Annotated in this window: 41 protein-coding genes, 1 pseudogene and 1 CRISPR repeat array (1 of these 43 cut by a window edge); of the genes and pseudogenes, 22 read left to right on the top strand and 20 right to left on the bottom strand. The window is 70.7% G+C overall.

Going from position 1 to position 57,671, the window contains the following annotated elements; genetic code table 11:
• Positions 1-535 precede the first annotated feature (535 nt).
• From cas6 to OG711_RS08155, 9 genes and pseudogenes are all read left to right on the top strand, one after another.
• Positions 536-1,228, top strand: coding sequence for a CRISPR-associated endoribonuclease Cas6 (gene cas6, locus OG711_RS08115; protein ID WP_329558902.1), 693 nt, complete (start codon positions 536-538; stop codon positions 1,226-1,228).
• The gene (locus OG711_RS08120; RefSeq protein WP_329558903.1) at positions 1,225-2,634 is read left to right on the top strand and encodes a hypothetical protein; all 1,410 of its coding nucleotides are present in this window, start codon (positions 1,225-1,227) and stop codon (positions 2,632-2,634) included. Before cas6 ends, OG711_RS08120 begins: the two co-directional genes overlap by 4 nt.
• A gap of 20 nt (positions 2,635-2,654) precedes the next feature.
• Positions 2,655-3,689: a type I-B CRISPR-associated protein Cas7/Cst2/DevR gene (gene cas7i / locus OG711_RS08125; protein ID WP_329558904.1), complete on the top strand. Its 1,035-nt coding sequence runs from the start codon at positions 2,655-2,657 to the stop codon at positions 3,687-3,689.
• Between the two features lie 5 nt (positions 3,690-3,694).
• Positions 3,695-4,384, top strand: coding sequence for a CRISPR-associated protein Cas5 (gene cas5 / locus OG711_RS08130; RefSeq protein WP_329563689.1), 690 nt, complete (start codon positions 3,695-3,697; stop codon positions 4,382-4,384).
• Positions 4,381-6,792: a CRISPR-associated helicase Cas3' gene (cas3, locus tag OG711_RS08135; protein ID WP_329558905.1), complete on the top strand. Its 2,412-nt coding sequence runs from the start codon at positions 4,381-4,383 to the stop codon at positions 6,790-6,792. The genes cas5 and cas3 overlap by 4 nt, the downstream gene beginning before the upstream one ends.
• Positions 6,789-7,310 (top strand): CRISPR-associated protein Cas4, encoded by a 522-nt coding sequence (locus OG711_RS08140; protein WP_329558906.1) that lies wholly within the window; start codon positions 6,789-6,791, stop codon positions 7,308-7,310. Before cas3 ends, OG711_RS08140 begins: the two co-directional genes overlap by 4 nt.
• A complete protein-coding gene (cas1b, locus tag OG711_RS08145; RefSeq protein ID WP_329558907.1) occupies positions 7,310-8,290 on the top strand; it encodes a type I-B CRISPR-associated endonuclease Cas1b in 981 nt (326 codons plus the stop codon). Before OG711_RS08140 ends, cas1b begins: the two co-directional genes overlap by 1 nt.
• 1 nt (position 8,291) lies before the next feature.
• Entirely contained in the window at positions 8,292-8,555 is a 264-nt protein-coding gene (gene cas2, locus OG711_RS08150) for a CRISPR-associated endonuclease Cas2 (protein ID WP_329558908.1), read from the top strand.
• Between the two features lie 89 nt (positions 8,556-8,644).
• Positions 8,645-9,654: direct repeats of the CRISPR family, unit length 29 nt; unit sequence GTCGTCATCAACCCTGGAGGGTTCGCAAC.
• A 200-nt stretch (positions 9,655-9,854) separates the two neighbouring features.
• Positions 9,855-11,221, top strand: a pseudogene (locus OG711_RS08155) (IS1380 family transposase).
• 744 nt (positions 11,222-11,965) lie between these two features.
• Here the strand turns inward: OG711_RS08155 and OG711_RS08160 are convergent.
• From OG711_RS08160 to OG711_RS08175, 4 genes are all read right to left on the bottom strand, one after another.
• Positions 11,966-13,453 carry a UvrD-helicase domain-containing protein gene (locus OG711_RS08160; RefSeq protein WP_329558909.1) on the bottom strand — a complete coding sequence of 496 codons (1,488 nt, stop codon included), beginning with the start codon at positions 13,451-13,453 and terminating at the stop codon, positions 11,966-11,968.
• Positions 13,446-15,545 carry an AAA family ATPase gene (locus OG711_RS08165; RefSeq protein ID WP_329558910.1) on the bottom strand — a complete coding sequence of 700 codons (2,100 nt, stop codon included), beginning with the start codon at positions 15,543-15,545 and terminating at the stop codon, positions 13,446-13,448. The genes OG711_RS08160 and OG711_RS08165 overlap by 8 nt, the downstream gene beginning before the upstream one ends.
• Before the next feature lie 1,081 nt (positions 15,546-16,626).
• Positions 16,627-17,145 (bottom strand): hypothetical protein, encoded by a 519-nt coding sequence (locus OG711_RS08170; protein WP_329558911.1) that lies wholly within the window; start codon positions 17,143-17,145, stop codon positions 16,627-16,629.
• A gap of 118 nt (positions 17,146-17,263) precedes the next feature.
• Positions 17,264-19,906 (bottom strand): DEAD/DEAH box helicase, encoded by a 2,643-nt coding sequence (locus OG711_RS08175; RefSeq protein WP_329558912.1) that lies wholly within the window; start codon positions 19,904-19,906, stop codon positions 17,264-17,266.
• A 940-nt stretch (positions 19,907-20,846) separates the two neighbouring features.
• On the opposite strand from OG711_RS08175, the gene OG711_RS39080 reads away from it, so the two are divergent.
• Complete coding sequence (locus tag OG711_RS39080; RefSeq protein WP_266506885.1) at positions 20,847-21,122, top strand: helix-turn-helix domain-containing protein; 276 nt, start codon at positions 20,847-20,849, stop codon at positions 21,120-21,122.
• A 1,139-nt stretch (positions 21,123-22,261) separates the two neighbouring features.
• On the opposite strand, the gene OG711_RS08180 is transcribed toward OG711_RS39080, so the two are convergent.
• Positions 22,262-23,014 (bottom strand): TetR/AcrR family transcriptional regulator, encoded by a 753-nt coding sequence (locus OG711_RS08180; RefSeq protein ID WP_073790532.1) that lies wholly within the window; start codon positions 23,012-23,014, stop codon positions 22,262-22,264.
• A gap of 137 nt (positions 23,015-23,151) precedes the next feature.
• Between OG711_RS08180 and OG711_RS08185 the strand changes: the two genes are divergently transcribed.
• From OG711_RS08185 to OG711_RS08205, 5 genes are all read left to right on the top strand, one after another.
• Positions 23,152-24,108, top strand: coding sequence for an ATP-binding cassette domain-containing protein (locus OG711_RS08185; RefSeq protein WP_329558913.1), 957 nt, complete (start codon positions 23,152-23,154; stop codon positions 24,106-24,108).
• Positions 24,101-24,844: an ABC transporter permease gene (locus tag OG711_RS08190; protein WP_266506909.1), complete on the top strand. Its 744-nt coding sequence runs from the start codon at positions 24,101-24,103 to the stop codon at positions 24,842-24,844. The genes OG711_RS08185 and OG711_RS08190 overlap by 8 nt, the downstream gene beginning before the upstream one ends.
• A gap of 242 nt (positions 24,845-25,086) precedes the next feature.
• A complete protein-coding gene (locus OG711_RS08195) occupies positions 25,087-26,271 on the top strand; it encodes a zinc-dependent alcohol dehydrogenase (RefSeq protein ID WP_073790168.1) in 1,185 nt (394 codons plus the stop codon).
• A 41-nt stretch (positions 26,272-26,312) separates the two neighbouring features.
• Positions 26,313-26,915, top strand: a complete 603-nt coding sequence (locus OG711_RS08200) for a flavodoxin family protein (RefSeq protein ID WP_329558914.1) — start codon at positions 26,313-26,315, stop codon at positions 26,913-26,915.
• Positions 26,916-26,987: 72 nt separating this feature from the next.
• On the top strand, positions 26,988-27,875 hold the full coding sequence (locus OG711_RS08205) for an SDR family oxidoreductase (protein WP_329558915.1): 888 nt from the start codon (positions 26,988-26,990) through the stop codon (positions 27,873-27,875).
• Positions 27,876-28,080: 205 nt separating this feature from the next.
• Here OG711_RS08205 and OG711_RS08210 read toward each other — a convergent pair whose 3' ends face one another.
• The gene (locus tag OG711_RS08210; protein ID WP_329558916.1) at positions 28,081-28,407 is read right to left on the bottom strand and encodes a plasmid stabilization protein; all 327 of its coding nucleotides are present in this window, start codon (positions 28,405-28,407) and stop codon (positions 28,081-28,083) included.
• Positions 28,408-28,677: 270 nt separating this feature from the next.
• Between OG711_RS08210 and OG711_RS08215 the strand changes: the two genes are divergently transcribed.
• Both OG711_RS08215 and OG711_RS08220 read left to right on the top strand, forming a co-directional pair.
• Positions 28,678-29,700, top strand: coding sequence for an ATP-binding cassette domain-containing protein (locus OG711_RS08215; RefSeq protein WP_329558917.1), 1,023 nt, complete (start codon positions 28,678-28,680; stop codon positions 29,698-29,700).
• Complete coding sequence (locus OG711_RS08220; protein WP_073790158.1) at positions 29,697-30,488, top strand: ABC transporter permease; 792 nt, start codon at positions 29,697-29,699, stop codon at positions 30,486-30,488. The genes OG711_RS08215 and OG711_RS08220 overlap by 4 nt, the downstream gene beginning before the upstream one ends.
• Here OG711_RS08220 and OG711_RS08225 read toward each other — a convergent pair.
• Positions 30,406-33,615: an ATP-binding protein gene (locus OG711_RS08225; RefSeq protein ID WP_329558918.1), complete on the bottom strand. Its 3,210-nt coding sequence runs from the start codon at positions 33,613-33,615 to the stop codon at positions 30,406-30,408. The genes OG711_RS08220 and OG711_RS08225 overlap by 83 nt on opposite strands.
• Before the next feature lie 343 nt (positions 33,616-33,958).
• Here OG711_RS08225 and OG711_RS08230 point away from each other — a divergent pair, with 343 nt between their 5' ends.
• Positions 33,959-34,426 (top strand): nuclear transport factor 2 family protein, encoded by a 468-nt coding sequence (locus tag OG711_RS08230; protein WP_329558919.1) that lies wholly within the window; start codon positions 33,959-33,961, stop codon positions 34,424-34,426.
• Between the two features lie 500 nt (positions 34,427-34,926).
• Positions 34,927-36,087, top strand: coding sequence for a type III polyketide synthase (locus OG711_RS08235; protein WP_329563691.1), 1,161 nt, complete (start codon positions 34,927-34,929; stop codon positions 36,085-36,087).
• A 115-nt stretch (positions 36,088-36,202) separates the two neighbouring features.
• On the opposite strand, the gene OG711_RS08240 is transcribed toward OG711_RS08235, so the two are convergent.
• From OG711_RS08240 to OG711_RS08280, 9 genes are all read right to left on the bottom strand, one after another.
• Positions 36,203-37,477, bottom strand: coding sequence for a sulfite oxidase (locus OG711_RS08240; protein ID WP_329558920.1), 1,275 nt, complete (start codon positions 37,475-37,477; stop codon positions 36,203-36,205).
• Positions 37,478-38,075: 598 nt separating this feature from the next.
• Positions 38,076-40,400 carry an SWIM zinc finger family protein gene (locus tag OG711_RS08245; RefSeq protein ID WP_329558921.1) on the bottom strand — a complete coding sequence of 775 codons (2,325 nt, stop codon included), beginning with the start codon at positions 40,398-40,400 and terminating at the stop codon, positions 38,076-38,078.
• On the bottom strand, positions 40,397-42,745 hold the full coding sequence (locus OG711_RS08250; protein WP_405672985.1) for a DEAD/DEAH box helicase: 2,349 nt from the start codon (positions 42,743-42,745) through the stop codon (positions 40,397-40,399). The genes OG711_RS08245 and OG711_RS08250 overlap by 4 nt, the downstream gene beginning before the upstream one ends.
• Before the next feature lie 684 nt (positions 42,746-43,429).
• On the bottom strand, positions 43,430-44,005 hold the full coding sequence (locus OG711_RS08255; RefSeq protein WP_073790145.1) for a sugar kinase: 576 nt from the start codon (positions 44,003-44,005) through the stop codon (positions 43,430-43,432).
• Between the two features lie 5 nt (positions 44,006-44,010).
• The gene (locus OG711_RS08260) at positions 44,011-45,153 is read right to left on the bottom strand and encodes an ROK family glucokinase (RefSeq protein WP_073790143.1); all 1,143 of its coding nucleotides are present in this window, start codon (positions 45,151-45,153) and stop codon (positions 44,011-44,013) included.
• An 804-nt stretch (positions 45,154-45,957) separates the two neighbouring features.
• Positions 45,958-46,767, bottom strand: a complete 810-nt coding sequence (locus tag OG711_RS08265; RefSeq protein ID WP_329558922.1) for an ATP-binding cassette domain-containing protein — start codon at positions 46,765-46,767, stop codon at positions 45,958-45,960.
• Entirely contained in the window at positions 46,764-47,825 is a 1,062-nt protein-coding gene (locus OG711_RS08270; protein WP_329558923.1) for an ABC transporter permease, read from the bottom strand. The genes OG711_RS08265 and OG711_RS08270 overlap by 4 nt, the downstream gene beginning before the upstream one ends.
• Positions 47,822-48,775, bottom strand: a complete 954-nt coding sequence (locus tag OG711_RS08275; protein WP_107499295.1) for a sugar ABC transporter substrate-binding protein — start codon at positions 48,773-48,775, stop codon at positions 47,822-47,824. Before OG711_RS08275 ends, OG711_RS08270 begins: the two co-directional genes overlap by 4 nt.
• Before the next feature lie 445 nt (positions 48,776-49,220).
• Entirely contained in the window at positions 49,221-49,985 is a 765-nt protein-coding gene (locus OG711_RS08280; RefSeq protein WP_073790133.1) for a GntR family transcriptional regulator, read from the bottom strand.
• Positions 49,986-50,086: 101 nt separating this feature from the next.
• Here OG711_RS08280 and OG711_RS08285 point away from each other — a divergent pair, with 101 nt between their 5' ends.
• On the top strand, positions 50,087-51,091 hold the full coding sequence (locus OG711_RS08285; protein ID WP_073790131.1) for a Gfo/Idh/MocA family protein: 1,005 nt from the start codon (positions 50,087-50,089) through the stop codon (positions 51,089-51,091).
• 529 nt (positions 51,092-51,620) lie between these two features.
• Here the strand turns inward: OG711_RS08285 and OG711_RS08290 are convergent.
• The 3 genes from OG711_RS08290 to OG711_RS08300 form a co-directional block, all read right to left on the bottom strand.
• The gene (locus tag OG711_RS08290) at positions 51,621-52,808 is read right to left on the bottom strand and encodes a cytochrome P450 family protein (RefSeq protein ID WP_329558924.1); all 1,188 of its coding nucleotides are present in this window, start codon (positions 52,806-52,808) and stop codon (positions 51,621-51,623) included.
• A 98-nt stretch (positions 52,809-52,906) separates the two neighbouring features.
• Complete coding sequence (locus OG711_RS08295; RefSeq protein ID WP_329558925.1) at positions 52,907-53,578, bottom strand: response regulator transcription factor; 672 nt, start codon at positions 53,576-53,578, stop codon at positions 52,907-52,909.
• Positions 53,575-54,831 (bottom strand): sensor histidine kinase, encoded by a 1,257-nt coding sequence (locus tag OG711_RS08300; RefSeq protein ID WP_073790126.1) that lies wholly within the window; start codon positions 54,829-54,831, stop codon positions 53,575-53,577. Before OG711_RS08300 ends, OG711_RS08295 begins: the two co-directional genes overlap by 4 nt.
• A 392-nt stretch (positions 54,832-55,223) precedes the next feature.
• On the opposite strand from OG711_RS08300, the gene OG711_RS08305 reads away from it, so the two are divergent.
• A complete protein-coding gene (locus tag OG711_RS08305) occupies positions 55,224-56,198 on the top strand; it encodes an ABC transporter ATP-binding protein (protein WP_329558926.1) in 975 nt (324 codons plus the stop codon).
• Positions 56,195-57,046 (top strand): ABC transporter permease, encoded by an 852-nt coding sequence (locus OG711_RS08310; protein ID WP_329558927.1) that lies wholly within the window; start codon positions 56,195-56,197, stop codon positions 57,044-57,046. The genes OG711_RS08305 and OG711_RS08310 overlap by 4 nt, the downstream gene beginning before the upstream one ends.
• 130 nt (positions 57,047-57,176) lie before the next feature.
• Here OG711_RS08310 and OG711_RS08315 read toward each other — a convergent pair whose 3' ends face one another.
• Positions 57,177-57,671 carry the 3' portion of a dihydrofolate reductase family protein gene (locus OG711_RS08315; RefSeq protein ID WP_329558928.1) on the bottom strand. It continues 117 nt past the right edge of the window, so the window shows 495 of its 612 coding nt (coding positions 118-612); the start codon falls outside the window, past its right edge — the gene reads right to left on this strand; the stop codon is at positions 57,177-57,179.

Consider the following 57,671-nt stretch of genomic DNA (forward strand, 5'->3'; position numbering starts at 1 on the left):
ATCAACCCAGGAGGGTTCGCAACATCGTTCACGCGTCGGGCGTGATATCGGCGCAGACCGTCGTCATCAACCCAAGAGGGTTGTCTTCCGCCGACGTAGGTCGGCACTGATGTGCGGACCCTCCCGGAAGGGGCTTTCCCGCGAGGCACCCGTGCGCAGTCTCGCGGGGCGAAAGGTATCGCCGCTGCCGGCCGGTCCTGTCCCCGGCGGTGTAGCCACGGCCCGGTCGTTCGCTCCCGGGGAGTGGACCGCCTTGCCGCGACTCTTCGGTAGCGCCGCCTCCCAGGTCAGAGCGTTTTGGTAAGTGGCTTCCTACGAGGAGATGCTGGCGTCCAGACGCAGGCCGAGCGGCGATCGGGGTACCAGACCCCGGGACACTTCAGCCTCTCTCGGCACTGGAGCCTCCTATCACACACAAGGCAATCAAGATGTCATATGACAAGAAGTCACCACACGCGCCATTAGGCCGCCGTACGGTAAACAGCATGCAGGTTAGGCACGTTAGTGCGATGGTGCGCGCTCGCGGGTGGTTGAGATGCGCGTGAAAGTCGATGTCGAGGCCGATCGGCCGAGTCTGGCGTGGGATGACGTACACGGGCCGGCACGTGCCGTCGTCTACGGGCTGCTGGAGGAGCATGATCCGGTGCTCGCCCGTTCGCTGCACGACGACGGTTGGCGGGGTCACCCCCTCAAGCCGGTCGGGGTGACCAGTCCCCAGTTCAAGGGTGCGCCCCGGAAGCGTGGCGTCTACACCACGTCCCCGGACGGTTCGGTGTGGTTCGGCTCGCCGGTTCCCGAGATCGCAGCTGCGCTCGTGGCGGCGCTGGCCGTCCGCACCGAGATCGTCTGGGGTGCGGCCCGGCTGCGGGTGCGCGGGTTCACCGTCGAAGTCGGCACACCTGCCGCCGTCGAGGGGCTCGTGGAGTTGGAGACGGCGACTCCGGTCGTCCTGCGGCGCGAGGGGCGCGAGCTGCTGCCTGACGATGAGCACTACGTCGAGCGGCTGCAGCACAACCTGTCGCACAAGGCCGACGTTCTGGAGCTGCCCGCTCCGCGTGGGCTGCGGGTGCTGGGGGCCGGGCCCAGGAGGATGTTCTCGGTACGGGGTGCGCCGCGGGTCGGGGCGACGGTCCGGGTGGGGATGGAGGCCGATCCGCGGTTCGTGGATGCCGTTCGGTCGTGGGGGCTCGGTCTGGACACGGTGCAGGGGTTCGGGTGGATCCGGTGAGCCACGGGCCGCTGAGCACGACCGGTCATCCGTTGCAGCGCGCCGGGGCCTGGGCCGTGGCCGTCCTCGCCGGGAGGGAGCGGCCGGAGCAGGTGACAGCCCAGGACCTCGACGGCGTCGTCCGGTCCGTGCTGACCGATGTCACGCACTGTGCTGTCGCGGCGAAGACGGATGCTGCGTACGACTGGTGGAAGGTCCTGTTCGCGCTCTACCCCAACTCCAAGCCCACCCATGCGGGCCGTCCGCGTGACAAGGCTCTGCTCAGGGAGGCCCTGGAGCCGATGTTCGCCCCGGACGGCAATGCGCGGGCTCCGCTCCCCTGTGTCTTCTGCGGCACTTCGTCATCCGTGCTGTGGGCCAAGTCGATGCTGCCGCTCTTCGACACCAGCAAGGCACTGAACTCGTTGCCGCCCGGGGTGCGCGGCTGGCCCGTGTGCCGGGGATGCCGGGTCGCCATGTGGGTGCTCCCGTACGGGGCGTGGGTGACGGCTGGCTCGGCGACGGTCCTTTCGTGCGACAACCCGTCCGCCGAGTACGAGTTCGCGGTGCGGAACGTGACCCGGGCACGGCGTATCGCCCAGACCGGTTTCTCCGCCCTGGGCGCGGGTGCCCGGCCGGAGCTGGTCGCGCTGCGGGCGCTGCGCGCGGCTGACGGCGAGCTGTCCGCGACCACGCTGTGGAGCTTCAAGAACGACAACCAGGAGCCGTGGCTGCGGGTGACGCGGACACGCCGGGCGGTTCCGCGGTTCCTCGCGGCGGTGGACGGCAACAGGGTTCTGCGGCGGGGCTGGCGGCTTCTGGAGCTGGCGCTCACCCAACGGGACGGTCAGGGCCGGGTATCCGCCGACGGGGCGGGGGAGGCCGCGCGGCTCGTGTTCGAGGCCGAGGACGGGCGCAGCCGCTCCCTGCTGTCCCAGATCCACCGTTTGCTGTGGGACACCGGCCGGTGGACCGGCGGGGATCGTGCGGCGCTGACCCGGCTGGCCCTTCGTTACGAGAAAGAGGTGCACGGCATGGAGCCGGACCTGAATGGCGTGGCGACGTTGATCGCCGACTGGATCGAGCACGGGAGCGGCAGTCCCCGCGGGCGGCTGGCGGAGTACCGGAATGCCGGGCTGAGCGGCTACCAGCTGGGGCAGCTGCTGTATCAGGCGGCCTTCCGGCTGAAGCTGAACGGGCGGAAGGCCGCCACCGATCCCGAAGCGTGGCGGCCGTTCATCGAGAAGCGGTCCCGCGCCTGGGAGCACCGCATGCTGCTGGGGGCCGAGGTGCTGCGGATCCTCGGTGAGCGTGGCATCGAGGTCGCCGAGCCGCCGCAGGATCCGCAGGAACGTGAGCGGGTCGAGGAACTGCTGAACCAGCCCGTGCTGGCGGCGGATGACGAGTACTACTTCGGAGGGGCGTAATGGCGTATCTGGCGGGCAGGATGCTGATCTCTGTGGAGGCCGGGGCCCCGAACAACGGCAAGGGCGAGGACACGACGGCACGGGTGAAGTACGCCACCGTGCGTGGCCGCCGCCACCCTTATGTCTCCGCGCAGGCGGTGCGCCGCTGGATCAGGGACGGGATGGCGGGGCGGGGCGCGCCCGCGTCGCCCGTGACCCGGGTGGGCAAGGCGCAGAACCGGGCGCAGAAGGCCAATACCGATGCGGATCCGATCACGTACGCGGATGACGATCTGTTCGGGTACATGCGTGCGGGTGCGAAGAAGGACGATGCCGCTACGACGCTGCGTGACAGTCCGTTCATGCTCGGTACGCTGATGTCCGTGGCGCCGGTGCATCCGACGGAGGACTTCGGGGTGATGTCGCGCGGGGTGGGTGAGCCGGTTCTGCACGGGCACGAGTTCTACACCGCCGATCTGGCGGCCCCGTTTCTGTTCGATCTGCCGAGGGTCGGCACGTTCACGCTGCCGAATGCCGACGGTGTGGGGCGGCCGAACTATCTCACGCAGGAGCAGGCTCTCCAGGTCGCGCAGGCGGCGGCGTTGGGCGCGGGGACGGAGGTGTTCCGCGGTCAGGGTGCGGTGCGTCTGCCGGTGAAGGAGCGTCGGCACCGGGCGGCGCTGCTGCTGGAGGCGGTCGCTCATCTCCACGGGGGTGCCAAGCAGGCCCTGCATTACGGGGACCGGGTCCCGTCCCTGATCGTCATGGTGCCGTTCAAGGGGGGCGTCAATCCGCTCGCGCATGTGATCACAGGTGATGAGGGCGGTCTGCTGGTGCGGGGCGATGTGCTGCGCAAGGAGCTGGCGGCGTGGAACGGGGAGTGGATCCCGCCGGTCCGGGTGGGGTGGCGGCCCGGATTCCGTGACGATCTGCGGGCGGATTTCGAGAAGGAGTGCGCGCAGGAGATCGCCGACGGCACCATTGTCGTGGACCATCCTCGTACGGTTCTGCTCGGTCTGGCGTCGGAGATGCGCGGCGGCGCGTTGGACGCCTGGTTCGACGACGCGGCTCAGTGACCGGGGTGTCGTACGCGGAGCCGCTCCCGGCGTGGAGGCTGACGTTCTACGCGCCTGTGGCGTCCTTCAGGGATCCGTTCTTCCCCGGGCTCGCCCGCGGGCTTCCGGTGCCGCCGCCGTCCACGGTGCGGGGCCTGCTCGCCGCGGCGACCGGGGCGCCGTACGAGTCGTTGGCCTTCGGTATGGCCGCCTGGTCGGAAGGCGAAGGGGTGGACGCGGAGACCTACCATCCGATCGACGCGGGCGGCGCCAATCCTGCCGTGTCGGGGCGCGTGCGCCCGGGCAAGGGCGGGATGACCCTGCGGACCCGTCCGTTCCTCACCGGTGTGCATCTGACGGTGTGGCTGCCGGAGGAGGCGGGCGACCGCGTCGCCCGCGCGTTCCGGCGCCCGCAGTGGGGGCTCCGGCTGGGCCGCTCGCAGGACCTGGTCCACCTTGAGGAACGGTTGGAGGTGGTGCTCAGGCCCGTCACGGAGGCGGTCGTGGGCTCGGCCCTGGCCCCGGCCACCGGCCATGACGTGCCGTACGCGGTCACGCACCGTATGGCGGCGTCCGTGTCGGCGGACCGGATGACCACCCGCTGGACCGACTACCTGTGGTGCGACAGGCCCGCAGGCAGGCACCCGGTGCGCGGCGCCCTGGAAGACGGCAGCTACCAGGGGAAAGGGCAAGCCTTGTGGCTCCTGGAGCCGTGACCGGCCCGCCACCGCGGCGGACGTCCCTCGACGACGTCCGGGCGAAGTCGAGACCCGCTCACGACCGGGAGCGGCTCACCACCCACTCCCGCACGGTCCACGCCGCGGTCGGTCCGATCGAGGAACGCATCGGGAACGCGGGCGTCCTCGCCGACGCTCCATCCTTCTGGTCCCGCGTCCGGATGGCCGCGCTCCTGCACGACGCGGGGAAGATCGCCGAAGGCTTCCAGCGCCAGATCGACATCGGCGGCACCCCCTGGGGTGAACGGCACGAAGTGCTGTCCCTCGCCTACGTCGACCTGATCGCGGAAGCCACCACGTGGACCGAGGAGGACCGCCTGATGGTGGCCACGCTCGTGGCCACCCATCATCGTGCCCTGATCGTCGACGGCAACAGCGGCCACACAGGCAAACCGGCCCTCAGCCGGCAGTACAACAAGGAGACCGACTGGAACGAGGCCTTCGGCACCAGTTCCGACCCCAGGACAGGCGAGGCCGTACTGCAAGTGCCGCGCTTCCTGCACCGGGAGTGGCTGGCGTGGCTCTGCGGATATCTGACGGCCGATCCGCCCGCGACCGCCCCCGGGGACCCGTCACTGGCCCACCGGGCCCAGCGCACGCTGGAGGGGCTGCTGGACATGTGGCGGCATCCCGTCAAACCTCATCAAGGGCTGCTCGCCGTCCTCGCCCAGGGTGCGCTCACGCTGGCCGACCGGTCCGGTTCCGCCCATATCGGCCTCCAGACCCATATGCCGCTGGCTCCCGACTACCTGACGCGACTGCCGTACGACCCCTATGCCCACCAGCGGCAGGCCGCGGACGCCTCGGGCCATCTGGTGCTGGTCGCGCCGACCGGCAGCGGCAAGACCGAGGCCGGGCTGGCCTGGGCCGCCGCGCAGACGCGGACCATGCCCGGACTCCCGCGTGTCGTGTGGACGCTGCCCTACCGGGCGTCGCTGAACGCGATCCGCCGCCGCTTCGCCGACACCCTGCTCCCCGGGCCCGGCGAGCGGAAGGCCGACATCGGACTGCTGCACGGCACCGTTGCCCAGACACTCCTCACCGAGGCTCTCGAGGACGACTGCGCCCCCGGTGATCCCCATACCGCACCGACGGCGGACCTGGCACGGAAGGCACGCGCCCAGGCCAACGCGATGCGGTTGTTCACCCAGCGGCTCCGGGTGGCAACCCCGCACCAGCTCCTCAGCGCAGCGATCGCCGGACCCGCGTACTCCTCCGTACTCCTCGAACAGGCGAACGCGGTCTTCGTCCTGGACGAACTGCACGCCTACGAACCCGACACCTTCGGGCGACTGTGTGCCGCCGTGCGGTTGTGGGAACGGCTCGGAAGCCGGTTCGCCGTCCTCTCGGCGACTCTCTCCCATGTGATGACGGAGATCATCGAGGAGAGCGTCGGACAACCGGTCACCGTCCACCGGGCGCCGGAAGGCACCAGTCCCGTACGGCACCGCCTGACGCTGGACGATTCCCCGGTCGACGCACCGGAGGGAATCGAGCGCCTGCGGGCCTGGCTACGCGACGGGCAGAGCGTCCTCGTCGTCACCAACACGGTCGCCCGCGCCCAGAACCTGTACGAGCAGCTGGCCGAGGACGCCCGCGAAGCGCTGCCCTCCGATCCGTGCGCCGCCATGCTGCTGCACTCGCGCTTCAGGAACGGCGACCGGGACGCCATCGAGAAGGCGCTGCTGCGACGGCACCCCGAACGCCGGCCGGGCGAACCGGCGCGTCGCGGCGGTCTCGTCGTCGCCACTCAGGTGGTGGAGGTGTCCCTCCAGCTCGACTTCGACCGGGGGGCCGTGGAATGCGCGCCGGTGGAAGCCGTCGCCCAGCGCGCGGGACGCGTCAACCGGCGTGGCCTTCACCCCGACGGCCCGGTCGAATTCCGCGTCCACCGGCCCGACAGGCACCTCCCCTACGCGCAGGGGGCGATGAACGCCTCCTGGGAGGCCCTCGAAGGTCTCGTCGCCGCCGGAGCGACGACCCTGAGCGAACAGGACATCGACGAACTGCTCCGCCGCGCCTACGCCACCGAGTGGGGCACGACATGGGCGGAGGAGGCGCGCCGCCATCGTGACGCCTTCACTGAGCACTTCCTCACCTTCACCGACCCGTTCCACGACAGGACCGAGTTCGCCCGGGAGCTGACCCGCGCCTTCGACAGTGTGGAGGTCCTGCACCACGAGGACGTGGCCGAGTACCGGGAACTGACCCGGGGAAAGAAGGGCGACCCGCTGCTGGCCTCCCGGCTCCTGATCCCGCTGCGCCTGGGGCAGCTGCATGCCTTCGCCTGCTCCTACGACCCGCATCTGAGGATCCACATCAGCCAAGGCATGTACGACAACGTCCTCGGCCTGCAGCCCCCCGCCGGCCAGGAGACCATCCTGTGAGCCCCGGCCCCGAACCGCCGGCCGAAGACCAGACCGCCGTCGGCGGCGTGCACATCAAATACCTCGTCCACTGTCCCCGCCAGCTCTGGCTGTACGCCCGCGGATACCGCCCCGAGCAGCGCAGCGACCTGGTCGCCTTCGGCGAAGTCGTCGACGACACCACCTTCACCCGGCGCCGCGACGTCGACCTCGGCGAGGCGAAGATCGACTGGGTGACGACCGGCGCCGTCATCCACGAGACGAAGTCCTCCCGCGCCCCGGCACCCGGACACACCGCCCAGGTCAGGCACTACTGCCTGCTCCTGGAGCGCCGCGGGGTCAACGTCCGGGGCGGCGTCGTCCACTACCCCCTGATCCGCCGCACCACGGATGTCGTCTGGGACGACGGCGCCCGCACCGAAGCCGAGGACACGGAAGCGAAGGCACAGACCGTCATCGCCGCGTCCACCGCACCCGACCGGCTGCTCCGCAGCAAGTGCCGCGGATGCTCCTACCTCGACTACTGCTGGGGAGACTGATGCCCGCCGTCGGCCGCACGTACTGGCTGACCGAACCCTGCCGCATCCGCCGCGAGGACAACAGCGTCCGCGTCGAGCGCCCGGACGGCAGTCCGGTCCGTATCCCCATCACCGACATCCGCGACCTGGTCGTCTTCGACCACGTCGACATCAACACGTCCGCACTGTCACTGCTCAGCCGCAACGGCGTCACCGTGCACATCCTCGACCATTACGGCAACCACGCCGGGCACTTCAGCCCCGCCGAGTCGATGTCGTCCGCCGCCACCGTCCGACGCCAGGTCGAAATCTCGGCCGACGACGAGCAGCGGCTCGCAATCAGCCGGTCCCTCGTGCTCGCCACCGCGGAGAACATCCGCTGGGCCCTCGACACCGACCTGCTCGACCCCGCACTGGAAGCGCTCAGGAACGCGCTGCCCGCATGCCGGACCAACGACGCGATCATGGGCCAGGAAGGCAACTTCCGCCGTACCGCCTGGGCCGTACTCGACAGTCGGCTCCCACCATGGCTCCGCATGAACGGCCGCACACGGCGCCCACCGACCAACGCGGGCAACGCCTTCATCAGCTACCTCAACGCCCTCGTGTACGCACGACTGCTGACCGCCTTGCGAAGCACACCACTGCACCCCGCGATCGGCTTCCTCCACGCGGACACCGACCGCCGCCGCAACACACTCGCCCTCGACCTGGCCGAACCCTTCAAGCCCCTGTTCGCGGAACGGCTGCTGCGACGCGCCGCAAGCCAGAAGCACCTGAAAGAGAGCGACTTCGAGACCGACGTGGGCCGGGCCTCCCTCAGCAAGAACGGCCGCAAGAAGATCGCCGCACTGGTGCGGGAAGAACTCTCGACAACGGTCCATCACCGGGGCCTCAAACGACAGGTCAGCTACGAGGAGCTGATGCACCTGGAAGCCCTGAAAGTCGTCAGGCTCTGTCTTGAGGGCACACCGTACAAGCCGTTCCGGCCGTGGTGGTGAGATGTTCGTCATCCTCGTCTACGACACAGCGGTGGAACGCAACCCGAAAGTACTCAAGACCTGCAGGAAATACCTCCACTGGACCCAGCGCAGCGTCTTTCAGGGCGAACTGTCCGCAGCACAGTACAGAGCACTGATGGCCGCACTGGGCACCGTGATCGACCCGGGATACGACAGCATCGTCACGTACACCGCCCGGTCACCCGACATGGTCGAGTCGACGACCCTCGGGGTCGCCCTCGGAGGCCCCGGAGACATCCTCTGACCAGCACACTTGCATCACCATCGAACTGCTGCAAAACCATCGCCCAATGACTCCTGCAGAAGCAGTCTGACCTGAGATTTTACCCTCGGGTCGTCATCAACCCTGGAGGGTTCGCAACTCGGGAGGCGGTCGCCAGGCTGGAACTCGGTAGCAGGTCGTCATCAACCCTGGAGGGTTCGCAACAGGACGTCGCGGCGCTCCGGGCGGCCTGCCCGGACTGGTCGTCATCAACCCTGGAGGGTTCGCAACGGTTGGCCTGCACCTGCTGTGCGCCGCGCAGCCACCGTCGTCATCAACCCTGGAGGGTTCGCAACCCTACTCCCAGGGGTCCGCCCAGGACCCGACCACCAGTCGTCATCAACCCTGGAGGGTTCGCAACGGGATGGGGGTGGGCAGGGCGATCTGGCGGCTGCCGGTCGTCATCAACCCTGGAGGGTTCGCAACGCGGCCCACGCGGTGATCTCGTCCCGGTGCGCCAGCCCGTCGTCATCAACCCTGGAGGGTTCGCAACGCGGAGAACTCCGGTGCCCGTTCCTCCTGCTGCTGGGGTCGTCATCAACCCTGGAGGGTTCGCAACATGCCGGGGCTGCGGGCGTCTCCTGCGCCGCTACAGGTCGTCATCAACCCTGGAGGGTTCGCAACGCGAGGGTCCCCAGGTCGAGGACGGACCCGCACTCCGGTCGTCATCAACCCTGGAGGGTTCGCAACTGGTGGCACTCGGCGAGCGCGAGCTGCACCCACGAGGTCGTCATCAACCCTGGAGGGTTCGCAACACGAGTACAAGCAGTACGCGTCGAGCGGTGTCCGTAGTCGTCATCAACCCTGGAGGGTTCGCAACCCGCGCTCGCATTCGCGGGCGCCGAACGGATGTGGGGTCGTCATCAACCCTGGAGGGTTCGCAACCCTTGACGGCCCCGGACTTGGGACCGGGCAGTGCGGAGTCGTCATCAACCCTGGAGGGTTCGCAACATGTCGGGGACGATGCCCTGCCGCACCGATGCCCTGGTCGTCATCAACCCTGGAGGGTTCGCAACCGAGCAGGGCGCCCCAGGCGTGGCGGACCCGCTCCTGTCGTCATCAACCCTGGAGGGTTCGCAACTAGCGACTGTATCCGGTCATAGATCACCCCGGACAGAGTCGCCGGTTGCGACCCTCGGCATCACCGCGAAATAGCCAAACCTCGCCGTTTCGCTTGGTGTGGGGCCGGGTTTCTGGGCGCTATCGCGAAAGCGCCTTCTGAGCTGGGACGATGAACCTTGTCAAGGGGTTCTGTCGGTCCAGACGGAAGGCACTTTCTGAGTGCAGGGTATCGGCTCGCGTCCCAAGCTCCATGTCTCCGCTGACGGTGCGGGGGTGGTGGGGCACGCCGGGGCACGGTTGCTGGCGGATTTTGCCGGGGCCACTGGGCTGACCGCCGCGTACTCCCCTGCGCTCAGGCCGCTTCGGCCGCACGGGACCAGGCACGATCACTGCCAGCGGTGAGACGATCACGGAACTGGCCGTTCTGCGGGACAAGCGCGAAACGTTCGGCCCGGTCGCCTCCACACCGACGGCCTGGCGACTGCTGGCCGCATTGACGAAGGGGTACTGGCCCGGCTGCGATCAGCTCGCGCTCAGGCCCGGGAGGTGGCCTGGCTGCAGGCCGCTGAGCGGGGCGAGGGCATACCCGCAGCCCGGGCCGGGGGACGTGTACTGCCCGGGCGGGTCCTGGACCTCGACGCAACGCTGATCACCTCGCACTCGCAGAAGGATCAAGCTGCCCCGACCTACAGGGGCGGCTTCGGCTTCCACCCGCTCCTGTGCTTCCTGGCCAACACCGGCGAGGCGATGTCCGGGCGGCTGCGGCCCGGCAATGCCGGAGCCAATACCGCCGCCGACCACATCACGGTGTTCGACCAGGCGCTCGCGCAGATCCCCGACGCCCACCGCCACGGCACCGACATCCTCGTCCGCACCGACAGCGCCGGATCCGCGAGAGCCTCCCTCAGCCACGTCCGGGACATGCGCAAACGAGGAATCCGAACCTTCGTCTCCGTCGGATACGCAGTCACCGAGTCTGTCCGCGACGCGATCCGGGCCGTGCCCGACCGTCTCTGGCATCCCGCTCTGGACCAGGACGGTTCGCTCCGTGCCGACGCCGAGGTCACCGAGCTGACCGGAATGGTCGAGCTGACCGGCTACCCGGGAGGCACCCGCATCATCGTGCGCCGTGAGCGGCCGCATTCCGGTGCCCAACTCTCCCTGTTCGACCAGGACGAGGGTCTGCGGCACCAGGTGTTCCTGACCGACGCCCCCTACTCCGGTGGCGGCTCCGCCCAGTTCCTCGAGGTCCGCCCTCGCGGACACGCCACCGTCGAAGACCACATCCGGTGCGGCAAGGACACTGGCTTCGGCCGCTTCCCCTCCCGCCACTTCGCCATCAACGCCGACTGGCTCGAACTCAGCCTGGCAGCGATCGACCTGCCTGGACCCGGGACTTGCTGCTGGACGGAGAGCTGGCCGACGCCGAGCCGCAGAAGCTCCGTTACCGACTGCTGCACGTCGCCGCCCGCCTCACCTGCGGCGGCCGACGCCTCCACCTGCGGATCTCCGCCACCTGGCCCTGGAGACACGACCTCGCCGCCGCGTTCCACCGACTCGCGGCTCTACCCCGCCCAGCCATTTGACCAGCAGCCCCTGACCATCGACGACCCAAGGAACCTGGAGAACCCGACCACCGCGCCGGGATCCCACCTTGCCCACCCACCAGCACTGCCTCAGGCAACCCCCGCTCAAACATCCGGCAGCTGTAACTGAAACGGCGAGGCCAAGGAAAACCTTCGCAGGTCAGCAGTCCGGCCTCGGCAAACACAGGCAACAGAGCCTCCTGATCATTTCCGGGACAAATGACCAGCAGGAACCAGCATCTCGACGCAGAGCGTCGCTCTTCCTCGATGCCTTCCTGATGTACGCCCCTGCACAGAGCCTGACCTGCACGACAGGCCCCCTGACGCCCCATCAGAACAAGCGTCAAATGAGCGTCACAAGCGTCATTTCAGCGTCAAGATATCGCCCTTAACGCCCACACCGCACATAATGCACGCAGAAACAGTCGCAGGTCAGGAGCCCTTCGCGGCTGGTTCAAGGATAGCCACGCACTCCACATGGTGGGTCATCGGAAATCGCCATCCGGAAGGGGAGCTGGCATACCCGCAGGTCAGGCGGCGCTTTCGGTGCGCCTCGTGGGCTCTGCGGGCGCCGAGAGCGTCAAACGAGCGTCACGCCGCAGCCCCGCCCCGACTGCGGGACGGGTCAACGAGCGCCAGCGTTGGAAGGCACTGCCGACGGTCCCTGGGGGAGAGTCTGCACCAGAGGTTTGAACGCGGCACCAACCAATATCCGCCTCTGGCCCTCTGCAGGCTCCCCTCTGTCTATACCGCAAGGCTGTGGACTCGTGCCCTGGTGAGTGCGACGTAGAGCGAGCGGTGGGCCTCGTCGGCGGGGTCGAGACCCTTCCGGAGCACAGCCGCGTCGGACTCTTCCAGTCTCATCCCGACCCTGTCCCACTCCCTGCCCTTGGCCTGGTGGCATGTCAGGCCGGGAACGAGTCGCTCGTGCGCGTTCTGCAGCCGCATACGCAGGTTGCCGAGGGCCTTGCGTGGTGTCCGCTTCTGGCTCTCCGACGGCTCGATGTGCGTCTTGGTGAGCACGCTGTCCGCCAAGGCGGTCCAGATGTCGCCGAGGTCGTCCTGGCTCGCCAGGCCCTGGAGAGCAGACTGTAGGTCCGGACGCAGCTCCTCGAACGTTTCGGCTTCTTCGATACCCAGGGTAGTTCGGGCGTCGGCAAGAAACGCGGCGGGCAGGCCGAAGGAGCTCTGGGTGAGTTCGTTTAGAAGCAAGGTGCACACGGCTTCCTGGAACGGTCCTGACGGCTGCTTGACTGCCAGCGGGAGGACATGGGCGTCTCCGTTCCACAGTGTCTTCCACCGCCGAGCGAGGACGACATCGACGTCTCGCGCCGCCCCCGTGGGAAGGAGTACTCGCTCTCCACGGCGCAGTAGACGTGCCAGTGACGCCTGGTCACTGCTGTCCCGCCATCTGAACGATGTCTGAAGTTCGCCGCGTTCGAATCCCAGCAGCTCGATGAGCCGGCGCACGCTCTCCGGGCGGGCGCCACGAAAGGCGTAGAGGGCCTGCCAAGGGTCTCCCACCAGAGTGACTGCGAGTCCCGCTTCCGCCGCGATGCGGATGATCTCCACGTCTAGGTCGTTCGCGTCGTAGACCTCGTCGACGAGCAGGGACCTGATTGTCCTGGCGAAGTAGGTCGACACCTGGGCGCGGATACCGTCGATGCCGAGGGCCCCGTGCACGACCTCGCGTACGTTCTCGTGTGTGCACCATCCTCTGTTGACGGCAGCGGCGAAGTCCGCTGGCCTTATGTGGTTGTCCGGCTTTGCCTCTGGCAGGTAGGTGGTGCTGACCTGGGTGCCCGCCAGGCGGAGAGCGGGCTTCGCGGTAGTGCGGATGGTGGGGAAGCGGGTCCGCCACGTGTCCAGCACCTCCAGTTCCTCGTGGCCGCCTGGCCACTGGAGGAGACCAGACCTCAGGAGGTGGGTGAGTAGGTCGTTCAGGATGGTGTCGAGTGTGACGATGCGATGGGGCCATGCCAGGGCCGAAGGACCCCACTGCCGAACCACGCGGCTACGTATTTCCTCGGTGGCCGAGCGAGTGAAGCTGACCGCCACGACTGCCCGGTGATCGGTAGTGCGCGCGAAGCGGTGCAGGCCGAAGCGCTGGTGCGAGACGGTCGTCTTCCCGGAGCCGGGAAACGCCTCTACGTAGACAAGGCGGTCAGGGCTTGCGGCGGTGAGGAGTTGTTCCGGTGTGAGAGCGCGCGTGCCAGGCCAGCGACTACTCATCGGCAACCGTCATCGGACGTGCGGTTGTCGGCCAGCCTCCGGGCCGCCAGTATCGGAGTTCCTCCCATGGCGGTGCATCTGGATCCGGCGCGTCAGAGTCTGGCGGTTCTGGGATCGGTTCGTCCCCGGTTGTTTCCGCCCACTCCCGCTCTTCCTTCTGCCAATCGTCCGACCAGTGAAGTTCCTCCGCGTCATCGGCCTGTTGTTCGTCCGTGTTCCGTTCGCCGTCCAGCACGAGCCAGTCCGGCTCAACAATGGACTCTTGGGGGGCGGTCTCATCAGCCGGGTCGGGCGGGTACACGAACTCGAACAGTCGCCGGATGTGGTCGGGCACGTTCGGAAGGCTCGACGCCTGCTCGGGACCTGCTTCGTTGACCTCTGCGAGGAGACCGGCGAAGGCAAGCGCGAAGTCGCCCTTCTTGCTGGAACCCCGCCCTGCCGGGACGGCCGGCTGCCCCTCCTTGCCCTTCCGCGCACTGCGGAACAGTTCGTACACCGTCCGGGCCGTCACGAGCGGCTCGTCCAGATCAGCCTCGCGCAGGGCCGCTGCGATCAAGCCCTCGTTACCCTCGGTGATTGATGGTTCCAAGGTCGGATGGCTGACAAAGGCGTCGACGACCGAGGGGTCGTGGGCAGGAAGCCAAGTCGGCTTGTTGTGTTCCTTGCTCTCGAACGGTAGATCGCTGTCGACGAGGATCGCCAGCTTGGTACACAGTTCCTTGCCCCGAGTTGCCAAGAGATGCACCGGCCACTGCCCGACCTTCCACCCCATGGGCACAATGCTGAGTGCATCGACGAATGCCTGCTTACGCGCGTCCTCTCCGGCCCAGGTCCTGCCGAACTCCCTTAGGATGGCGGCGTCGGTGACCCCCTCAACCAGGACGAGGCGGTCGGCGAAGAGGGCGGCGGACCGACTCGCGTCCAGATGGAGCCGTGTCTTTCGCAGTGTGATGTCGCGGTGCTTCGTCGGCACGACATCGGCGACGGTGCGGCACACTCTCCCCTGCGCCGTCTGGCGCACAACGACGAGTTCCTCAGGGGCGCAGGATGTGATGACGTCCGTCGCGTGGCTGGAGAGGATGACCTGCAGCTCCGGCCGCTTCTTGACGGTTCTGCGCAAGTACCGAACGAGAGCATGCTGCAACTGCGGGTGGAGGTGCGCCTCAGGCTCCTCAATGACGACCGTCGCATGGAAGGGCTTCGTACCGAAGAAGGAGTCCTCCTCCGACTCGGCATCAGCCTGGGCCTGTTGAAGGTTCCGGGTAGCTTGCTGAATCTGCTCCATCTCCGTGGGGGGCGGCTGGTCGGGAGCATCCTGGTGAGACCAGACAGCGTCCTGGGGAAGCTCGGTAGAGTCCGGTATCGCCGCCAGGATCACGGCGATATGCAGCAGGTTGACGTACCCCAGCCCGGACACTTCAAGAGGCCGAGCGAACCTGCGTCCCTCCATGACAGCGAGCATGACTTCCAGCACGCGAGCCAAGTAGGTATCGTCGATGACCTGCCCACGTATGTACGGCCACTGGCGACTCACCCCAGCCGACAGGTCCGTGAGGTAGCCGCCGATCCTCGTCTCGACGGCGTCGATGACGCTCTCCTTAGCTAGCTCCTCGAGCAGCTGGGAGGCCCGTGCCCGGAGCCCTACGAGGTTCCGGGTGCCGTTCAGGCGCTGCTGCTCAGCACGGAGCAGCTCAACCAGAATCCGCGCCTCGCGACGCGCCAGTTCGTCCAGAGGATGACGCCAGGCCGGCAGGTAGATCAGCTTGTACGGGTCCAGATCCAAAGACCTGCCGTACGCCGTGTCAATCTTCGGGGTGACGCTGCCGAGCCTGCGGCTCAGCGTGGTACCCCAGCTCTGAGCGACATCCCCAAGACGCTGGTGGTTGACCTCGTGCAACTGGCGTCCGAGACGACCTTCCTCGGTGAGGCTATCGCCCAGCCGGTACTCCACCTTGATGGTCCGGGTGGACCTCTCGGGTGCGAGCGTGGCGGAACCGTACCTAGGCAGGGCTGGGAAACGAGAGCCGGGATGAGAAAGGTAGAGCGCATCCGTGAGCGTCGTCTTTCCGACGCCGTTGGCTCCGATCAGCACGCTGAAACGGCCGGGCAAATGGCAGACCATCTCGCCGTCTGCGCTCGCCCGAAACCCGCTCACTGCGATACGACTCAGGTGCACCATGCCCCCCATGGACAAGAAGTACGTGAGTAGCCATCATCACCCCCAGCACTGACAACGCTCTTTCTCTTGTGACCACTGTGGTCTGACTGTGCCTGGGTTCCACCGAACGCAGGATGGCTCCGTGTGCCCCTTCAAGATGATCTTCCTGGCAGCCCATCCAAGGACACTCGGCACAGGCCGACAGTGAACGTCCACCTGAGCAGGCAAACGTCTCTGCCCCGTCCGCGCCGGACGGGGCAGAGACGGCTCGCTCATGCGGCGCCGGTCAGCGAACGGCCATGCGCTCCCAGGCCCCGAGCACAGCCTTGTGTGCGTCCGGCTGGAGCCGGGGGATAGCGCTGGGGGCCTGGAAGCTCTCGTGGCCGAGAAGGTGCTGGACTTCGGAGAGCGAGACACTCTATGGACCAGTCACGAAGCACACGTGTGACGCACGGAGTGCGGCGGGTTGTGCGGGACGAGCTGCAACTCGCCGTTGCCGCCGAAATGGTAGGCAGCCTCGACAGCAGACCACCAGGTCTGCCAACGTCAGTTGCTATCGGCGAGGAGGCGCCCGGAGCGGCCCTTGGTGATGGTCGTGAAGACCACTGCGTCGCGGTCGCGCGAATTCGTGGCTACTCGCCGCGGCAAGGCCAAGATCGGCACCCCGGAGGACGCCTGGCTTTTCCCCGGAGGCCAGTCGGGACGCCCTCTCGGCGACGACTGGGTGGGCCAGCGCCTCCACAAGATCGGGATACGGCCCAAGCAGGACTGCTCCACCGCGCTGTTTGACCTCGCGCCACCGCAGTCCCCGCCCGCATGCTCGGGGTCCACATCAAAGTTGCTGTCCAGTGGCAATAAGCATCGGGCGGGGACTGGGCCGCCTACGCCGCCGACGTCAGTCGACGGCCCACGCCGACATGACAATCATGGATGGCCAGTCTTCGGTTTCTTGCCCTCGAAAACGGGCTCATCGCAATCGACGGTGCAGCGGTGAGACATCGGTCTCTCCTTAGCGTCATGAGTCGGTGGACTCGACCGGCTCCTGTTTCGCCAACCCACCCCGCAGCTTCTTCGCAGCAGGTTTCACCTTGTCGTACCAGAAGGGCTTGGCATAAGGAACGATGAGAAGAGCAGCTACTACGACTCCGCCGATTGCCAACTCCTTCCAACTGGGCTGAGAGCCGTCGTCATCACCACCTCCGCTGTAGTCCACGAAGGGTCCGTTCCTGAAAGCGTCTTCTTCTTCAGCGGGAGAATCTCCTGCGTCGAAGCCCCCAGAGTTGGCTTCGATGTCAGCCTTAAGCGCCGCTGCCGTCTCGTCGCTCCAGGTGCGAGTTTCCCAACTTGGGTTGTACTGCGCGTAGCCGCCCGTGCCGCGCGAGTGGTACTGCTCCTCCGCGTACTGCTGCCCCTTCTCGGTGAGTCCATAAGCGCCGGGGTCGCCGTCCAGATAGCCGTGCTTCTTGAGGAGGACATTCATTTCGCGAGCCGTTCGGTCAAACTCCCGGCCCAGCACCCGTGCTGATTTTCCCATGGATCAACGTCCCCTCTTCCAATTCGGCGGTAGCCTGTGTATCCCCCGACGCTGCGGAGTCGGGAGCCTTGTTAGCCGAACACGCCACCAGGCGTTCCCGATTCTTACACTCTGATCCTCATTGAGCGGGTTTCTTCCAGAGCGGTCGATTTCTCATCAAAGGCAGCCATTGGGAGGGGAGTGCTTGCTCGGCCTTGAAAATCGTTGCCAGTTCGGGAATTGAAAGCGTCGCCAGTCCTCGTGCGCGGGCTGTCTGCCAGGCACGACTCAGGCGGTCGAACAGGTCGAGCACCTCGGGCGGGCGGACCCGGTACACGTTCTCCTCGGCAACCGCGTGAGCGCTGGAGTGGACCTTGTTCTTGGGGGACGCGAGTAGACACACCGAGTCGCCTGGCGCGGCCTTCTCCTGTTCCTTCTCTGCCGTACGCAGGTGTGCACCGGTTTGCCGGACCTGGTCGGCGCCAATCTGTCCGGTTTCCTTCGCCTGGCTTTTCGCTTCCCAGATGACCCACTGGGCCTTGTCGAAGATCCAAACAGCATCCGGGAGGGCGTCGCCTTCGTCGCCTTCGTTGCCGTAGCTGGGCTGGGCACCGGCGAGCCTGCCAAGGTGAACAAGACCTGCTTCGTATGCCGTGTATTCGGTGCCTTCCAGCCCAGCGCGCGCTTTGAGGAGCTCTTCGAAGGCTTCGACGCCGGCCAGATCGGTGGCGGCAAGGATATTGCGCATGGCGACTTCGTCGGTGAGGGCAAGTTCGGGTGGCTGGGGCGCAGCGTCGTGTTCGGCCGGGGCCGCGAGGTGTGACAGCCAGGTGGTGCCCTGGCTGTTCTTCCAGGTATCCCGGTAGTAGATGTTTGCGGTTTCACGGTAGTTGGAGTCGCCGGTCTGGTCCGCGAGTTGGCGAGCAATGCTGAACCCCAGGTAGCTCCATAGTGCCCCGTAGCGCTTCGGTGTACGGTCGCCGCGAAGTTTGTCCAGGACGCTCCTGACGGAATTGAGTGCAAAGGGCAGGTCGCCGGACCAGATGGCTTCGGCGGCAACGATCTCGTGTCGCACTGCACGCTGCAGGTCAGCTACACCGGGGGCTTCGGCACGGCTGTATGTTTCACGAGCGGCGACAATGCTGTCGTCCACGGCCGTCCACGCATCTGCGTGCTCGGTGAAGACGTCAAGGTTCTCCAGCATCGCGGTCGAGGTGAAGCCCAGACTGGTGTCGACGCCGAATTCGAGTTCCGCGTGGATCTCGGGGTGCATAGCCTCCTGAATCTCACGTCTTGTCAGGTATGAGGTCAGGTCCCTTCCCAGTACGAGCACGGCCGCGTGGTCGCGAAGGTTCCGCGTCGCTCTGCCGCTGCCTTGCTGGATCCGGGCCCGCATTCGTTCCTGGAGGACCTCTACTGCTCCCAAGGAGCCGTGGAGGAAGCGCTCTTGGAGGTCTCCCTTTGCCGGCAGTCCGACCAGGACCACCAGACGGCATTGATCGTCGGGGAGGTCGATTCCGTCGTAGCGATTGTTCAGTACGAGCGCGGCGGCTGTCTGGGAGGTGAACCGGGTGAGGTCGTCCTCAACTTCTTGGGCGTTAAGGGTCGGGTAGCCGACCGGTAGGAAGTGCTCCCGGAAGGTGCTGGCGGTGCGGCTGTCCGGCGTCAAGACGACGGCGCGGCCTGCCTTGGCGATGATGCCAGCGACGAAGGGAGCGAGTTTCTGGTTGTCGGCTGCGAGGTCTTCGGCCAGTTCAGGGAAGGCGAAGAACCGACGGCCAGTCCCTTCTTTGTCCCATCCCGCTGGGACAGGAATCCGCTTGATTTTCCGTCGGCCGAAGCTGCGCTCCAGTTCACCCCCGGCACCCAGGGTCGCGCTCATGTAGAGCCGACGGCGGGGTTCGCTGAACGCCGGGTGCAGGAACGTGGGCGAGATCAACGGTCGGATCAGGATCTGGTTGTACGAGATGTAGACCATGCACCTGGCCGCCCGGCCCTCGATGAACCGCCACGCATGAACTGCGTCCTCACCGACCTTCCCCATCGCAACAGCGTCGCTCAACGCCGTTTCGAGTTCGGCGGACCGGGCTGCAACGCCGAGCGGCGAAGCAAGGTAGACGCTGGACAAGTACTGGCCATCCGGGTTGGGGGTAACCAGCCGCTTGTAGACCAAGGGGTCCAGTGCTGACGATAGTGTCGACAGCACATCTTTGTAGGCACTCTCGTAATGCGAGCGGGGTATCTTCAGGCTCCAGGGCCCGGCTACGTAGCCCTCCGCCGCGTGGGCGTCGTCCAGCACCAGCAGGTCGGCACCCACCAGCGCAGGATTGGAGTTAAAGACATGGCTGTAGACGCTGACCGCCACGGCCCGACCGGAGTCAAACTGTGCCCGTTCGGCCTGGTTCCAAGTCGGGACACGACCGGTGAGCAGAACCTGCGGGATCCCGTAGTCGGCGAGTCTGCTGGCTGTCTGCCGGGCGAGCTGCTTAGTGGGGCACAGGTAGGCGACCCGGCTTCCCTCCTTGCGCCGGAGGAACTCACCGATCAACCCCCCGACCAGCGTCTTCCCCGCGCCCGTCGGAAGCTCAATCGCCACATCGGCTTCGGAGTAGTGATCGGCGTGCCACTTCTCCAGGACCTTCGACTGATGGCCCCATACCGAGTCCGGACCGTTGTTTGACCGTGCCAGAAGCCGATACAACTGCTCGGGGTCGTCGGCTTGGCTGACCGGGCTGCTGCCGCTCCGACGCTGAAATGCCACGAAGTCTCCGCTTTCTTTCACCCAGGCAACTGAGCCTGAACGCGTTGACCTGGTACGCGAGGGCGCGGCCAGGAAGCTGGAGTATCTCGCAGGACGTGGGGGGTGCCCCTGTTTCAGACCCAAACGGTTCGGTTTGGGACCAGTGCCGGGACGAGGCGCTGGTGATGGCAGTCCCTCGGCCACGGCGTGCCCTTTTGTGCGCCCGCCACCGAAGCGAATGCACTTGACCGGAGTCCGCAGGCGCCCCAGTAGGCCGCCCGCCTTGCTCTCCGCAGACGGCATTTGGGGAGTTCCAACAGCCGACTCCACCATCACACCTCCAGCCCGACGCCCACAAGGCCGTCCTCGGGGCCTGGGAGCGACTTGAGGCGCGGCTGACTCTCGTCGCATAGATGCACCTGAACCGGCCCCTCTCCTCTCGTCCAGTGAGAGGAGAGGGGCCGATTCTTTGGCTACGACCACAAGCGCTCAGCCCGGAGTCAAGGGCAGGTAGACGTCGATGCGAGCACGGGACTAGCCCCTTTGATGTTGCCCGAAACGGCCGCCTCCGAGCGTCAGCATCCACTCTGAGTAACGGCAAACCCCGTGGTCAGAGCCCCGCCAGACCATGATCAACGAGCGTCAAACGAGCGTCAAGATATCGCCCGTAACGCCCACAACGCACATAATGCGCATCGACAAAACCGCAGGTCAGGCGCCCTTTGCGGCAGGTTCAAGGATCGCCAAGCACTCTACGTGGTGTGTCATCGGGAAAACATGGAAACAATACCGACGTCCCCACCAGCGGTGCTGGCGCCGGTTGTACCCTATGCAACTCACCTCCAGCGCTGAGCCCGCAGGGTATCCGTCAATGGCCGGTTACCGAAACCGGTGATTCCGCAGACTATTGGCAGTCCACCGTGTCTCCCTGCCTCCCCACTACCGCGGAAGCAACGAAACCCGAAAGGCACTGCTGACAGGAATGCCCAGTCAGAGCGGCGCAACGCCTCACGACCAGTTCAGCCCCGAGCACATCCGCGCCACCTGGAGTGGAACGGCGAGCGTCGAGGACGCCGCCCAGGCGTTCGGCTTGTCGAGATCGAAGAGCTACGACCTCGTTCGCCGCGGAGAATTCCCATGCCGCGTGCTACCAATAGGCCGCACCGCCCGCGTCGTCACCGCCTCGCTCCTCCGCGTACTCGAGAGCGGCGAGCCGGAGTACAACGGAGCCTCCAGTGCAAGCCCCAAGCTGTCATGACCAACTGCACGACGACGCACCGCCGCAGCAGGCGGATTCTTGGGGTCCTCGCAACACGGCCTCAGCCATTGCGAGGGATGACTCCGAAGCAGTGGCGACGATGATGGTCACGCCGGTCTTGTAGTCGATCAGGCGACCGTCAGCGCGTAGGCGCGAGTGACCGATCTGCCGGATGCCCTGGTCTCAGTCCTCAGCAGTGCGCTCATGGACGTCAGCCTGCGCGGCGGCTTCACGGCGCCGGACTCCCGCCGCACGCAGCCATTCGTACTCCGCCCGTTCGGGGTGACCGGGCCTGCGCAGCCTGCCGCGACCACGGGTTCCGGCCTGACGTCCCCGTCCGAACGCCGGGTTGCAGTTCACCCCGACCACACGAGCCGCAGCAGTGATGCTGCCATTCTCCCTGTCCAGCGCCTCGAAGAACCCCGCCTTCAGCACCTCGAGACCCAGGACCCTCGCAGCTCCCTGGACTCCAGGGTGTTGCGGGGATCAATAGAACCCGCCTGATGTCGGTGGGGCTTCGCCGTATCAGTTCCCCGTCTACGCAGGGCCCCCTCCGGAGCAAGCCGACGAGGGGTCCGCACGTGTCACGAGCGATCACAGGCGTGTCACCAACCTCGCAGACGCTGTCGCGTCACAAGGCCCTGACCTGGACTTACATGCTCGCCCTGGACCAACTGGACGCTCGTGGAAGGTTTCTACGACATGTGCCATGTGGTACCCAACGAGGGCCCGATGACCAGGACCGGGGCGTCCTCCGGCCCGTCAAAGCGGTATTGCAGGGATTTCATCGGTGTCTCGCTCACTCGTCCGACCCTCTCATCCGTCACCAGATGTCACATCGCCGGGGTTGACCCGGCGGACCTCGGCTCTCCCACGACGGCAGGTCCGGCGCCGTGGGAACCCTCAGGAGTGGGGGTACGCGCTCTCCGGCGTCTCCTCATGTCCGTTCGGACAGCGGGCTGTCCGGACACGCGTCCCTCTGTCCGTACGGGCAAGGCCTCCCCCTTCGTCGCGGCTCCCAGGTGACCCTAGCCGGACGAGCCCTCCCGGTTGCCGCCACCGGTCCGCGGCCGGCGGCCGGACTCCGGGGCCGCCTTGAGGACGAGCCGGCCGGCGGGAGTCGGCCAGGGGGTGCGACCTCAGCGTCGCGACACGACCAAGGCCTCGATCCCGTCGAGTACCCGGTCGAGCCCGAAGTCGAAGTCGACGTCGGCCTCGTCCCCGTGATCCCCGTGCTCGAACACGCCCGAGCCGAGGAGCCGGGTGAGGGCGGGATGCCGCCCGGCGTCGGTGAGGGCTCCGAGCGCCGCCGCGTAGCGCCGCAGCGACTCGTCGGGCCCGACCCCGCTCGCCCGCATCCCTGCCTCCAGGTCGGACACCAGCACGGACGCGTTCCGTACGTAGCCTCCCACCAGCATCAGCACGGAGAGTTTCTCCTCCTCCCGCAGCCCGGTGCCGTCCAGCCCCGCGAGCGCCGCTTCCATCCAGGCCAGGGAGTTGGGGCCGACGGGCGGTCCCGAGGTCGGGATGCGCAGCAGCCACAGGTTGCGCCGGAAGACCGCCCGCTGCGCCCGCGCCCACCACGCGAGGCACGCGCGCCACCCGGTACCGGCGGGCGGCGCCTCGGGGGGCGCACCGACGGCCGCCTCCTGCATGAGCACATAGAGCTCGTCCCTGGCTCCGACATAGCGGTAGAGCGACATGGTCGAGACGCCGAGTTCCTTGGCGACCCGCCCCATGGACACCGCGCCGAGCCCTTCGGCGGCCGCGATCCGGACGGCGGTGTCCACGATCCGGTCGAGGCTCAGTCCGGGCCGCGGCCCCTTCGCGGGACGTTCGCGCAGACCCCAGGCCACTTCGAGGCTCGCGGGCAGTCCCGTACCGCTCTCCATGTCCGCCACGTACGCCTCTCCCGTCGCCCTGGCCGCCATCCGGTACCCAGCCGCTTGACCCACATCCTAGTTCTGCGTAACCCTTACGCACTAATGCGTAAGGGTTACGCAGTTAAGTGGAGCGGAGATGAGGGGCGATGCCAGAGCACCCGTCCGACGTACCCCCGGCCATCGAGGCCACCGGCCTCACCAAGTCCTACGGCGACCAACAGGTCCTGCGCGGTGTGGATCTCACCGTCCCGCGTGGTGCCGTGCACGCGCTGCTCGGCCCCAACGGCGCGGGCAAGACCACCGCCGTACGCATCCTGGCCACGCTCTCGACCGCCGACGCGGGCACGGCCCGGGTGGCCGGCCACGACATCCGCACCGCGCGATCCCAGGTCCGCCGGGCGATCAGCCTGACCGGCCAGTTCGCGGCGGTCGACGAGATGCAGACGGGCACCGAGAACCTGCGGATGATGACCCGGCTGGCCCGTCACAGCCGCGCGGCCGCGCGCACCAGGGCGGCGGAGCTCCTCGACCGGTTCGGCCTCACCGACGCGGCCGACCGGCTGGTGAAGACGTACTCAGGCGGTATGCGCCGCCGCCTGGACCTGGCCGCGTCCCTGGTCGGCGACCCCGAGGTGATCTTCCTCGACGAGCCGACCACGGGCCTGGACCCACGCAGCCGCGCCGCCCTCTGGGACGTCGTACGCGAACTGTCGGCCCGAGGCACCACGGTCTTCCTGACCACTCAGTACCTGGAAGAGGCGGACCGGCTGGCGGACCGCGTCGCGGTACTCGACAAGGGCGCCCTGGTCGCCGAAGGCACCCCGGCGGAACTGAAGCGACGCGTCGCGGGCCACCGCCTCGACCTGGTCCTCGCCGACCCGGCGAGCTATCTGCGCCTGGCCTCCCGGGCGGCCTTCTCCGACCCCGGCACCCGCACCCTGGGCATCCCCACCGACGGCTCGGCCGCCCACATCCGCGCCCTGCTGGACGAGCTGGATCCCACCCGCACCGCCATTTCGAGCTTCTCCGTCCACACGGCGACCCTCGACGACGTCTTCCTCGAACTCACCCGATCCCCCGCCGCGGAGCAGGCCCATGTCTGACGCCCTCATCATGACCGGCCGCTCGCTGCGCCTGAGCCGCCGCAACATCGACGCCCTCATCACCTCGATGGCCCTTCCGGTGATGATCCTGCTGATCTTCGTCTACTTCTTCGGCGGTGCGATCAACACCGGTACCCAGTACGTCACCTACGTCGTCCCCGGCGTCCTCCTCCTCTGCGCGGGCTTCGGCTCGGCCACCACCGCGATGGCGGTGACGGAGGACCTCAAGGGCGGCATCATCGACCGCTTCCGCTCCCTGGACATCGGCGGCGCCCCGATCCTGACCGGTCACGTCCTGGCCTCGGCGGCCCGCAACCTGCTGGCCACCACCCTGGTCCTCTGCCTCGCCTTCGCCATCGGCTTCCGCCCCTCGGCCACCCTCTCGGGCTGGCTGGCGGCAACCGCCGTCCTCCTCGCCTACATCCTCGCCCTGTCCTGGTTCTCGGCCGCGATCGGACTCTTCGTCAGATCTCCCGAAGCGGCAGGCGGCTACACCTTCTTCGTCAGCTTCCTCCCCTACCCCAGCAGTGCCTTCGTCCCGACCGACACGATGCCCGGCTGGCTCCAGGGCTTCGCGGCCCATCAGCCGGTGACCAAGGTGATCGAGGCGCTTCGGGGGCTGCTGCTCGGGCAGCCGGTGGGAGCCACCGCGTGGGTGGCGCTGGCCTGGTGTGCGGGGATCCTGGTGGTTTCGGTAGGGGCTTCGGGGTTCCTGTTCAGGAGGCGAACCTCGTGAGGTAGCGCGGTACGGGGTCGGGCAGGTGTCGGCGGGGAGCCGTCGGGTAGCCGGTGTCCTGTCGCCGGTCGGTACACCGTCGGCTCGGTTCCACGCCACGGACGGACGGGGCCGACAGGACGGAACGATGCGACGGCGCCACTGGTGTTCTGCGCGGGTTCGCCAGCATTTGTACCCTCGGAATGAGGCGGTCGGCGTCACCACGGTGACAGAAAGTCACGCATCCGGACGGAGGAGGCATCATGAGGGCCTTGACCTGGCACGGAAAACGCGACGTACGCGTCGACACGGTCCCGGACCCGGGGATCCAGGACCCGACCGACATCATCGTGAAAGTCACCTCGTCCGGGATCTGCGGTTCCGATCTGCATCTGTACGAGGTTCTCGGCCCCTATCTCGACCCGGGCGACATCCTGGGCCATGAGCCGATGGGCGTGGTCGAGGAGGTCGGCCGGGAGGTCACGGCCCTGTCGGCCGGGGACCGGGTGGTGGTCCCCTTCAACGTCTCCTGCGGAACGTGCTGGATGTGCGAGCGGGGCCTGCACTCGCAGTGCGAGACCACCCAGGTCACCGAACGCGGTACCGGCGCCTCACTCTTCGGTTTCTCCAAGCTCTACGGACAGGTCCCCGGCGGCCAGGCCGAGTTCCTGCGCGTCCCCTTCGGGAACACCCTGCCGGTGAAGGTGCCCCACGGGCCCCCGGACGACCGCTTCGTCTACCTCTCCGACGTCCTGCCGACGGCCTGGCAGGCCGTGCGGTACGCGGACATCCCGCCCGGGGGCAGTGTCACCGTGCTGGGGCTGGGCCCGATCGGTGACATGGCCACCCGTATCGCCCTCCACCAGGGCGCCGGTCTGGTCATCGGGGTCGACCGGGTGCCCGAGCGGCTCGCCCGCGCCCGCGCGAACGGTGTCCACACCCTCGACCTCGACGAGCACGGCAAGGACGTCGGCGACGAGATCCGGCGGCTCACCCAGGGGCGCGGCACGGACGCCGTCGTCGAGGCGGTCGGCATGGAGGCGCACGGGGCGCCGGTCACCAAGGCGGTACAGCAGTTCGCCGGGCTGCTTCCCGACGCGATCGGCGAGAAGGTGATGGCCCGCGCCGGGGTGGACAGCATGGCCGCCTTCGACACCGCCGTGGACGTGGTCCGCCGGGGCGGCACCATCTCCGTCGTCGGCGTGTACGGCGGCGCCATCGACCCCGTGCCCATGCTCACGCTCTTCGACAAACAGATCCAACTGCGCCTGGGCCAGGCCAACGTCAAGCACTGGGTGGACGACATCCTCCCCCTCCTCGACGACTCCGACCCGCTGGGTGTCGACGGCTTCGCCACCCACCGGCTGCCCCTCGAAGAGGGTCCCGCCGCCTACAAGACCTTCCAGGCAAGACAGGACGGCATGGTCAAGACCCTGCTCACCCCCTGACACCGGACACCAGTCCGCCCCCACCCCGACCGGGAGTTCCCATGACCCGCGCGCTCGCGCTCGTCTGCACCCTCAGCCCGTCCTCCGACCGCTCCAGCAGCCATCTCCTCGCCGGGCAGGTGATGACGGAACTCGCCGCCCTCGGTGTCCAGGGCGAGACCGTCCGGGTCGCCGACCACGACATCCGGCCGGGGATCGCCCGTGACCTGGGCGAGGGCGACGACTGGCCCGCGCTGTGGGAGAAGGTGATGGCCGCCGACATCCTCCTGCTGGCCACCCCGATCTGGCTCGGCCATCCGTCCAGCCTTTGCCAGCGCGTACTGGAACGGCTGAACGCCGACATCTCCGAGACCGACGACCAGGGACGGCAGTTGTTCACCGGGAAGGTCGGTGCGGTCGCCGTCGTCGGCAACGAGGACGGCGCCCACAAGGTGAGCGCGGATCTGTTCCAGGGCCTCAACGACCTCGGTTTCTCCCTCGCGCCCGGGGCGGTCACCTACTGGGTCGGCGAGGCGCAGCAGGGCACGGACTACCAGGACCTCGACCAGACCCCCGAAGCCGTCGCCGGCACGACCAAGACCCTCGCCGCCAACGCCGCCCACCTCGCCGGACTCCTCCGGCACACGCCGTACCCGCCCGCCTGAACGCGGGTACCCGCCCGCCTGAACCAGCACAGGAACCGAGCCGCCGCCGGCGGACGGAAGGAGAGGCGCCCCATGCCCGAGAACGGACCCGACGCCAACCCGGTGGACAAGCACCCGCGGCCCGAATTCGACCAGCAGGAGCAGCGGCATCCGGGCTGGACGGGGCCCATGGACCCGCCGCCGGACCACGGGGAGGACACCTACGTGGGCTCCGGGGTCCTGACGGGCCGCAAGACCGTGATCACCGGAGGCGACTCCGGGATCGGCAGGGCGGTCGCCCTCGCCTACGCCCGTGAAGGCGCCGATGTCCTGCTCACCCATCTGCCCGAGGAACGGGACGAGGCCCGGGAGACCGTACGTCTGGTCGAGGCGGCGGGGCGGACCGGGATCGCGGTCGAGTGCGACATCCGGTACGAGGAGGCATGCCGGGGTCTCGTGGAACGTGCGGTCGGGGAGTTCGGCGGGATCGACGTCCTCGTCAACAACGCCGCCTACCAGATGTCACAGCCCGACGGCATCGCCGCGATCACCACCGAGCAGTTCGACCGTGTGGTGCGCACCAACCTCTACGGCATGTTCTGGCTGTCCAAGCTGGCCCTCCCCCATATGCGGGCCGGTGCCAGCATCATCAACACCACCTCCGTACAGGGCTACAAACCCAGCCCCCATCTGCTGGACTACGCGATGACCAAGGGCGCGATCACCACCTTCACCCAGGGACTGGCGCAGATGCTCGCGGGCGACGGCATCCGCGTCAACGCGGTCGCCCCCGGCCCCGTCTGGACCCCGCTCATCCCCGCCACGATGCCCGACACCACCGAGTTCGGGAAGCAGTCCCCCCTCGGCCGCCCCGCCCAGCCCGCCGAGATGGCACCCGCCTACGTCTTCCTCGCCTCACCACAGGCGAGCTACATCACCGGCGAGATCGTCAACGCCACCGGCGGCACCCCTCTCCCCTGACAGTCGGCCACTGACAGTCGGCCGCACCGGGCGACGGCTGGGGCTCCGGGGCGGCCCGGGCCCGCGTCCGGGACGGGTCCGGGCGTTCACGCGCTCGCCGGGCTCCCGGTCGCGCCGCCCCGGCACCCGTGGCCAGGACGCCTGGGGCGGCACTTCGTACGGAGCCGGGCGACGCGGCCGGGCCGGTCGGTCCTCCGTGTGCCCGTCAGCGGCCGAGGGCGCGTTTGAGCTGCTGCTTGTTCATCGTGGAGCGGCCTTCGACGTTCTTCTTCCTCGCCTCTTGGTACAGCTGGTCCCTGGTGGGGCCTTGCGCGCCGCTGTGGGAGCGCTGACCGCCGCGCTGGGACGCGGACTTCGGGTCCCGCAGGGAGGCCCTGCTCGCTGTCTCCGACTCACCGGCGCGGGCGCGTTCCTTGTTGACGGTGCGGGCGGCGATCTCCTTCGCCCGGCCGATGGACGCACCGCGTTTCTCGGCGGAGTCCTTGATGTGCTCGTACTGGCGTTCCCGCTTGGGACTGGAACCTCGGGGCATGACGTTTCCTTCCGGATCGGTGTCGCGGCGGGGCCTTCCCTCCATGGAGTGGGGCGCCGTGGCGGGCCACAACCCGGGTGCGCCGGACGGCGGCACGACCCTTCTCCGACGGGCGACCCCGGCCTCGCCGTCCAGGGGTTCGGCACCCGGCGCCCTGTCCACCGCGTGCCCGGACGGGGCCGCTCCACACCCAGGGCGGTCGCCCGTCACCAGGGTGGCTGAAACCGTGCTGAAGCCGTACTGAACCGCCTCGGGCCCAGGCTCTGCCCCATGACGACAACGACCGACGAACTCGCGATCTCGGCCACCGGGTTGCGCAAGTCCTACGGCGGGACGACCGTCCTCGACGGTGTCGACCTCCGGGTCCCCCCGGGTACGGTCTTCTCGCTCCTCGGGCCGAACGGCGCCGGGAAGACCACCGCGGTGCAGATCCTCTCCACCCTCGTCACCGCAGACGCGGGCACCCTGCGGGTGGCCGGGCACGACCTCGCCACCGACCCCCACGCGGTACGTGCCGCGATCGGCGTCACCGGGCAGTTCTCCGCGGTGGACAACATGATCACCGGTGAGGAGAACATGCTCCTGATGGCGGATCTGCATCATCTGCCACGCGATGAGGGCCGCCGGTTCACCGCCGAGTTGCTGGCACGCTTCGAGCTGACCGAGGCGGCGGGGAAGCCCGCCGTCACCTACTCCGGCGGGATGCGCCGCCGTCTCGATCTCGCCATGACCCTCGTCGGCAGCCCGCGGATCATCTTCCTCGACGAGCCGACCACCGGCCTCGACCCGCGCAGCCGGCACAGCATGTGGGACATCATCCGCGAACTCGTCGCCGGGGGTGTCACCGTCTTCCTCACCACCCAGTACCTGGAGGAGGCCGACCGGCTCGCCGACCGTATCGCGGTGCTCAACGGCGGCAGGATCGTCGCCCAGGGGACCGCCGAGGAGCTCAAACGGCTCGTCCCGGGCGGGCACATCCGCCTCCGGTTCGACGGGGCCGCGGCGTACGAACGGGCGGCCGGAGCCTTGCGTGACGGCACCCGGGACGACGAGTCGCTCTCCTTGACCGTCCCCAGCGGCGGCAGCCAGCGCGAGCTGCGGGCCGTCCTCGACCGGCTCGACACGGCCGGTGTCGAGGCCGACGGGCTGACCGTGCACACCCCCGACCTCGACGACGTGTTCCTCGCCCTGACCGGCCACCCGGCCGGACCCACCGGAACCACCACGTCCACATCCGCATCCGCATCCGCATCCGTGGCCGTGTCCGCCGCCGCCGAGGAGACCGTCCGATGAGCACCCTGTCCCGTACCGTGCGCGACTCGTCCACGATGCTGCGCCGCAATCTCCTGCACGCGCGGCGCTACCCCTCCCTCACCCTCAACGTCCTGCTGACGCCGATCATCCTGCTGCTGCTCTTCGTCTATGTCTTCGGCGATGTGATGAGCGCGGGCATCATGGGCGGCGGCGCCGACCGCGCGGACTACGTCGCCTATCTGGTGCCCGGCATCCTGCTGATGACCATCGGCGGGCACTCGGTCGGGACCGCGGTGTCGATCTCCGTCGACATGACCCAGGGCATCATCGCCCGCTTCCGGACCATGGCGATCTCCCGTTCCGCCGTACTGATCGGCCATGTCGTCGGCAGTGTGGCGCAGACGCTGGCCGCCCTGGCCCTGGTCCTCGGCATCGGGATCGCGATCGGGTTCCGGCCGCAGGCCACCGTGGTGGAGTGGTGCGCGGCGGCCGGTCTGCTGACACTTGTGGCCCTGGCGCTGACCTGGGTCGCCGTCGGTCTCGGCCTCGCCGCGCCGACGCCCGAGGGGGCGAGCAACAACGGGCTGCCGCTGATGATGCTGCCGTTGCTGTCCAGCGCGTTCGTGCCGGTGGAGGCGATGCCGGGGTGGTTCCGCTGGTTCGCCGAGTACCAGCCCTTCACCCCCGCCATCGAGACCCTGCGCGGGCTGCTCCTCGGCAGCCCGATCGGCCACAACGGATGGCTCACCGTGGTGTGGTGCCTGGCCCTGACCGTGCTGGGCCACCGCTGGTCGAAGGCGCGGTTCGGTCGTGACCCGGTGCGCTGATCGCGCGCAGCGCCGCCGCGCGCAGTTCCGCGTTCGTCAGGGCGGCGTACTCCTCCGCCGCGTCGGCGTACCCGGCTGCGGCGGCGGGTCCGGCGGCGTCGACGGCCTGCCGGGCGCGGGCGGCGGACAGGGTGGGGAAGACCCGCAGCACCCGCGTCCGTTCGGCCAGCGCCATCAGCCGTACGGCCGGGGCGGCGCCTTGACGCAGTCCGGCCAGGCCGAGCGCCAGCAGGACCGTGCCGTACACCGGAAGACCCACCGAGGGACCGGCTCCCGGCCCGTCGGGCGGCAACGACCGCAGCCGCTGCCGGAGTTGCCCGGCCATACCGTCGAGCAGCTCCGGGCGGCCGTGCTGGGCGTGCGCGGCCAGTGCCGCCGACCGCACCTCCAGCGACCACAGGTCCACGAACCGGTCGGTGGACCGCGGCGGGCGCTCCCGCAGCGTCCGTTCCACGGCCTGCCGCCACAGTCCCAGCCCGTCCTCGGTCCGGCCGCGGGCCAGCGCGATCTCCGCCCGCGCCGCCAGGTCCGGGGTGAAGAAGTCCAGGCCGGCCTCCGGCTGCCGCTCCAGGGCCGCCAGCTCCAGCCAGTGCTCCGCCTCCGTCACGTCCCCGCGCTGCAAGCACGCGGACACCAGTCCCCAGCGGACGCCGACCGCGTCGGACGTGCCCTCGAACCGGTCGAACGCGCGCAGCGCGGCCCGCAGATGGTGGTACGCCTCCGTGCCGCGCTCGGTCCGCAGACACAGCTCGCTGATCCGGCCGTGGGTGAGCATCTGCGTCGCCGGATTCCGCAGCCGCCCCAGCGCGGCGAGCGTCCGGCGGGCGGATTCCAGCGCCCGGTCCACGTCGTTCTCGTACTCCCACACGTACCCGGCGACGCACTCGGCGAGACCCGCCACCAGCGGCTCGTCCGCGGCGCACAGCTCCCGCAGCCGCGTGTAGTGCGGTGGGCGCACCTCGGGCGCGGCGGACAGTACGACGGCGAGCGCCCGCAGCAGGGTGTCCGGCCGGGCGGGCGGAAGGCGGCGCAGGGTGACGAGCTGCCGCATGGCGCGCGGTCCGTAGCTCATGAAGAGGGCCGCCGCGCACAGGGCCGCGGCGCTCCGGGCCGTCTCGACGTCCTCGGCGGCGGGGCGGAAGCGGGAGAGCGGTTCACCGGTCTCGGTCGCGAGGGCGGCGAGCCGGGTGTGACTGGAGTCGGTGACCCACAGCGCGGCGAGCACCGCCGTGAGGGCCGCGGTGGCGGGGCCGTCGGCGCGTGCCAGGGCGTGCCGCAGGGCCAGGGCGAGGTTGTCCTGCTCGGCCCGGATACGCACCCAGGCGGGATGGGGGTCGTCGCTGAACAGCGCGTCGTGGTGGGCGCGGCCGAAGTCCCGTGCCCAGGAAAGGAATCCGGCGGTGACGGCCTCCTCCTCGCCTGCCCGCGCCCGCTGCGCGGCGCTGAACTCCCGTACGGTCTCCAGGATGTGGAAGCGCGTCCCGGAGGCGGTGTCGCCCGCTTTGAGCAGGGACTGACCGGTGAGCTGTTCCAGCAGGAGAAGCGTGTCCGCGCCCGCGTCGAGCACCCGTTCCGCGGCCTCCTCCGTGAGGCCGCCGGGGAACACCGACAGCGCGCGCAGCGCGGCACGTCCCCCGGGCTCCAGCAGGTTCCAGCTCCATTCGACGACGGCGTGCAGGGTGCGATGCCGCTCGGGGGTGTCGCGCGCCCCGCCGCGCAGCACGGCGAAGCGGTCCCGCAGCCTGCGGCTGATCTCCGCCACGGACAGCACCCTCACCCGGGCGGCGGCCAGCTCCACCGCGAGCGGCAGACCGTCCAGCTGACGGCAGAGCCCGGCCACGTCGGCGGGCACCAGCTCCACGTCGGGGCGGGCGGACCGGGCCCGCTGCCCGAAGAGTTCGACGGAGGTGGCGAGGGTCAGCTGGGGCAGCGCGTACAGGGATTCCGAGGTCAGTCCGAGCGGGGCCCGGCTGGTGACGAGCACCCGCAGTTCCGCTGTCCGCGACACCAGTTCCCGTACCAGGTCGGCGGCGCCGCGGACGACGTGCTCGCAGTTGTCGAGCACCAGCAGTGCGGGGCCCGGTCCCAGTGCCTTGGCGATGACGCCGACGAGATCCCCGGCGCCGGCGAAGTGGCGGCTCTCCCCGACCCCGATCGCCGATGCCACCTCTCCCGCCACATCGTCGTCGGCGGTGACACCGGCGAGCGGTACGCAGTGCACCACCCGCTGTTCGGCGGCCCGGCCGACGGCGTACGCGAGCCGGGTCTTGCCCAGTCCGCCGGGGCCGCCCACGGTGACGACCCGTGCGGTGCGCAGCAGTCCGGTCACGGCGGCGATGTCGCTCTCCCGGCCGAGCAGCGGGTTCGGCTCGTGCGGTACGCCGTGCCGGACCACCGGCGCCCCGGCGCGCAGCAGTTCCCGGTGCACGGCACGGAGCCCGGCCCCGGGGTCGGTGCCGAGCTCGTCCCGCAGCAGTCGCCGGTAGCTGTCGTAGCGGCTGAGCGCGGCGGCGGGTCCGGATCCGGCCGCCTCGCAGCGCAGTAGTTCCGCCAGCACCTCCTCGTCGCGCGGCAGTTCCCCGGCCAGCGCGGCCAGGGCTCCCGCCGCCTCCTCCCGCCGCCCGAGCCGGGACAGGGCGAGCGCCCGGGTGCGCACCAGCGTGCGGTGGGTCCCGGCCCGCGCGGCGCGCAGCGCGGCGACCGGGTCGTGCGGCTCCTCCCCGGCGCCCTCGGCCACCGTCCCGTCCCAGAGGGCCAGGCCCGCCTCCGCCTGTTCCAGCGCGCCCGGGTGGTCGCCCTCGCGGGCCCGTGCCAGGCCGGCCGCCGCGTGCAGCAGCAGCGCGGAGCTGTCGACCTGCGTCCCGTCCAGCGCCAGCCGGTATCCCGTCGGCGTGCTCACGATCAGCTCGGCGCCCCAGCGCGACCGCACCCGGGACACCAGCACCTGGACCGCCTTGCCCGGCCGCTGCGGCCTGGCGTCCGGCCACAGCCCCTCCACGAGCCGCCCGGTGCCGCACCCGGCCCGCAGATCGGCGGCGAGCAGCGCCAGCAGCCCGCGCAACCGCGGCGCGGATATCTCCTGCCCACGGCAGGAGACACGGGACAGCAGGGTCAGCTCGGGGGTCACCTGTGCAGGGTAGCCAGCGGGGCGGTGCGGTCCGGCTACGGGCGGCGCGGCCGGGAGCGGGTGCGGTGCGGGCGGGTGCGGCCGGTGCGGTGCGGCCGGTGCCGTGGGGAGCGGTCCGGTGCGGCCAGGAGAACCGGTACGGGCGGGAACGGTGCGGTGCGGTCCCGCGCCGAATGCTTCGCCGAGCCGTGCGGCTCGGCGAGGGGTGGGACGCCCGCGGGTCAGCGGGCAGGGGCGAGCCGGGGGCGGGGCCGAAATACTTGATCGTCCCGGGCGGTACCCGCTGGCAGGATGGGTGGTCCTCCCGCGCCGACCGGCGCGGGTCAGGTCGGAGGGGTCAGCCATGTCCATAGCCGCAACCGCAGCCGCAGCCGCAGCCGCAGCCGAGAACACCCGTACCGTGATCGTGGAGCTGCTGAACAGGATCGGTGCGGGGGACCCCGAGCGCATCGCCGAGTTGTACGCCGAGCACGGCGACTGGAAGCTGTCCTGGCCGGAGGACGAACACGGCCGTGCCGCCACTCCATGGATCCGTCACCGGTCCACCCGGGCCGACGCGGCCGCCCACTACCGGGAGCTCGCCGAGCACCATGTGCCGGAGCAGGTGGCGACCGAGATCGAACGCATCCTCGTCGACGGGGACAACGCGGTGGTCCTCGGCGAGATCCGGCAGACCGCCCGGTCCACCGGACGCGCGTACCGCGCGCGGTTCGCCCTGCACCTCACCGTCGAGAACGGGCTCGTGACCCGGCACCATGTCTACGAGGACAGCCTCGCCGTCGCCCGGGCCTTTGAGGCGGAGAGCCGCTGAACGGACCACAGGTCGGCGGGGGCGGGCGGACCCGGGGTCGCGCCGGGCCCGCTTCCCGTCGTCCGTCCGTCGAACACGTGGTGCCCGACGCCGTGACCAGGCAGATCACCGGTCGTTTGATCAGTCTGTGAGTCAGACCTATTTGTTCCGCCACGACATGGCACCGGAGACTGGACCGTTCACGAGCTCCCGGCGGCGGGACGCGCCCGCCGCACGGGCCGGGGTGCCCCGCGACACCGGCCCGCGCCGACCGGTGCCCCGTCGCGCCGGTGTCCGACCGGTCGCCGCCAGGGGCCGGTTCGGCCGGGCCGCACTGATCGGCGGCGGCTTCCCCGCGTCACCCCGGTGCCGACCGCCCGGGGCGAGGCCGTCGATCCGCTCCGGCGGCGGACGTGGGCGAGGGGAGCCGTGCCGCGCGGGACCGGGGCCGGGGCGACGCTCCGGAACACCGGCCCGGTCCCGCGCGGCCCGCTGGCGCCGCCGGTCGGGCGGTGACCGCGATGGCGACCCTGTGCCGTCCCGAGGTGGCCGTCCCCGAGCATGTCGTCACCGCCGAGGAGACCCTCGACCTCGCCCGTACGCTGCACGCCGGACATCCCCAACTGGAACTCGCCCTGCGGCTGATCGCCAACACCGGTGTCCGCACCCGGCACCTGGTGCGGCCGCTGGAGGAGACCCTGCGCCACCCCGGCTTCGAGGAACGCAACCTCCGCTACGAGAAGGAGGCCAAGCGCAGACTGCCGGAGGTCATCGACCGGGCCCTCGCCCACGCCCGACTCGGCACGGCGGACATCGACATGATCGTGTACGTCTCGTGCACCGGGTTCATGATGCCGTCGATGACCGCCCATCTGATCAACGGCATGGGGTTCCGCTCCGACACCCGGCAGCTGCCCGTCTCCCAGCTGGGCTGCGCGGGAGGGGGCGCCGCGGTCAACCGGGCGCACGATTTCGTGACCGCCTACCCGGACCGCAATGTGCTCATCGTCGCCTGCGAGTTCTGCTCGCTGCTCTATCAGCCGACCGACCTCGGCGTGGGCAGTCTGCTGTCCAACGGGCTGTTCGGCGACGCGATGGCCGCCGTCGTCGTACGGGGCCAGGGCGGTCACGGTATCCGGCTGGAGCACAACGGCTCCCATCTGGTGCCGGGCACCGAGGACTGGATCTCCTACGCGGTGCGCGACACCGGCTTCCACTTCCAGCTCGACAAACGGGTCCCGGGCACGATGGCCGTGCTCGCCCCGGCGATGCGGCGGATGGCCGCGCCGTTCGCCTGGGACATCACCGGCCTCGATTTCTATCTGGTCCATGCCGGGGGCCCGCGCATCCTCGACGATCTCGGCCGGCAGCTCGGACTGCCCCCGGAGACGTTCCGGCACAGCCGGGCCACGCTGACCGAACGCGGCAACATCGCCAGTGCCGTCGTCTTCGACGCCTTGGACCGGCTCTTCACCGAGGGCGGCCCGCCGCCCGGCGCGCGCGGCCTGCTGGCCGGGTTCGGACCGGGCATCACCGCCGAGATCGCCCTCGGCCACTGGTCGGTTCCCGCGCCCGTGACCGGCGCGGTGAGCGCCGAGGCCGGCGCGCTGACCGGGTCGGCGGCCGGGTTCCCGGCACCCCGGGAGCAGGAGCCCCCGAGGGGTGCGGCGGTCGTCGTATAGGGACGGGCCGGGGCCGGGGGTCTGCCCCGGGGTGGGCTCCGGGGCGATGCCCCCGGCCCCAGCGCATCGTCGGCCGCCCGTGGCGGCCGGTCGCGGCGCGGCTCCCAGCACTCGGTCAGCGCACGGTGACGGGGTGCCGGACGATCGCGTCGAACAGATACCCCTGGATGTTGTGCGGTGTCGTGGGCGGCTGGGTGCGGCCCGTGGTGTCGGTGGCGCGGGACATCAGGGTCGCCGGGCCCGGGGCGGTGGGCCGCCAGTCGGTGTGCCAGCGGACCCATCCGGCGCTGCGGGGCGGGTCGAGCAGCCGGGCGGCTCGCCAGCGCTCACCGCCGTCGGTGCTGGTCTCGACCCGGACGACACCGCCCGCGCCGGACCACGAACGTCCGGTGAGCCGGTGCCGCAGCCCCGCGTCCAGCGTGGCGTTCCAGGGGAGTTCGAACACCGACTTCAGGGTCTGCCGGGTGAGCGGGGCGCTGCCCTCCGGTGGATAGGAGTCGCCCCAGAGCCGGTAGAAGGACGTGTTCCACGGTGAGTAGAGGGGGGTGGTGGACACCTCGATGTCACCGACCCATTTGATGGACGCGATGCCGACCCAGTTCGGCACCACGACCCGTACCGGGTGCCCGTGGTCGGGCGGCAGCGGTTCCCCGTTCATCTCGTACGCGAGAATGACGTCGTCCAGGGCCTTGCCGAGCGGCAGCGGACGGCGCACGTGGCCCAGTTCGGCGCCCTCGGGGGTGGTGTACGCCGCGTCGAGGCCGCGGGGCATCACGTCCACCGCGGTCCGGCGGACCCCGGCGGCGCGCAGGACGTCGGACAGCCGGGCGCCCCGCCAGCGGGCGGCGCCGATCGCGCCCATGGTCCAGGCCGTCCCGGAACCGGTGCGGCCCTGCTGGGTGCCGAAGAGACTGCGGCCGTTGCCCGCGCACTCGACGACGGCGCTGCGCGTCACGGCGGGCAGTTCACGCAGATCGTCCAGTCCGAGGACCAGGGGCTCGCCGCGCAGCCCGTCGCCCCACACGGTCAGTGTCCAGGTCGCCGCGTCCAGGAGCGGTGTGGTGGTGTGGTTGCGGACGAAGAACCGTTCGGCGGGGGTGTGGTAGCCGGTGTCGCCCAGCGCGTCGAACCGGGCCTCGGCGTTGGTGCCCCGGACGGTGAACCACTCGGGAGGCAGCGGTTTGACGATACCGGCCGCCGCGTGCGCGACGGCGGCGGCGCCGGGCAGCACGCTCTGCGCAACGGTGGGGAGCGCGCCGAGGGCCGCGGAGGCACCGGCGAGGCGCAGCAGTTCACGCCGGTCGACACCGTCGGCACGGGCCTCCCCGGCGAACCACTGCCGCATCCGGCGGCGGTCGTACTCGGACTCGGACTCGGACGTTCGGGGCATGGGCATCCCTCGGGTGTGGGTCGGACAGCGGGGACAACTGGTGGCCCCGGGCGGCCGGAAACCGTGCACGGGGCCGAAGACCATGTACGGGGCGGGCGCCTGAGACGGGGTGGAGCCGTGGTGCACGCGGATGGAGCCGTGGTGCGAGCGGGTGACGGTCCGGGCCCGTGGCTCAGCGGCGGGGACGCGGCCAGGGCGGGGTGACGGGCGGGTGCCCCGGGTGGTGGACGAGCGCCGCGGAGGTCAACAACAGGCGCGCGTGGGGCGGGTGTGGCGGGCCGGGGCGGCGGAGGAACCGTGGGCGAGGGCCATGGCGCTCATGCTACGTCGGAGGCGGTCGGCTCCGGGGCCCGATTCCGTTTCCTGGCAGGGGTGTTGGGGTGCGACCGGGGCGGACCCTTCCGCTGCTCAGGCCCCGCCCGACAGCCGGGTGACGCAAGACGCGACGGGGAGTCGCAGGGCAGGGGCACGCGCGGGCGAGGGGCACGGCCGTGTGTGTGTGAGGGGGCGGGACCGTGAACTCAGGGCCAGGAAGGCGGGGCGGGGCGGGGCGGGCCGGGGCGGGCAGGAGCCGACCGGCCTACGGGGCCTACCCGGCCTACGGGGCCAGGGGATTCAGGGCGAGGCCGGTGAGGGCGCCGACCGGGTCCAGGTCCGGGGTGCCGCGCGGCCACCAGTCGTCCTCGCCGGGCTCGGACTCGTACGCGTACCACAGGCCGTCGCGGCCGAGCCGCAGTTGCGCGTGGCCACCGGGGTGCGTGAGCTGGTTGCGCCAGGGGCGGAAGACGGGGAGGGCCGCCGCGAGGAGGGCGGGGCGTGCCAGGTCGAAACGGCCCGCGGGCGGGTCCCAGGGGGTTTCGAGCACGGCGAGCCCTTCGGAGCCGCCCTGGCGCCATGCGGCGACCGCCCGTCCGAGGTCGGGGACCGTGCGTCCGGTGGCCTCCGCCAGTGAGGCGTAGAGCGCGCGGGACGCGGCGGTGAGACCGGAGCCGGGGCGGGCGGCGGCGATCCGTACGGCGTCCTGCCACAGCGTCAGTCCGGCGAGCGGGTCCCGCCCGGTGGTGAGCAGGGCGTACGCGCGGGCCGCCGCGTCGGTCGCCAACTGGTCGAGGGCGAAGGGGTCGGGGCCACCCGGGGCCGACGGATACGCCGGTGGCTGCTCGGGGTGCCGGGGCGCGGGCATGGGTGACGGGAGCGCGGGCGGCGGCTCCGCGGCGAACGCGGCGCGGGCGCGGACACCGGGGAAGGGCGCGGCGGTGTCCTTCTCGCGCGCGGTACGGGCGGCGTTGCGCCGGGACAGCTCCGTCAGCAGGTCGTCCTCCGTACGGCCGCGCAGGAGCAGCAGGACGAACGGGTTCTCGTCGAGCAGCCTGGCGGTGCGGTAGGCGAGGGCGGCGGCGTGCTTGCAGGGACGGCCCTGGTCGGGGCATCCGCAGGACGGGTCGAGGTCCTGGGCGCCGGGAAGCAGCGGTACTTCGCCGTCCGCGAGCGAGTGCGGCATGTCCCGGTCGAGCAGCGCGGCGATCCGGCCGGGCTCGTCGGCCGCCGTGTCCAGGAACGCGTCCCATTCGTCGTCGGTCAGGGTGCGCAGCCGGATCTGGGTGCGGTACGGGCGGGGACGGCTGCCCTGGACGTACGCGAGGACGCGGCCGGGCATCACCTTGACCGAGCCGACGTTGCCCTTCTCCGCGTACTCCCGGCCCCTGCCGAGCCGCCCCGCGTCCAAGGCGCCGTCCTCCAGGGCCCGTACCCAGGCGTTGCCCCACCAGGTGGCGGCGAACGGCTCGGCGGCGGAAGCCGGGTCGGCGGACGGCCCGGCGCCGCTGGACCGCTCGGCCGGTGCGGGGTCCGGGCGAGGGGTGACCGGGGTGGGCGTACCCGGGCCGGGAGTGTCCAGGTCCCGGGACAGGGTGGGTGGGGTGACGTGGGCGATCAGGTCACGCAGGGGGCTCGGGCCGCTCCCGGCGGATACCGGACGGAGCGGTTTCGGACCTGGCGGTGCCGGACGGGGGGACGGGGGGAGCTGCGGCAGCGGACCCCGCTCGGCATCCAAGTGGGCCAAGGCCAGGTCGGCCAGGTCGGGCACCGCTTCGAACAGCCGGGCCGGGAGGGTGAGGGGGCGTGCCGCGCGCGGGTCCACGCGGGTGAGGGATTCGGTGGTGGGCGCGGGCGGTGCGGGGAGCCGTGGGTGGCGTGGTGCTTTGCGCGCGGGCGCGGTGGGGTGGACCCGGGTCTCGTCGGCGGCGGTACGGGCCCGCGCCGCGCGCAGGGCCTCCCGGGCGATGTCCCCGGGGCGCGCGGGGGCGGTAGCGGGGCGAGGAGCCGGATCGTCACCGCTGCCGGAGCGGAGCGCGTCACCGGTCGGGGGCGCGTCCTTGGTAGAGGGCGCGTCACCGGTACGGGGCGGCCGGGCGATGTGGTCGCCCTCGGGACGACCGGACCCGGCCGGACCCGTGGTCGCACCGGTGTCCTCCGTCGGACTGGTGTCCGTGGCCGCACCGGTGTCCGTGGTCGGGTCCGTACCCACGGGCGCACCCCGTACCTCGGTGGACGCGTCCGCGCCCGCCGTGGTGACAGCCGCCCCTCCCCCGCCGTCCCCGGGCGAACCGGGCCCGGCGGCCGAGGCCGACGACGCGGGGCCCGTGCCCACCGCGGCGGAGGTGTCCGATACGGGCACCGCCAGGCGGTCCGACGCGGTCGAAGTGTCCACCATGGCCGGGGTACCGGGCGAGGGCGCGGTACTGGACGGGGTGCCCGGCGAGCGGGGGTCGCCCGCCTGGGCGGCCAGCCGGGCGCGGCGGGCCGCGTACAGCGCCTGCCTGGCCGCTTCGGACGGCCGGGCCGAGGGGCCGTCGGACGCGGGGCGGGGCGGCGGCTGCCCGGCGCCGGCGTGTGCGGTACGGGAACTCTTCGCCGCGCTCATCGTGGCCTCCGCAGTGATACCAGGTCAGCCAGATCCCGGTTGCTCAGTTCCGTCAGGGATGCCTCGCCGGAGCCCAGGACGGCGTCCGCCAGGGCGCGTTTGGAGGCGAGGAGGTCGGCGATGCGGTCCTCGACGGTGCCTTCCGTGATCAGACGGTGCACCTGGACCGGCTGGGTCTGGCCGATGCGGTACGCCCGGTCCGTGGCCTGCTCCTCCACAGCGGGGTTCCACCAGCGGTCGAAGTGGATCACATGGCCCGCGCGGGTCAGGTTCAGCCCGGTGCCCGCCGCCTTGAGGGAGAGGACCAGGACCGGGTTCGCCCCGTCCTGGAAACGGTCGACCAGACGCTCCCGCTCGGGTACCGGGGTGCCGCCGTGCAGCAGTTCGGCGGGGACCGCGCGGGCCGCGAGATGGGCGCCGATCAGCCGGGCCATCCGCGCGTACTGGGTGAAGACCAGCGCCGAGCCCTCCTCCGCGAGCAGGGTGTCCAGCAGCTCGTCCAGCAGGATGAGCTTGCCGGACCGCCCGGCGAGGCGCGGACCGGCCGGGAGGGCCTCACGGGCCGTGCCGCGCGCGGCGCCCGGACCGGGCGCGCCCTCCTTGAGGTACAGCGCGGGGTGGTCGCAGATCTGCTTGAGGGCGGTGAGCAGCTTGAGGACCAGGCCCCGGCGGGCGATGCCCTCCGACGTCCCGATGGCGAGCAGCGACTCACGGACGACCGCCTCGTACAGCGCGGCCTGCTCGCGGGTGAGCGGGACGGGGTGGTCGGTCTCCGTCTTGGGCGGCAGTTCGGGGACGATCCCGGGGTCGGACTTGCGGCGGCGCAGCAGGAACGGGCGGATCAGCCGGGCCAGCCGCTCCACCGCCTCGGTGTCGGCGTCGGCCGGGGCGGGTGGCGCGGCGGCGGGGTCGCCGTCCTCGGGGGTGCGGGTGGCGCGCAGGGCGACCGTCCCGCTGGTGGCGTTCTCCACGGCGCGGGCGTGCCGGGCGCGGAAGGACTTGAGGGGGCCGAGCAGGCCGGGGGTGGTCCAGTCGAGGAGGGCCCACAGCTCGGAGAGATTGTTCTCGACGGGGGTGCCCGTGAGCGCGACGCGCGCGGGCGCGGGGATGGTGCGCAGTGCCTTGGCGGTCGCCGACCAGGGGTTCTTCACGTGCTGCGCCTCGTCGGCGACGACCATGCCCCAGGGCTGCTCCGCGAGGAGGGGCGCGGCGGAGCGCATGGTGCCGTAGGTGGTGAGGACGAAGCCGCCGGACAGCTCGCCCTCGGCGGTGAGGGTACGGGCGCTGCCGTGGAAGCGGTGGACGGGGACCCCGGGGGCGAACCGGGTGATCTCGCGCTGCCAGTTGCCCAGCAGGGAGGCGGGGCAGACGACGAGTGTCGGTTCGGGGCGGGCGCGCCGCAGATGGAGGGCGATCAGGGTGACCGTCTTGCCGAGGCCCATGTCGTCGGCGAGGCAGCCGCCGAGGCCGAGCGAGGTCATCAGATCGAGCCAGGCGAGCCCGTGGAGCTGGTAGTCGCGCAGCCGGGCGCGCAGGGCGGGCGGCTGGTCGACGGGCGGCACGCCCGCGGTGAGGCGGTCCCGGAGGGTGGCGAGGGCGCCGACCGGTACGACGTCGACCTGCTCGCCGTCGACCTCGGCGGTGCCGGTGAGGGCCGTGGCGAGGGCGTCGACCGGGTCGAGGAGACCCAGCTCGCGTTTGCGGGCCTTGCGGACGAGCGCGGGGTCCACGAGGACCCACTGGTCCCGCAGCCGGACCAGGGGGCGGTGGGTCTCGGCGAGGAGGTCCATCTCGGCCTCCGAGAGCGGGTCGCCGCCGAGCGCGAGCCGCCAGCTGAACTTCAGGAGCCGCTCGCTCTCGAAGAACGGCGAGCCGTCCGTGGCGGAGCCGGGCGCGGAGTGGACCACGGCGGTGGCGGTGAGGTCCTGCGCGAGGTCACGGGGCCAGTGCACGGCGACGCCGGCCGCGGCGAGCCGGTCCGTGGCGGGGCCCAGCAGATCGGACAGCTCGTCCTCGGACAGGGCGAGGACATCGGGGACGTGCTGCTCCCCCAGCCTCTCCAGCGGGGGCCAGACCCGGGCCGCGCGGCGGACCGCGAGGGCGGCGTCGACCCGCGCGCGGGGGCCGAACGCCTCGGGCGCGTCACCCTCCCACAGGGCCGTCGCGTCCACGACGAGGCCGGGGTCGGCCAGGCTGTGGACCTGGACGATCGCGGCGCCCGCGCTGTGGGTGTCGGGGACGCCGTCGAACACCCGGAACGCGTCGAGGTCGAGCCGCAGGGAGATCCGCACCCCCGCGTCGGCGCCCGCCGCGACCTCGGCCGCCCAGTCCCGCGCGTGGGGCACGCGCTGCGGGGCCCGCGCGGCCCAGGGCGCGCCGAGGGCGTGCGGGGCGGCCGGGGTGCGCGGGAGGGTGTCCGCGACGGCGTCGAGGAACGCGCGGACGAGGGCCTGGGGCTGCGGCAGCTCCAGGGGGTGCGGCCGGGCAGGGGTGTCGCGTATCCCTCGGGGGGCAGGGCGGCGGCGACGGCGCGCAGCTGCGCGAGGTCGGCGGCCTCCAGGGGGCCGGCCCGCCAGGCGTCGTCCCCGGCGGCGGTCAGCCCCGGGAGCATCCGGCCCCGGGCGATCAGGCGCAGCGCGAGGAGCGCGGCGGCGCCCCAGCAGGCGGTGGCCCTGGGCGCGTGCGCGTCGCCGCGGGCCGCCACCAGCAGGGGCAGCGCGTCCTCCAGGGAGACGTACAGCACCGGCACGGTGACGCTGCGGACGCCGGGGCCGTGCGGGCGCACCACCGTCAGCTCGCCGTGCTCCGCGGTCCCGGGTTCGGCGCCGGGGACGGCCGGGGGCAGCGGGTCACCCGCCGGGTCCCAGAAGGCGACACGGCCCTCGCGCGGGAGGTCGGCGGGCAGGAAGAGAGCACTCAGACGTGTGGCGCTCATACGGACGGTCACCTCCCCGGCCCCTGGTCGAATCGGACGTCTTCGACTCTACGGGCGGGGTCTGACAATCGGCTCCGGCGGCCGGGCGGCGCCGCTACGGCGTGGTCGCGGAAACCATGTACACCATCGGATGATCGGGGTTCGACCAGTTCACGACGACGTCCTGGGAGGGCATGGGGTCCTTCTGCTCCCGGCTCAGGCCCCACCAGGGGCCGTCTCCGGTGAAGTCCCAGCCGACGACGCCCCGGTCGCGCACCCCGATGGTGAGGTCGTCCCTGCGCAGGGCGTCACTGCTGAAGCCGAGCTCGCCGAGGAACCGGTCGAGGCCCTCGTTGCTCGTGAGGAACTGCACGTAGAGCCTGCTGGTCTTCCAGTTGTTCGTCTCGTAGTGCGCGACATCACTGGAGTACGGGGGGATCGACACGTCGTACACCCGCCGCTGGACCCGGGAGGGCCAGCCCTCGGTGAGTCCTGTCGCCGAGTACTTGGCGGCCTTGTCACGGCCGCTGTCGCGGCTCTGGTTGGCGGAGATCACCAGATACCCGGCGGGTACACCGATGAGCAGCCCGATGATGAGCAGCGTCAGGGCCCGCCGGCGGATCATCCGGCCCCGGGCCTCGGGGCGGGGTTCCTCGTCGGGTGGGGGGGCCTGGTGGGGGACGCTAGGCATGGGGCTCAGGTCCCCTGGGCCGTCCGCCGCGCCTCGGCGTACCGCTCGTAGCGTTCGTAGCGCTCGACCCTGCGGCGGTTCGCGCGGCGGAAGCGGCGGGCCACCAGCCGTGAGAGGTCGGCGGCGCCGACCATACCCGCCTCGGGGCCGAGCTGGGCGCGCGCGATACGGGCCTCGGGACGGTAGCCGCGGCCCGTCAGATGGCGGCGGAAGGCGTCCCGGGCCGGGCCGATGAGCAGGTCGTCGGCGGCGCTGACACCACCGCCGATGACGAAGCAGGACGGGTCGAGGGCGGCGGCCAGATTGGCGATACCGACGCCGAGCCACTGCCCGATGTCCTGGAGCAGCTCGACGCACATGGCGTCGCCCTCACGGGCCAGCTCGGTGATCAGCGGGCCGGTGATGTCGGAGACGTTGCCGTTGACGCGTTCGATGATGTTGTACGCGACCGGGGAGTCGGCGGTGGCCAGTTCGCGGGCCTCGCGCACCAGGGCGTTGCCGGAGCTGTACTGCTCCCAGCAGCCCCGGTTGCCGCACGCGCAGCGGTGTCCGCCGGGGACGACCTGCATATGGCCGAACTCGCCGGCCACACCGTACTTGCCGCGCTTGACCTGACCGTCCTCCAGGATGGCGCCGCCGATGCCGGTACCGAGGGTGATCATGACGAGATGGTCCTCGCCGCGGCCGGCGCCGAAGCGCCACTCGGCCCAGGCGGCGGTGTTCGCGTCGTTGTCGACCATCACAGGGACCGCGAGCCTGCTGGAGATCCGGTCCCGGAGGGGTTCGTTGCGCCAGGACAGGTGGGGGGCGAACAGGATGCGGTTGCGGTCGGCGTCGACCCAGCCCGCGGCGCCGATACCGACGGCGTGGACGTCGTGCCGGTCGGAGAGGTCCAGCACCAGTTCGACGATGGTGTCCTCGACGACCTTGGGGCTCTTGGACTTGTCCGGGGTCTCCGTGCGCAGCTTCTCCAGGATGTTGCCGTCCGCGTCCACGACGCCCGCCATCACCTTGGTGCCGCCGATGTCGATACCGACGGTCGGGACACGGGGTGCCGTCAGCAGGGAGCGGCGTTCGCGGGTGCCGACGGTGCGCAGCACGGTGGCCCGCGCGGTGCCGCGGTGCGCTAGGTCGCGGTAGGTGCTCATCAGGCCGATTCTGCCTCACGGAGGCGGGGGGCCGCACGTGACGCCTTCGCTTGCGCTTCTCAGGTCCGTCCAGCTGGACGCGCTTGTCCCTGCGCCGTTCCTCGCGCCCCTGGGGTTCCATACCTGGGCGTACCTGTTCCCGTGCGGGTACTTCGGGGGTGCGCAGTTCCCCGCGCCCCTTTGGGGCGCGTTCTGTTTGTTCTTCGGGTCGGGGCCGGTCGGGATTCTCCGTCCTCGATCCGACACGCTCGGTACGACGTACGTGTGGTCCTACTGAAGAGCATCGGAGTCTGCGGGCAGAGATTCCCGCCCACCCCCTCCCGCAGCCCTGCGACTGCACGAGGAGGATGGTCCAACCCCGCCCCCGGCCGACGCCGACCACCCGCAGACTGAGAACACCCCCAGGCGGGCACCCCCAAAGGGGCGCGGGGAACTGCGCATCCACGAACAACCCGCACGGGAACAGATACGCCCAGGTGTGGAACCCCAGGGGCGCGGGGAACTGCGCGAAAACGGCGGGCGACGGCACAGGGACAAGTGCGCCCAGCACCGAGTACCCAGGGGCGCGAGGAACTGCGCACCCCCGGACAACCTGTACAGGGACAAGTGCGCCCAGCACCGAGTACCCAGGGGCGCGGGGAACTGCGCACCCACCGAGCGACGGCGCAGGGACAAGCGCGTTCAGCCGGACGGACCTCGGAAGCGCAAGCGAAGGCGACCTGCGGGGAACTGCGCACCCGACGAACGACGGCACAGGAACGGAGTCCGTCCAGCCGGACAGACCCAGAAGCGCAAGCGAAGGCGTTACCGCTGGAGCTCGTGCCGCAGATCGTCCAGTTCGCTGCCGCCCGCCATCTGGCGGGTGAGCTCGTCGAGGGTGATCCCGTCCCGCGTGTGGCTGCCCGACATCGCGCCCCGCTTCAGCAGCACGAACCGGTCCCCCACGAGATACGCGTGGTGCGGGTTGTGCGTGATGAGGACCACACCCAGCCCGGCGTCCCGGGCCGCGGCGACGTACTTGAGGACGACTCCGGACTGCTTCACGCCGAGCGCGGCGGTCGGCTCGTCCAGCACCAGTACCCTCGCCCCGAAGTGCACGGCCCGCGCGATGGCCACGCACTGCCGCTCACCGCCGGAGAGCGTGCCGATGGGCTGGTCGACGTCCCGCAGGTCGATACCCATGCGCAGCAGCTCCGCGCGGGTGGTGGACCGCATCAGTTCGGTGTCGAGCCGCCGGAAGGGGCCGGCCCCCTTCGTCGGTTCGGAGCCGAGGAAGAAGTTGCGCCACACCGGCATCAGGGGCACCACCGCGAGGTCCTGGTAGACCGTGGCGATGCCCTTGTCGAGCGCTTCGCGCGGGGAGGCGAGACGGGTCTCCTCGCCCTCGATGCTCAGGGTGCCCGCGTCGTGCTGGTGCAGCCCCGCGATGATCTTGATCAGGGTGGACTTGCCCGCGCCGTTGTCCCCGAGCACACAGGTGATCTCCCCCGCGTGCACCTCCAGGGAGACCCCTTCGAGGGCCCGGATGTTGCCGTAGTGCTTGCTGACGTCGTCCAGCCGGACCAGGGGGGCGCCGGGGGCCGGGCCGTCGGACGGGGCGGCTTCAGGGGTCATGTCGTGGCCTCCGCGCGCTTGCGGACCCAGGCGTTCAGCAGGGTCGCCAGGAGGAGCATCGCTCCCAGGAAGAACTTGAACCAGTCGGGGTTCCACTCGGCGAAGACGATGCCCTTGCTGGTCATGCCGAAGATGAGAGCGCCGACCGCCGAGCCGATGGCGGAGCCGTACCCGCCGGTGATCAGGCAGCCGCCGATGACGGCGGCGATGATGTAGATGAGTTCGTTGCCGACGCCCTCGCCGGACTGGACGACGTCGAACGAGAACAGCAGATGCTGTCCGGCGATCCACGCGCCGAACGCGACGCCCATGTAGAGGCCGATCTTCGTCCGGGCGACCGGTACGCCGACCGCGCGGGCCGCGTCCTTGCCGCCGCCGACCGCGAAGATCCAGTTCCCGGCGCGGGTGCGCAGCAGGAGCCAGGTGGCGACGCCGACCAGGGCGAACCACCAGAGGATCGTGATCTTGAAGTTGACGCCGCCGAGGGTGAGGGTCGAGGCGAAGACGCTCTTCGCGGAGGCGAAGCCCTCCATGTCGGCGATCGACTTGGTGGAGACCGTGCCGCTGATCAGCTTGGTGAAGCCGAGGTTCAGCCCGGTCAGCATCAGGAACGTGCCCAGCGTGATGATGAAGCTGGGCAGTCCGGTCCGGGTCAGCATGAAGCCGTTGAACACCCCGATCGCGAGGGTCACCAGCAGGGACACCCCGACCCCGACCCAGACGTTCGCGGTCATCTGGTAGCTGAACATCGAGGACACCAGGGCGGAGCTGGTGACCATGACCCCGGCGGACAGGTCGAACTCCCCGCCGATCATCAGCAGCGCGACGGGCACCGCCATGATGCCGATGGTGGAGGCCGCGTACAGCACGGTGCTCAGGCTCGCGGCGCGCAGGAAGCTGTCCGCGACGACCGCGAAGAACAGGAACACCGCGAGGGCTCCGACGACGGACCCCAGCTCGGGGCGGCCCATCAGCCTGCGCAGCGGTGAGGTCCGCCCGAGGCGTTCGTCGGGCCCGGCGCCGCCCGGGGCGGGCGCGGCGGGGGCGGTCGCGCTCATCGGGTCCCCCGCTTCGTGTAGTCCTCCAGCTCGGCGGCCTGGTCCTTGGTGACGATCTGCGGGCCGGTCAGGACGGGCTTGCCGCCGCCGAGCACATCGGCGTTGTACTTGAAGAGCCACAGCAGGTCGACGGCCTCGTACCCCTGGAGGTAGGGCTGCTGGTCGACGGCGAAGCCCAGATCACCGCTCTTCAGTCCGGCGGCGACCTTCTCGTTCAGGTCGAAGGTGTCGATCTCCGCCTTGCTGCCCGCGTCCTGCTTGGCCTTGACGGCGGTGTCCGCGAAGGGCGCGCCGAGGGTGACGACGGCGTCGATGTCCCGGTCGGCCTGGAGCTTGGAGACGATCGAGGCCTGGACGTCGGGCATGTTGGTGCCGTCCACGTACAGATTGGTCATCCGGCCCTCGAACGTCTTCTTCGCCCCGGCGCAGCGCTGCTCGTGGCCGACGTTGCCCTGCTCGTGCAGGACGCAGACGGCGCTGCGGCGCCCGCGCTCGTTGAGCTCGGTGCCGACGGCCTCGCCCGCGACGGTCTCGTCCTGGCCGATATGGGTGAGGGCGCCGAACTCCTTGGACTCCGCGGAGCCCGAGTTCACGGTGATCACGGGGATACCGGCCTTGCGGGCGCGTTCCAGGGCGGACTTCATCGCGGCGGGCTTGGCGAGGGTGACGATGATCCCGTCGACCTCCTTGTCGATCGCCGCGTCGACCAGCTGGGCCTGCTGCTGGGCCTCGTCGTGATGCGAGTACACGAAGTTGATGTTGTCCTTGGCGGCGGCCTCCCGGGCGCCGTTCTGGACGATGTCCCAGAAGGTGTCGCCGTCACCGGAGTGCGTCACCATGGCGAACGTCCAGCGGGGGGTGCTGACCGTGGACTTCCCCTGGGAGGCGGCGGCCTTCCGGGCGTCCTCGGCGCGCTTGCCGCCCGTGCTGCTGCATCCGGCGAGGGTCATCCCGAGCGCCACCACCAGCACGGCTCCCACCGCGCGTACCCCTGTCCGTGCCTTTGCCACGACCCCGTGCCCTTCTTGCCGTACTCCCCGGTGCGCCGGGACCGGCCGACCGGCCCCGGGGGTCGACTTTGCGACCTCGAACGCTCCAGTATCGGCCACCGGCAGGGCGCGGGTGGTCATCGGGTACCGCGCGGTGCGCTTCGCCGGGCGCGGCACGCCCGGCGGATTCGCCCCGGCGCCCTCGCCGCGGGAGCCGCCGCGTGCCGTCACGGCGCGGGGTTCCGCCGGACCTGCTGCCCTGCGGTCGGTACGCATGGTGGGTCCACCTCTTCTCCCCGGCCGCCCGGATGCGGCTGAGGGGAGTTCTAGTGGTGGGGCCGGACCCCGTCAATGGGTTTGTCAGAACATTCTTACGAGGTGTGCGTGATCCCGTGCCGACACCGTCTCAGGGGCGTACGAGGAGCTGGAACTCGAAGGAATAGCGGGACGCGCGGTACAGATGGGAGCCGTGTTCCACGGGACGTCCGGTGTCGTCGAAGGTGGTGCGGCGCATGGTCAGCAGCGGCGCGCCCTCGGACTCGTCGAGCTGTTCGCCCTCCGGCCCGTCGGCGGCGCGGGCGCCCACGGACTGCCGGGCGCTGTGCAGGGTGATCCCCGCGGCCCGCATCAGCCGGTACAGCCCGGTGGCCTCCAGCCGGTCCTCCTCCAGGGCCAGCAGTCCGACCGGCAGATGGTTGCGGAGGTACGCCATGGGTTCGCCGTGCGCCAGCCGCAGCCGTTCCAGCCGCTGCACCTCGGCGCCCTCGGCGACCCCGAGGGCCGCGGCGACCTCGGCGGACGCGGGGACCAGGTCCCGGGCGAGCACCCGGGTCGACGGACGCTGACCGGCCGTCTCCAGGTCGTCGTACAGGCTGCTCAGCTCCAGCGGGCGTTTGACCTGGCTGTGCACCACCTGGGTGCCGACGCCCCGGCGGCGCACCAGCAGTCCCTTGTCCACCAGCGACTGGATGGCCTGGCGGACGGTCGGCCGGGACAGGCCGAGGCGGCCCGCCAGGTCGATCTCGTTGCCGAGCAGGCTGCCCGGGGTGAGCGTCCCGTCCTCGATCGCCGCTTCGAGCTGCTGGGCGAGCTGGAAGTACAGCGGGACCGGGCTGCCCCGGTCGACGCCGAGCTGGAGCGGACGGACGGGATCGGCTTCTGGTGTGGGCACGGGGGCGAGCGTAGCCGTCACGTCCGGGCGCGTGAACCCATCAGGTTCGATTGTCCGGACAAACCATTGACAGGGGGCGTGCGCCCCGTCAGCTTGTACCCATGCGCATCGGACTCATCGGGACGGGCCGCATCGGTACGTTCCACGCGGCCTCCCTCTGCCGCAACCGCGAGGTCGGTTCCCTCGTCGTCACCGACGCCGACACCGCACGGGCGCACGCGCTCGCCGAACGGGTCGGGGCGACCGTCGCGCCCGGGGTGGACGAGATCTTCACCTGGGGAGTGGACGCGGTCGTCATCACCACCGCCACCTCCGCGCACGCCGAGCTGATCGGCCGGGCCGCGCGGTCCGGGCTGCCGGTGTTCTGCGAGAAGCCCATCGCCGTCGACCTGCCCGGCACGATGGCCGCGCTGCGGGAGGTGGAGCGCGCGGGGACCGTGCTCCAGATGGGCTTCCAGCGGCGCTTCGACGCGGGGTACACCGCGGCCCGGGAGGCCGTGCGCAGCGGGCGGCTCGGCCGCCTGCACACCGTACGGGCGATGACCTCGGACCCGGCGCCCCCACCGGCCGGGTACCTGCCGCTGTCCGGGGGCCTCTTCCGGGACTGCCTGGTGCACGACTTCGACATCCTGCGCTGGGTCACCGGCCGGGAGATCGTCGACGTCCACGCGGTGGGGTCCGACGCCGGGCCCGCGATGTTCCGCGAGGCGGGCGACGTGGACACCGCGGCGGCGCTGCTCACCCTGGACGACGGGACCCTCGCGACCGCCACGGCGACCCGCCTGAACGGGGCGGGGTACGACGTACGGATGGAGCTGGCCGGGGAGACGGACCAGGTCGCGGTAGGACTCGACGACCGGACACCGATCGCGTCCACGGAACCGGCGGGGCCGCGGGCCGCGGACAAGCCGTGGACCGGGTTCCTGGAACGGTTCGCCCCCGCGTACGAGGCGGAGCTGGCGGCGTTCGTGGCGGTGGTGCGGGGGGAGCGGGAGAATCCGTGCGGGGGCAACGAGGCGTTGCAGGCGTTGCGGGTCGCGGAGGCGTGTGAGGTGTCGCGACGCGAACGGAGGGGGGTCCGGGTCGAGGAGATCGCCCCGGAGTGACCCTTCGAGGGCTGTCCGGCTGGGCGCACTTGTCCCGGTACGGGTCGGACGGAGGTGCGCGGTTCCCCGCGCCCCTGGATGCTGCCCCGGTCCGTTGTTCTTCGGGTGCGGGTCCGCCCTCGTCTTTGCGCAGTTCCCCGCGCCCCTTTGGGGCGCCCCCTGAGGTTGTTCTTCACCCTCCTCCTCGCGCAGTCGCATGGCTGCCGAAGGGGGTGGGCGGGACTCTCTGCCCGCAGACTCCGATGCTCTTCAGTCGGACCACATGAACGTCCGACCGAGCGCGTTGGAGCGAGGACGGAGAATCCCGACCGGCCCCGACCCGAAGAACGGCAGAACGCGCCCCAAAGGGGCGCGGGGAACTGCGCAAAACCACCGAACGACAGCACAGGAACAAGCGCGCCCACCCGGACAGACCTACGAAGCGCAAGCGAAGGCGACCCGCGGGGAACTGCGCGAAACCCACGAGCGACGGCACAGGAACAAGCGCGTCCAGCTGGACGGACCTGGGAAGCGCAAGCGAAGGCGACCCTCACCACCGGAGGGGCACACTGCGGGGGCCTCGGATGAGGATGCCGGGGGTCCAGGGGCCCGGGGGGCCGTCGAGGGCGAGGCGGGGACAGCGTTCCAGGAGGCCCCGGAGTGCGACCCGCGCCTCCACCCGGGCCAGCGGCGCCCCGAGACAGTGATGAATGCCGTGCCCGAACGCGAGATGCCCCCGCCCGGCCCGGCGGATGTCGAAGCGGTCGGGCCCCCCGAACCGCCCCGGGTCGCGCCCGGCCGCGCCGAGCCCGACGAGCACGGAGTCACCGGCCCGCACGGTCACCCCACCCACCTCGAAGTCCTCCGCGGCGAAGCGGTACGTGCTGGCCTCGACGGGCCCGTCGTAGCGCAGGGTCTCCTCGACCGCGCCGTCGAGCAGGCCCATGTCTGCACGGAGGGCGGCGAGCTGCCCGGGGTGGGAGAGCAGCGCGACGACCGCGTTGGCGATCAGATGGACCGTGGTCTCGTGTCCCGCGACGAGTAACAGGAAGGCCATGGCGCGCAGTTCGTCACCGGAGAGCCGGTCGCCGTCCTCGGCCTCCGTACGGATGAGCGCGGACAGCAGATCCTCCGCGGCTCCGCCGGCGCGTTTGTCGGCGATCAGCTCGTCCAGATAGGTCCCGAGTTCGGCCACGCTCCGCTGCGCCTCGGCGCGGCCCGCCGGGGCGACGACCCCGTTGGACATCCGGCGGAAGGCGGCCCGGTCCATGGCCGGTACCCCGAGGAGTTCGCAGATGACGGTCATCGGCAGCGGGAACGCGAACGACTCGACTAGGTCGGCCCGGCCGAGCGGGACCATCGCGTCGAGGAGGTCGCCGGTGATCCGCCGGACGCGCGGGACCAGGGCCTCGACCCGGCGGGCGGTGAACTCCCGGGTGACGAGCCGGCGCAGCCGGGTGTGGTCGGGCGGGTCGGCGACGAGCATGTGCCGCCCCATCAGATGGTCGTTGAAGGCGAAACCGTCCGCGCGGGTGTAGTCCTTGAACAGCCGGGGGTCCGCGAGCAGCGAGCGCGCCTCGTCGTACCCGACGACGAGCCACACCTCCTCGGAGTAGGCGGGCGGCGGCAGCCGTACCCGGTGCACGGGACCGCGGGCCCGCAGTCGCGCGTAGACGGGGTACGGGTCGTCGCGGAACTCCGCGCCGTACGCCGCCAGATCGATCACCTCGGTCGTCATGTCCGCTCCCTCCGGCCCCGCGCGCCCGGCCGGACCCGTGCACGCGTCCTGGTGAGAATCTCACCCGGAGGTCAGCGGGCCGGGACCGGGCCGGAGGGTCACTCCTTGTCGTCGAGCCATCCCGCGTCATGGGCCAGCAGCGCGATCTGGACACGGTTGTTGAGGTCGAGCTTGGCGAGGATGCGTGAGACATGGGTCTTGACCGTGGCGACGCTCATATAGAGCTGGGCGGCGATGTCGGCGTTGGAGCGGCCGTGGCCCACCGCGACCGCGACCTCCCGTTCGCGTTCGCCGAGCGCCGTGAGCCGGGCCCGGGCGCGCCGCAGCCGGTCCTGGCGCGGGTCGACGCCCGCGACCCGGCCGATGAGCTGCCGGGTGACCGTCGGGGACAGCACGGGCACCCCGGTGGCGACCCGGCGGACCGCGTCGACGATCTCGGCGGGCCGGGTGTCCTTGAGGACGAATCCGGCGGCGCCCGCGCGCAGCGCCCGCAGGACCTGTTCGTCGGCGTGGAAGGTGGTCAGGACGATGACCTCGGGCGCGTGGTCCCGGGCGCGCAGGAGTTCGGTGGCGGTGAGGCCGTCCATGACCGGCATCCGGAGGTCCATCAGGACGACGTCGGGGGCGAGCCGGTCGACGAGGTCCGCGACCTCGGAGCCGTCGCCCGCCTCACCGACGATCTCGATGTCCTCGGCGCCGCCGAGCATCAGGGAGAGCCCGGCGCGTACCAGCGGATCGTCGTCGACGAGGAGGACCTTGGTCACAGTCATGAGGGCCACGGTAGCCAGGCGGTGATCCGGAAACCCCCGCCGGTGGCGGGGCCGTGCTCGATACGGCCGCCGGCGAGGGTGGCGCGTTCGGTGAGTCCGATGAGGCCCTGGCCGGAGCCGGGCACCGCGGGGACGTCCCCGGGGGGCGGTGAGTTGCGCAGGGTGAGGGTGAGTCCCCGGCCGGGGCGGCCGTGGACCTCGACGTGGACCTCGGCGCCGGGTGCGTGTTTGCGGGCGTTGGTGAGGCCCTCCTGGGCGATGCGGTAGGCGGTGCGGCCCACGGAGGCGGGGACCGTGCCCGGGTCGGTGACCTGGTTGTCGAGGAGGATGTCGGCGCCCGCCGCGCGGGACTCGGCGACGAGTACGTCGAGCGCGGCCAGGGTCGGTTGCGGACGGCCTGATTCCTCGCCCTCACCGGCGCGCAGCACCCCGATGATCTCGCGCAGGTCCTGGAGCGCCTCGTGGGAGCTCTCCCGGATGACCCCGGCGGCCCGGGCGATCTCGTTCTCGGGGGCGCCGGGACGGAACTCCAGGGCGCCCGCGTGGACGCTGAGCAGGGTCAGCCGGTGGGCCAGTACGTCGTGCATCTCGCGGGCGATGGACTCGCGGGCGAGCCGCTGGGCCTGTTCGGCGCGGAGTTCCGCCTCGGTCTCGGCGCGCCGGGCGCGGTCGCGCAGCGACAGCAGAAGTTCGCGGTGGGAGCGGACGAACAGGCCCCAGCCGACGGCGGTCGCCGTCAGGATCATGGTGAACGCGACGGCCAGGCCGAACGACACCTCGGGGTCGGGCCGCATCCAGAAGTAGAAGGGCACGGCGAGGAGGTTGGCCCCGCAGATCCAGGCGACGTATTTGAAGGGCCGGTGCACGGCCAGGGAGAAGTAGGCGATCAGCGCGGCGCCGCCGGAGGTGGAGGACAGCGGGCCCAGCAGGAGCAGCACCACGGCGAGACCGACCGGCCAGCGCCTGCGCAGCCAGAGGGCGCCGCAGGCCAGCGCGCCGATCACCTGGTCCACGGCGACCATCGCCGGGGGGAGGTTCGTTTCGTCCGGCAGGGTCTCCCCCGCCATCAGTCCGACGATGACGGCGAGCAGGAAGCAGCAGAAGTCGACGGCCCAGTCACGCAAGGTGCGGCGGGGCCGTCTGCCGTCGCTCCGCCCGGGGTACAGCTCCGCCGCCACCGCGGACGGCAGCAGCCAGCGGAAGCGGTACACGGGTCCCGGCTGCGCCGGCGCGGTCGGCTGTTCCCCACTCATGGTCGGCAATCTACGCAGGTTCGCGGCGTGTTCCTGTCATAAGGGCGGGCTGGCGACCAAAGTCCGCCAGGTGGAGACCTTCGGCCGACCCGCCGGGCCGGGGACGCCGACTTCGGCCGCGGTACGCGTTCCGGGCGGCCGGCGTCCGGGGTACGTACGGCCGATGTGGACGGTGACGTGCGGCTTGCCTGGGCTGCTTCCGGGGCCGTGCGCTGAAGCTCCTGTACCGGATCTCCCGCCGCCGGGCCCTCGCGACGGGCCCTTGGGAGGCGAACTTGCACCCGGCGGAGTGGGATGTTCCGGATGACCCGGCGAAGGGGCCGTCAGTTGGAGTATCCCTGCTGCACAAGGCAGTCGAGGAACCATCGTGACAGTGGAGGGAGAGGGGGAGCATGGCCCTGAACACCGCACCGGACGCGGTCCCCGGCGAGGTCGCGGGACCACCGGGCGCCGAAGCCGTCGTCGAGACGCGCGGTCTGCGGATGCGCTACGGGACCACCGATGTGCTGACGGGAGTCGATCTGACGGTACGCCGGGGTGAGGTGCTGGCCCTGCTCGGGCCCAACGGAGCCGGCAAGACGACCACGATCGAGATCCTGGAGGGCTTCCGGCGGCGCTCCGCCGGGGAGGTCCGCGTCCTCGGCACCGACCCCGGGGACGGCGACGAGGCGTGGCGCGCGCGGCTGGGCATCGTGCTCCAGTCCTGGCGTGACCACGCGAAGTGGCGGGTGGGTGAGCTGCTCGACCACTTCGGCCGCTACTACGCCCCGTACAGCGCCGACGGCAGGGTCCGGCCGTACGGCGCGGCCGAGCTGATGGCCCTCGTCGGGCTCACCGAACGCGCCGGGGCCCGGGTGGGCAGCCTCTCCGGCGGGCAGCGCAGACGGCTCGACGTGGCCGTCGGCATCGTCGGGCGGCCGGAGCTGCTGTTCCTGGACGAGCCGACGGCCGGGTTCGACCCGCGCGCCCGCCAGGACTTCCACGGCCTGGTGCACCGGCTCACGGAACGGGAGGAGACCACGATCCTGCTCACCACCCATGACCTGGACGAGGCGGAGAAGCTCGCCGACCGGATCGTGATGCTGGCGGGCGGCCGGATCGTGGCCGACGGCACCGCCGCCGAACTGTCCCGCGAGGTGTCGGGCAAGGCCGAGGTGCGCTACAGCCGGGACGGCGAGCGCCACACGCACGCGACGGACGACCCCACCTCGTATGTGCGCGGACTGTTCGAGCGGTACGGCGACGCCATCGGCGATCTGGAGGTGCGCCGCGCCCGCCTGGAGGACGTCTATCTGGCGCTGGTGCGGGAGTACGAGTCGGGGCAGCGCACCGGTGTGCCGCCCCGGTTGCGGGAGGTGGCGTCATGAATCCCGGTGCGGCGGCCCTGCGGGCCGGGCTCCATCGAGGCCGGATCGAGTTCCGGCAGCACATGAGCGACTCCCAGGACATCTGGGGCGCCGTGTTCCCCCCGGCCGTGTCGCTGGTGGTCATGTACATCCTGCGGGACAGCACCGTGCCGGGCACCGACGCGTCCCTCGGCTCCCACTCGGTCCCCGGCATCCTCGCGATGAACGTGGTGCTGACCGGCCTCATGGGGCTGGCCATCGCCCTGACGACGGACCGCGAGGACAGCACGCTGCTGCGGGCCAAGGCCGTACCGAACGGAGTCCTCGGCTATCTGACGGGCAAGGTCGTCAGCCGGGCCGCGGTGACGGTCGCGAGTCTGTTCGTCGTACTGATCCCCGCGTCTTTCCTGTTCGGCGGGCTGGAGCTGGGCCGGGTGATGTCCTGGGTGACACTGACCTGGGTCCTGGCGCTCGGACTGATCGCGACCCTGCCGATCGGCGCGATCCTCGGCGCCCTGTTCAACGGCGCCCAGAGCCTCAGCGTCACGACGCTGGTCCTGATGGGTCTGGTGGCGATCTCCGGGGTCTTCCACCCGGTCGACGGATTCCCCGGCTGGTTGCAGTTGCTGGCGCAGGTGTTCCCCTTGTACTGGCTCGCCCTGGGGCTGCGGTCGGCGCTGCTGCCCGGCGAGCTGGCCGCCGCCGAGATCGGCGGGTCCTGGCGGCACGCCGAGACGGTGGGGGTGCTGGGTCTGTGGGCGGTCCTCGGGTTCCTGGTGGCGCCCGTCGTACTGAGCCGGATGGCCCGGCGCGAGTCCGGTTCGAGCGTGGCCGCCCGCCGGGCGAAGGCGGCGCGACGACCGCTTTGAGGCGACGCGACCTGAGCGGGACGGCCGGACGCCCTGCGGGACCGGGACCAGGATCGCCGCGCCACGCACGGGACCGCGCCACGCCGGCCCTCCCGGCCGACGCCACAGGGTCCGGGACGGGGCTGCGGTCCTACGCGTAGCTGCCGTACTCCGGGCGGCCCGCGAACGCGTAGGTGTGGATGGCCACGCCCTTCCCGGTGACCTCGGCCGCGCTGTGCCGGAACGCGGTCGGGACGGCACCCTCCGCGAACAGCCTGCGGCCCTTGCCGAGCAGTACCGGGAAGACCAGCAGATGGGCGGTGTCCACGAGGTCGTGGTCGAGGAGGTAGCGGGCGAGGGTGCCGCTGCCGTGGACCTGGATCTCCCCGTCCGTGCGCTCCTTGAGCTCCGCGACGCGCGCGGCGACATCCCCGCCCAGCACGGTGGTGCCCTCCCAGCCGGGGCGTTCCAGGGTGTTCGAGGCGACGTACTTGGGCAGCGAGTTGAGCCGGTAGGCGATCGGATTGTCGGGGTCGGTGACCTTCGGCCAGTACCCGGCGAAGATGTCGTACGTACGGCGGCCGAGGAGGAACGCGGTGGACCGGTCGAAGACCCCCGTCATGAACCGGCCGAAGTCCTCGTCCCC

It is taken from the genome of Streptomyces uncialis (assembly GCF_036250755.1).
Taxonomy (GTDB): domain Bacteria; phylum Actinomycetota; class Actinomycetes; order Streptomycetales; family Streptomycetaceae; genus Streptomyces; species Streptomyces uncialis.

Excerpts from the sequence above, each read along its gene's own strand:
- cas6 (WP_329558902.1), top strand. The coding sequence starts at position 536 with ATGCGCGTGAAAGTCGATGTCGAGGCCGATCGGCCGAGTCTGGCGTGG.
- cas7i (WP_329558904.1), top strand. The coding sequence starts at position 2,655 with ATGCTGATCTCTGTGGAGGCCGGGGCCCCGAACAACGGCAAGGGCGAG.
- cas1b (WP_329558907.1), top strand. The coding sequence starts at position 7,310 with ATGCCCGCCGTCGGCCGCACGTACTGGCTGACCGAACCCTGCCGCATC.
- cas2 (WP_329558908.1), top strand. The coding sequence starts at position 8,292 with ATGTTCGTCATCCTCGTCTACGACACAGCGGTGGAACGCAACCCGAAA.
- OG711_RS08160 (WP_329558909.1), bottom strand. The coding sequence starts at position 13,453 with ATGAGTAGTCGCTGGCCTGGCACGCGCGCTCTCACACCGGAACAACTC.
- OG711_RS08170 (WP_329558911.1), bottom strand. The coding sequence starts at position 17,145 with ATGGGAAAATCAGCACGGGTGCTGGGCCGGGAGTTTGACCGAACGGCT.
- OG711_RS39080 (WP_266506885.1), top strand. The coding sequence starts at position 20,847 with ATGCCCAGTCAGAGCGGCGCAACGCCTCACGACCAGTTCAGCCCCGAG.
- OG711_RS08180 (WP_073790532.1), bottom strand. The coding sequence starts at position 23,014 with ATGGAGAGCGGTACGGGACTGCCCGCGAGCCTCGAAGTGGCCTGGGGT.
- OG711_RS08185 (WP_329558913.1), top strand. The coding sequence starts at position 23,152 with ATGCCAGAGCACCCGTCCGACGTACCCCCGGCCATCGAGGCCACCGGC.
- OG711_RS08190 (WP_266506909.1), top strand. The coding sequence starts at position 24,101 with ATGTCTGACGCCCTCATCATGACCGGCCGCTCGCTGCGCCTGAGCCGC.
- OG711_RS08195 (WP_073790168.1), top strand. The coding sequence starts at position 25,087 with ATGAGGGCCTTGACCTGGCACGGAAAACGCGACGTACGCGTCGACACG.
- OG711_RS08200 (WP_329558914.1), top strand. The coding sequence starts at position 26,313 with ATGACCCGCGCGCTCGCGCTCGTCTGCACCCTCAGCCCGTCCTCCGAC.
- OG711_RS08205 (WP_329558915.1), top strand. The coding sequence starts at position 26,988 with ATGCCCGAGAACGGACCCGACGCCAACCCGGTGGACAAGCACCCGCGG.
- OG711_RS08210 (WP_329558916.1), bottom strand. The coding sequence starts at position 28,407 with ATGCCCCGAGGTTCCAGTCCCAAGCGGGAACGCCAGTACGAGCACATC.
- OG711_RS08215 (WP_329558917.1), top strand. The coding sequence starts at position 28,678 with ATGACGACAACGACCGACGAACTCGCGATCTCGGCCACCGGGTTGCGC.
- OG711_RS08220 (WP_073790158.1), top strand. The coding sequence starts at position 29,697 with ATGAGCACCCTGTCCCGTACCGTGCGCGACTCGTCCACGATGCTGCGC.
- OG711_RS08230 (WP_329558919.1), top strand. The coding sequence starts at position 33,959 with ATGTCCATAGCCGCAACCGCAGCCGCAGCCGCAGCCGCAGCCGAGAAC.
- OG711_RS08235 (WP_329563691.1), top strand. The coding sequence starts at position 34,927 with ATGGCGACCCTGTGCCGTCCCGAGGTGGCCGTCCCCGAGCATGTCGTC.
- OG711_RS08240 (WP_329558920.1), bottom strand. The coding sequence starts at position 37,477 with ATGCCCCGAACGTCCGAGTCCGAGTCCGAGTACGACCGCCGCCGGATG.
- OG711_RS08245 (WP_329558921.1), bottom strand. The coding sequence starts at position 40,400 with ATGAGCGCGGCGAAGAGTTCCCGTACCGCACACGCCGGCGCCGGGCAG.
- OG711_RS08255 (WP_073790145.1), bottom strand. The coding sequence starts at position 44,005 with ATGCCTAGCGTCCCCCACCAGGCCCCCCCACCCGACGAGGAACCCCGC.
- OG711_RS08260 (WP_073790143.1), bottom strand. The coding sequence starts at position 45,153 with ATGAGCACCTACCGCGACCTAGCGCACCGCGGCACCGCGCGGGCCACC.
- OG711_RS08265 (WP_329558922.1), bottom strand. The coding sequence starts at position 46,767 with ATGACCCCTGAAGCCGCCCCGTCCGACGGCCCGGCCCCCGGCGCCCCC.
- OG711_RS08270 (WP_329558923.1), bottom strand. The coding sequence starts at position 47,825 with ATGAGCGCGACCGCCCCCGCCGCGCCCGCCCCGGGCGGCGCCGGGCCC.
- OG711_RS08275 (WP_107499295.1), bottom strand. The coding sequence starts at position 48,775 with ATGACCCTCGCCGGATGCAGCAGCACGGGCGGCAAGCGCGCCGAGGAC.
- OG711_RS08285 (WP_073790131.1), top strand. The coding sequence starts at position 50,087 with ATGCGCATCGGACTCATCGGGACGGGCCGCATCGGTACGTTCCACGCG.
- OG711_RS08290 (WP_329558924.1), bottom strand. The coding sequence starts at position 52,808 with ATGACGACCGAGGTGATCGATCTGGCGGCGTACGGCGCGGAGTTCCGC.
- OG711_RS08295 (WP_329558925.1), bottom strand. The coding sequence starts at position 53,578 with ATGACTGTGACCAAGGTCCTCCTCGTCGACGACGATCCGCTGGTACGC.
- OG711_RS08300 (WP_073790126.1), bottom strand. The coding sequence starts at position 54,831 with ATGAGTGGGGAACAGCCGACCGCGCCGGCGCAGCCGGGACCCGTGTAC.
- OG711_RS08305 (WP_329558926.1), top strand. The coding sequence starts at position 55,224 with ATGGCCCTGAACACCGCACCGGACGCGGTCCCCGGCGAGGTCGCGGGA.
- OG711_RS08310 (WP_329558927.1), top strand. The coding sequence starts at position 56,195 with ATGAATCCCGGTGCGGCGGCCCTGCGGGCCGGGCTCCATCGAGGCCGG.